The sequence below is a fragment of the Amycolatopsis sp. NPDC005232 genome, assembly GCF_040607795.1.
Taxonomy (GTDB): Bacteria; Actinomycetota; Actinomycetes; order Mycobacteriales; family Pseudonocardiaceae; genus Amycolatopsis.
This window is the reverse complement of record NZ_JBEXHL010000035.1, coordinates 1-55,983: the sequence shown is the minus strand read 5'-3', so window position 1 is coordinate 55,983 and position 55,983 is coordinate 1. Positions and strand designations below refer to the sequence as shown.

The following is a 55,983-nucleotide window of genomic DNA, read 5'->3' as shown; positions in this document are numbered from 1 at the left end:
AGGTCGGCGGCGTGCCCTACGACGTCGGCGCCGAAGCCTTCCTCGCCCGCCGGCCCGAGGTCACGGCGCTGGTCGCCGAGATCGGGCTGGGCGAGCGCCTGGTCCACCCCACGAAGGCGCGCGCCAAGATCCACGCCGGCGGCACCGTCGCGGGACTCCCGCCCGGCACGGTCATGGGCGTGCCCGCCTCCGCCGACGCCGTGGCCGGCGTGCTCTCGGAAGACGGCCGCCTCGCCGTCGAGAAGGAACGCTCCCTCGGCCCCGTCGAGCTCACCGCCGCCGACGTGGCCCTCGGCCCGCTGCTGCGCACCCGCTTCGGCGACGAGCTCGTCGACCGGCTCGTCGACCCGCTGCTCGGCGGTGTCTACGCGGGCGGCGCCGACGGCCTCGGCCTGCGCGCGACCATGCCCGGCCTGGCCAAGGCCGTCGCCGACGGCGCCGGGTCGCTCACCGACGCCGCGGCCGCCCTGCTGCCGAAGACCCCCGGCACCGCGCCCGTGTTCGGCACGCTGACCGGCGGCCTGACCACACTCCTCGACCGCCTGCGCGAGCTGTCCCGCGCCACCGTGCGCACCTCCGCCACCGTCCGCGCCCTGACCCGCACCGCGAACGGCTGGCGCCTCGACGTGGGCGCCGCCGCCCCGGCCCATGCTCCCGAGGACACCCCGGTGGACGTCGACGCCGTCGTGCTCGCCGTGCCCGCCCCTGCCGCGCGCAAGCTGCTCACCGACCTCGTCCCGGCCGCGTCCCAGGCGTTCGGCGAGGTCGAGCTGGCGTCGATGGCCGTGGTCGCCCTCGCGCTGCCGCCCGGCACCGAACTTCCCGACGCGTCGGGGATCCTCATCGGCGCCGGCGAGAAGGACGCCGAGGGCGTGCCCTACGCGTCGAAGGCCTTCACTTTCTCCGCCAACAAGTGGGCCCACTACGGCGCTGCCGGCCCGGTGCTCGTCCGCGGCTCCGTCGGCCGCTTCCGAGAGCCCGGCGCGCTGAACGGGGACGACGAAGCCCTGGTACACGCCGTCCGCGACGACCTCGCCCGCCTCACCGGCGTCACCGCCGAGCCGCTCGACACGCTGGTCACCCGCTGGGGCGGTGGCCTGCCGCAGTACGGCGCCGGGCACCTCGAGCGCGTGACGCGCATCGAAACCGCCGTCAATGAGCTCCCGCGCCTGGCCGTCGCGGGCGCGACGCTGCACGGCGTCGGGCTGCCGGCGTGCGTCGCCACCGCAGACGCCGCCGCGAAGCGGATCGCGGCGAGCTTCACAGTGTGACGTGACGGAGGCGCTTGGCGCCCGTATGCCGCGCGGTGCGAGGATGGAGCCATGGCGCGGCTGAACTACAACGAGCTCAACGACAGCATCCGCTACACCGCCTGGTCGGTCTTCCGGGTCGAGCCCGGCCGCCTCGGCGAAGACCGCGGGACCGCGGGGCAGGAGACGGCGGAGTTCCTCGACGGGCTCGCCGACAAGGGCGTGGTGGTGCGCGGCGTCTACGACCTGTCCGTGCTCCGGGCCGACGCCGACTACATGGTCTGGTGGCACGCCGAGGAGATCGAGCAGGTCCAGGCCGCCTACAACGGCTTCCGGCGCACGCCGCTGGGCCGCGCGTCGACCCCGGTGTGGAGCCAGGTCGCGCTGCACCGCCCGGCGGAGTTCAACAAGAGCCACATCCCGGCGTTCCTCGCCGGCGAGGAAGCGCGCAAGTACATCTGCGTGTACCCGTTCGTCCGCTCCTACGAGTGGTACCTGCTGCCGGACGAGGAGCGGCGCAAGATGCTCGCCGACCACGGCAAGGAAGCCCGTGACTACCCGGACGTGCGCGCCAACACCGTGGCGTCGTTCGCGCTCGGCGACTACGAGTGGATCCTCGCGTTCGAGGCCGACGAGCTGCACCGCATCGTCGACCTGATGCGCCACCTGCGCGCGACGGAGGCCCGTCGCCACGTGCGCGAGGAGACCCCGTTCTACACCGGCACGCGCGTGGCGCCCGCCGAGCTCGTCGCGGCACTGCCGTAACCGCCGTGCAGGACGTGCTGGCCGGGGTGTGGCAGACGCTCACCGGCGAATCCCTCCCGGCCGTGTCCTTGACCGGCGACGAATCCTTGCTGCCCGGCACTTTCCGGGTCGAGGCCGCCGCGACGGCGGGCATCGCGGCCGCCACGCTCGCCGCCGGTGAGCTGCTGCGCCAGCGCGGCATCGAGCCTGGCACGGTGGGCGCCGACACGCGCCACGCCGCGGCCGCCGTGCGCAGCGAAGCCTTCGTGCGCGTGAACGGCGAGCTGCCCCCGAGCCCGTGGGGTCCGATCGCCGGTGACTACCTCGCGTCCGACGGCTGGGTCAAGCTCCACGCGAACTACCCGCGCCACGAGGCCGCCGTGTGCTGGTCGCTCGGTGTGCCTGCGAAGCGCGACGCCGTCGCGAAGACCGTGGCCGCCAAGACGGCCGCCGAGGTCGAGTCCGCCGTGGTGACAGCGGGCGGCGCGGCCGCGCTCATGCGTTCGCGCGACGAGTGGCTCGCGCACCCGCAGGGCCAGGCCGTCGCGGGCCTGCCGCTCGCCGAGATCCGGCAGATCGGCGACGCGCCGAAGAACACGCTGTTCGACTCTGACCGGCCGCTGGGCGGGGTCCGGGTGCTGGAGCTGACGCACGTGCTCGCCGGGCGCGTCGCCGGTCGCGTGCTCGCGGCCCACGGCGCGAACGTGCTGCACGTCGGCGCCGCGCACCTTCCGCGCATCCCCGCGCTCACGATGGACACCGGCCACGGCAAGCGTTCGGGGTTCGTCGCGCTCGACACCGAGGGCGGCCGCGCGCGGCTGAAGAAGCTCATCGCGCGTGCCGACGTGGTGCTGCAGTCGTTCCGCCCCGGCGCGCTGGAGCGAATCGGATTCGGTCCGGAGGTGTTGGCCGAGCTGAGGCCGGGTCTCGTCACGGCCGACCTGTCGGCCTACGGCTGGGCCGGCCCGTGGGCCCGCCGCCGCGGGTTCGACAGTCTGGTGCAGATGGCATCGGGCATCGCCGAGGAAGGCGCTCGCGTCGCCGGCACCGACCGGCCGACGCCGCTGCCCGCACAGGCGCTCGACCACACCACGGGCTGGCTCGCGGCCGCGGCGATCATGACGGCGGTGCGCCGCACGGTCGTCGAGGGTGGCAGCTGGAACGTGCGGTTGTCGCTCGCGGGAACGGGCCGGTGGCTGGATTCGCTGGGGCGCAAGGAGTCGACTGTGTCCAGTGTGGACTCAGCGGACTACGGTGACCTCGTCGAAGAAGTCGACAGCGACTTCGGCAAGCTCACCCGCGTGAAGATGGCGGGCGACCTGCCGGGCGCTCAGCCGCACTGGGACCACGCGTCACACCTGCCCGGAGCCGACAGCGCGGTGTGGCACCCGGTCAGCTCCTGAACCAGCGCCGCCGCTTCGCGGGTTCCCGGGCGCCGACCCAGGCCGCGAACGCGTCGGCGTACTCGCGCGCCCGGATCGCGTCGGTTTTCGGGTGCGCGGCGGCGTAGGCGTCGAAGAGCGGGCCGAAGCGCTCGCCCAGGCTGTCTGCCAGGTCGGGGCGCAGATACGCCATGAGCCGGCGGCGTTTGGTGAGCAGGACGTCGGCTTCGACGCGCAGCCGGTCCGGCGCGAAACCCGGCGGGGGCGGGGCGCCGGTGAGCAACGCGTCGAGCAGCGCGGCCTGCCGAGCGGCGAGCTCCTCGCGGCTCACGCCGTCACCGTCGCGCGCAGGGTGGCGAGCTCCGCGGCTAGCTCGGTATCAGTGGGGTAGTCGTCGTCGCGCTCCAGCAGCACACCCGGCGGGTCGGCGCGGCGGCGCAGCTCGGCGAGCAGGTCGAGCACCTCGGGCAGCACCGGGTGCGCGTGCGTGTCGTGGTAGACGCCGTCGCGTTCGACGCCGCCCGCCATGTGCACGTAGGCCAGGCGCTCCCAGGGAATCCCGTCGAGGAACGTCACCGGGTCGGTGCCGACGTTGCGCGCGTTGGCATACAGGTTCGCCACGTCGATGATCAGCAGGCACCCCGTGCGCTCGGTCAGCTCGGTGAGGAACTGCTCCTCCGACAACGTGTTCTCCGGCCACTGGAGCACGGCCGCGATGTTCTCCAGTGCCAAGGGGACATCCACAATGGACTGAGCGAGGCGGACGTTGGCCACGAGCACGTCGAGCGCTTCGCGCGTGCGCGGCAGCGGCATGAGGTGCCCGGAGTCGAGCCCGCCCGCGCGGACGAAGCACACGTGGTCGCTCGCGAGCGGCGCGTCGAGCGCCCGGGCCAGCTCGGCGAGGTGCTCGACGCGCTTCGTGTCCAGCGGTTCCGCCCCGCCGAGCGAGAGCGACACGGCGTGCGGCAGCACGGGCAGGCCGCGTTCCCGCAACGCCAGCAGGCTCTCCGGCAGGTGCGGCGCGTGGAGGTTCTCGGCGACGACCTCGACCCAGTCGACGCCCGGCAGCCGCGCGATCGACAGGTCCAGCTCGGCCCGCCAGCCGATGCCGACGCCCAGCCGGTCAACCACCGCAACCCCCGCCACCGCACGAGGAACCACTGCTGCATGAGGAACCACTGCTGCACGAAGACCCGCTGCTGCAGGAGGACGAGGTGCTGCACGAGGAACCACCGCTCGACGAGCCACCGCCGGGCCCGGCGAACGGCTGGAACGGCGGGATCAGCGCCGCACTCAGCTCGTCGTCCGGATACATCGCGAGCCCGCCCAGCGCCACGGCGCCGGCCGCTCCGGCGAGCAGCAAGGCCGGCCGCGCCGCACCGTGCGTGCGGCTCGAGAATCGGGCGTGCGTCAGAGCCCCGTGGCCCCTCGGCGTGATCCCCACGCGCTTGCGGCCGCGCACGACGGAGGCGACGACGGTCAGCACCAGGGCCACCACGAGCAGCAGGAAGAGCCAGCCGACAGGCCGGCCGTGCGACGCACCTGTCACGAACCGCACGGCGCCGATCGCCAGGAGAACCAGGTAGGCCAGCAACACCGTGTTGTGGAACGGACGCGCTTCGCTGCCCGAGGTGAGCAGGCCGGCGCGCTGCATCTCGGCTTCGAGGTCGCTCATCGCCTTCGACCGCGCGGCCTTCGCCCGCAGACTGCGCGTGGTACCGCCCTTGGCGCCCTTGGCGCCTTCATGCACCGAGCGTTCGATCTTGTGCCACGGGTGTTTCCCCGCGGCCGTCACGAGCCCTTCGCTGTTCACGCGCAGCAGGCCGCGGTCCACCAGCGCCGCGATCGCCGTGTCGGCCACGCGCTCGGGCCCGCCGGCGAGGTACGCGAGGTGGTAGACGTCCGGCAGCTCACCGGTGTGCTCGACCGCCCGCGTGCGTGCGACGCGCGGCCACACCACCTGGACCACGAGCACCACAACCAGCGCGATTCCGTACCACGCCAGGAACTGCGGTCCCGAAATCCCCCAGGTTTCGTCCACGGTGTGCCTCCCTCACCCTCGCAATCGCCGGACCCTACCGACCCGGTTCACCGGGTGGGTCGGCACAACTGACGCCGTCCGCGGCGCCACGGTTCCGTCAGCAGCTGCCGGAGCCGCCGCCACACCCCGAGCCGCCACCGCAGCTCGAACCGCCACCGCAGCTCGAACCGCCACCGCTCCAGAAGCCGCCCGTCGGTGAGCTGAAGTAAAACCAGCCACGGCTGGGACCGGCGCCGGGGTACCCGGTAACCAGGGTCTTGGGTTTCTTGCCACGGCTGAAGGCGATCCGCATCCGGCGGTCGGGATGGTTGGCCAACCCGCCGACCGTGACGGCACCCGCGGCTCCCGTCACGAGGCTGCGGTCGCCCCACGCCACGCGCACGGCTTCGTCACCCGCGTCGGTGCGCTGAACTGCCTGCGATGACCGGATGACGGCCACCACCCCGAGAACCGCGACGACGACCACGGCCGCGGCGACGAACCAGCTCCCGGAAACCACCCCCAGCGCAAGCGAGCACGGCTTGCGCCGCGGCCACCCACCACCACCCGCGGCGCACCTTCGCGATGTCGACGACGAGTCCCCGCGTCACAAGGTCCGCGACGAGCGCGGCCATCACGTCCGTCTCGACGAGTCGCCTGATGACGTCGGCGAAGTTCGGTGCCCGCACGCCGACGAGCTCGGCTGCCGCCACGCCGAGCGGATCGGCAGGTGCCAACGGAGTGCGGTACAGCCGGCCGCTGCTGTCGAGCCGCAGCTGCTCGCGTTCGATCATCGCCGTTACCACGGTCTCGCCGGCCCGGCGCGGCCCGCCGGTGAGCAACGCGATTTGCGCGAGCGAATCGAGCCGGGTGTCGCCGAGGAAGCCGGCGCGGGTCCGGCGTTCGCGGCGGAGGCCGTCGAGGAACACGAGCACGCCGAGCAGCGTGCCGGTGATGGTGGCGATGAGGGTCATGGCGCCTCCCCAGTGCGTCGTGTCTCGTGCACGCGCGGGAAGACGCCGTGGTTGCCCGGAGCTTCCCTAAGCCTCCCTTAAAAAAGAGCGCCCTCCCGATGGGGGGAGGGCGCTCTTGGGTGATCGTCGGTGTTACTCGGTCTCGGGAACGAGCTTCAGCGAGATCGAGTTGATGCAGTAGCGCTGGTCGGTCGGCGTGTCGTAGCCCTCGCCCTCGAAGACGTGGCCGAGGTGGCTGTGGCACGAGGCGCAGAGCACCTCGATGCGCTTCATACCGAGTGTGCGGTCTTCGCGCAGCAGCACGGCGTCGGAGTCCGTCGGGTCGAAGAACGACGGCCAGCCGCAGTGGCTTTCGAACTTCGTATCGCTGCGGAACAGTTCGGCACCACAGGCGCGGCACTCGTACGCGCCGGTGGTCTTGGTGTCGGTGTACTCGCCGACGAACGGCCGCTCGGTGCCGGCCTGGCGAAGCACCGCGTACTCCTCGGGGTTGAGCTGCTCGCGCCACTCCTGCTCGGACTTCACCACACGGGGCGTGGTGCCGACCACGGGTTTCATACCTTTCACTTCGCCCACGTTACCCCGCCAGGAAAGCGATCGCGTGGGTCACGATCTGCCATGCGGTCACGATCACCCCGAGCACGATCAACGCCGCGATGAGCGCCGAAACCCAATAGCGCAGCCCGCCCGCGCGGCTGCTGGAATCGGCGAAGTCGGAGACCTGGTCGAGGCACGCTTCGACGGTGAACGTCGGGCCCGTGCGCTCCATCCGGTCGAGGTGCGCGGCGAACGCGCGCGCCTCCGGGTCGTACGGATCCAGCCCGACGAGATCCTCGTGGAACCGAGGATTCCAGCCCGGCTGTACAGCTCCGCTCTCGGCCATGGCTCCACGGTAGGCCATCACCCCTGCTCACCACACTCCCCGCGCGGCGAGTCTCACTGGTTCGCCACCGTGGCGTAGCTCCTGGTGACGCCGTCGCGAGCCGGCGAGTCAGCCCTGCGTGATGTCCTTCTGGCTCTTCGTGTTCGAGTCGATGAGGATCTGCCCGCCGGAGTTGACGACGCGGAACGCGCGGCTCTCCGTGTGGTCGGGGAACACCACGGTGACCGTCATGTTCACCGAGTCGTCTGCGTTGTAACTACCCCGAGCGGACTTGCTGCTCACATTGCCGAACTGCTGCCAGTACTGGTCGAACGCCGCCTGGTTGCCGTAGACCTGCTGGGCGGCCGGAGTGAGCATCGCCCACGACGCCGCCGTGTCCTGCGGGAAACCGTAGAAGTCGATCACCCGCTGGCCGGCGGGCGTAAGCGCGAGTTTGCCCCCGTCATTCGGCGTCTGGCCGAGCCCGGCAACCGGCGGCGATGCGGACGGGCCGGTGCTGGGGGTGTTCGGCGTGCCGGTCGAGTTCGTCTGCTGCGGCGGGTTCGCCGTGTTCGAACCGCTGCCCTCGCCGCCGCTACCCGAGCTCAGCACCAGGAACACCACCACCGCGATCACGACCACGGCCGCGGCACCGCCCGCGAGCAGGGCGAACTTGCGTTTGTTGTCAGCCGGAGGCGGCGTGCTCGACGCGTTGCGGTAGTTCGGCGCGGCGGCCGTCGGGGCAGGGCGGGGCTGCTGCTGCGTCGGCCGGACTGGCGGCGCCGGCTGCGCGGGCTGGGGCCGCGGCGGCGTGTTGGGCGGCGCGGCGGGCGAGCGCATCGGCATGAACGCCGCCGTCGGGGTGCGCGGCGGGTTCGACGGGGCCTTCTGCGCGGGGATCGGGGCGCCGGGCTTCGGGCCGTCGACGCGCTGCCAGGGCGGACGTGAGCCGCCGCGGTCGAGGCGTTCGGTGGGGCCCGACGACAGCAGTTCGGGGCCGGCCGGCTCGCCGGACGCGAGCTTGGCGAGGCCTTCGCGGGCCTCGGCCATGCTGGGCCGGTCGCCGGGCTCGCTGCGCAGCAGGCTCATCAGCAGCGCGGTGGCCGGGCCGGCCTGGGTCGGCGGGTTGATCTGGCCGTTGGCGGCCGCGTAGAGCAGCGCGAGCTGGTTGGTGGTGTTGCCGTAGGGCGTCTGGCCCTCGATGGCCTGGTAGAGCGTGGCGCCGAGCGCGAACACGTCGGAGCTGGGCACCGGGTCGGCGCCGCGCGCCAGCTCGGGCGCGAGGTATGCCGGGGTGCCGCCGATGAGGCCGGTCTGCGTGAGCGTCATGTCGCCGGCCGCACGCGAGATGCCGAAGTCGGTGATCTTCGCGGTGCCGGTCTCGTCGATGAGGATGTTGCCGGGCTTCACGTCGCGGTGCACGATCCCGGAGCGGTGCGCGGCGACGAGCGCGGCGGCCACCTGCTCCCCGATGCGCGCGACCTGGCCGACGGGCAGCGTGCCCTGCTCGGCCAGCACGGCCGAGAGGCTGGGGCCGTCGAGGAACTCCATCACGAGGCAGGGGTCGCCGCCGTGTTCGGCGATGTCGAAGACGACGATCGCGTTGGGGTGCTGGAAGCGGGCCGCGTTCTTGGCCTCGCGCATGGCGCGCTGGCGCATGTTGTCGCGTTCGGCCTCGGAGACGCCCGGCTGGGGCAGGATCTGCTTGATCGCCACCGACCGTTCCAGGCGCACGTCGACGGCGCGCCACACCACACCCATGGCACCGCTACCAATGTGCTCGACGAGGCGGTAGTGCCCCGCGATCAGCTGACCGGTGTCGATGGCGACCGCTCCTGACGAAATCCCGGTGATCGTGGCCTTACTCAGCGCGGATACCCCTCGCGCACCCGAACGAGTGTAGCGGTCGGGTCGATGTTGCCGCCGTCAGCCAGCCGGTGCGGAGGCGGCGGGCGCTTCCTCCTCCACAGCGGGAGCGCGCTTCTTCAGCACCCTGACCAGGCCGACGGCTCCGGCCGCGGCGAAAACGGCGTAACAAGCCAGGAGCGCGGGCGGCGTGTCGCCCGTCAGCGCGTCGGCGAGGATCACCACGGCGACCGTGCCGGGGACACTCCCCAGCAGCGTGCCGACCAGGTACGGCACCAGCTTCACCGTCGACACTCCGCACAGGTAGCTCAGCGGCGCGAAGGGGACGACGGGGATCAGCCGCAGCGAGGTGATCGCCAGTACACCGCCGCCGGAGAGCCGTTCGTTCACGATGCGCACGGGCGCCCGGTGCAGGTGGCGCAGCACGAGGTCCCGGCCCAGCAGCCGCGCGAGCGCGAACGACAGGCCCGCCGCGATCGTCGTCGCCACCAAACCGATCGCGATCCCCGCGACGCTGCCGACGAGCAGCCCGGCCGCGAGGTTGAACACGGTGCGCGGAATGGGCGCAACGGTGAGCAACGAGTACGCGACCAGCAGCACCAGCGGCGTCGCCGGACCGGTCGCCTGGGCCCAGCGGCGCAGGTCCGACGGGCCGGGGATCGGCAGGAACACCGCGGCCGCCGCGAGGAGGGCGAGCACGGTGAGCGCGAGGATCAGCTTGGTTCTGCCGGACACCCGTTCCACGGTAGAGGAAAGCGTGATCGGCAGGCGCGCGGCGTGGATCCGGCTACGGTGGGCCCATGCCCAAGAACGGCGATCCGGTCGAGTACCAGGTGGGGGAGCGCACCGTCAGGGTCACGAGCCCGGACAAGGTGTACTTCCCGGAGCGCGGCATCACGAAGCGGCAGGTGGTGGAGCACTACCTCGCGGTGGGCGAGCCGTTGCTGCGCGCGATCGGCGAGCGGCCCACCACGCTCAAGCGTTACGTCGACGGCGTGGCGGGCGAGTGGTTCTACGCCAAGCGCGTGCCCAAGGGCGCACCGGACTGGGTCCAGACCGCGCGGATCACGTTCCCGTCCGGGCGCACCGCCGACGAGGTCTGCCCGACCGAACCCGCCGTGTTCGCGTGGGCGGCGAACCTCGGCACGTTCGACTTCCACCCGTGGCCCGTTCGGCGGTCCGATGTGGACCATCCGGACGAGCTGCGCATCGACGTCGACCCGCCGGACTCAGCCGGCTTCGACGACGCCGTCGCGGTGGCGCGCGTGGTCCGCGAGGTGCTGGCCGACGCGGGGCTCACCGGCTACCCCAAGACGTCCGGCGGACGCGGGGTCCACGTGCTCGTGCGCATCCGGCCGGAGTGGGACTTCATCGCCGTGCGCCACGCGGTGATCGCGCTGGGGCGCGAGGTCGAACGCCGCATCCCGGACAAGGCCACCGTTTCCTGGTGGAAGGAGGAACGCGGCGGCCGCGTGTTCCTCGACTACAACCAGGCGGCGCGCGACCGCACCGTCGCCTCCACGTGGTCGGTCCGCGGGACGCAGCGCGCGACCGTGTCCACGCCCTTGACCTGGGCAATGCTCGACGACGTGCACCCGGACGACTTCGACGTGCTCACCGTGCCGGCCTTCCTGGCCGAGCACGGCGACCTCCACGCGCCGATGGACGAAACGGCGTTCGGCCTCGAAACCCTGCTGGAGTGGTACGAACGCGACGACCGCGACCTCGGCGGCGCGGAACTGCCGTACCCGCCGGACTACCCGAAGATGCCGGGTGAGCCCAAGCGCGTGCAGCCGAGCAAGGCGCGGCCCGACACCGAGTGATCGTCTCGTCGCCGCGGGTGCTCACCGTCCGTGATCAACTTCGGCGAACGCGAAGAATTCCCACCTTTACGGCTGCGTAACGTTCCCGCAGGTCAGACTGGGAGTGGAGTAGCGTCCGTCGGGCTCCGGTTGTCCTCTGCCGCACATCCGGCGCGTAACACCCCGGCGCCGCGCGGCGACTATTCCGCGCCGGAGGAGTCCGGCTCGAGGAGGGAGGCCTTTCGTGGACGACCTGATCGCGTTCCTCGCCGCGCGGGTGGGTCAGCGGCAGGCGCTGATCATGCAGGCGGTGCAGAAGGCGAAAACTGGCGAGGCGCTCAACCGCGGCGAGACGAAGGTCGCGGTCGAACAACGCGTGCGCGCGCTCGGCGACACCGATCTCGACGTCGTCAACCAGATGATCAACGAGGTCGAGGTCACGCGCCGCATCATGCTCGCTCACCGCACTACGGTGTCCGAAAAGGTCCCCGGTTTTCCTTTGTACGGCAGCGAATACTGGTGCGAGACCTGTCACGTCCCGGCCGACGAGGCGGGGTCGAACTGGTGTCTGACGCTGCGGCTGCTCGCCCTGCCGCACGCCGAGCACCCGGACTACAGCGAACGCTGGCGGCCGTAGCTCGTCACGCCGGGGAATCCGCGGCCACGCGGCCGTGTTGATCCAAGCGTGACGTTCCGGATCTCCGTGCTCGACCGTTCGCCCGCCCGGCGCGGGCGGGGTAGCGCGCAGGCGCTGCGGGACACCGTCGCGTTCGCGCGGGACATCGAGCGGCTCGGGTACCACCGGTTCTGGGTTTCGGAGCATCACAGCGTGCCCGGAGTGGCCGGGTCGGCGCCGACGGTGCTGGCCGCGGCGGTCGCGTCGGTGACGTCGCGGATCCGCGTCGGCACGGGCGGCGTGATGTTGCCGAACCATCGGCCGCTGGTGGTCGCGGAGCAGTTCGGGGTGCTGGAATCGCTGTTCCCGGGCCGGATCGATCTGGGGCTGGGCCGGTCCGTGGGCTTCACCGACGGCGTGCGGCAAGCGCTCGGGCAGGGGCGCGAGGCGGCCGAGGACTTCGGCGGCCAGGTGCGCGAGCTGCTCGCGTTCTTCAGCGGCGACCAGACGGCCTACCCCGGCGTGCACGCGATCCCGGCCGAAGGGCTGAGCCTGCCGACGTTCCTGCTGGCCACCGGCTCCGGCGCGGACCTCGCCGCCGAGCTGAGCCTGCCGCTGGTGATCGCGCCGGCGCGCGGGGAGCGGGCGATGGTCGAGGCCATCCGCCGGTACCGGGACACGTTCGCAGGAGCGGGAACCGAGCCGTATGTCGTCGTGTCGACATCGGTCGCCGTCGCCGATACCCACGAACAGGCGCGCCGGCTGCTGGTGCCCGAGGCGTGGTCGACGGTGTACTCGCGCAGCCACGGCGTCTTCCCGCCGCTCTCGCCCGTCGACGAGATCCTGGCGCTGCCCAAGACCGACCGCGAACGCACGCGCCTCGACGACATCGTCGCGAGCCAGATCGGCGGCACCCCCGCCGAGGTGACCGGCCGGCTCGGCGAGCTGGTCGAGACCACCGGGGCCGACGAGCTCCTGGTCAGCACGAGCACCTACGACCAGGCTGCCCGCCTCGAATCGTTCGCCGCGCTCGCGGAGCTGGCCGGGCTTTCGGTCTCGGCCTAAAAACGCTTACCCGCGGCGGAACACACTGCTACGGTGAACGCATGACTGCCGGGTCGGCCGAGAGCCGTGAGCAGACGGGGTACCCGGCCTTGCCGTGACCCCCCGGTGGGCCCGTGGCCCACCCTCCCGAAGCGAACTTCCGAGGACATTCCTGCGGTTCGCGAAGGGAGGTGAAATCGTTTGTCCACATCGGAAACCAGCGCCGCGGAAACCACTTGGCGCTCCTGGCTGTCCGAGCACGCCACGGGCGGAGTGCTCGACGGCGTGGTCGTGCAGCAGTTGCCGTTCGGCGCGTTCGTCGAGGTGGCGCCCGGCATCCAGGGCCTGCTCGTGACCGACCGCGGCGCCGCTCCTGAAGTCGGTGCGAGCCTGTCGGTGCGCATCGAGCAGATCGACGTCGAACGCCGCCGGTTCAGCCTCGTCACGGCGTGACGCGCGGGGCTGGGGCAGAAGCGCTGCTGCCCCAGCCCTCAGCTCGCCTTCTTCAGTTCACCGCGGCCGAAGTCGTGCGCGCCACCTCGGCCGGCGGCGTGCCCGCCGTGTCGACCACTGTGGCCGATTTCTCAAGCCACGGCAGGGCTTTCTCGTACGCGTCGAGGTGATCGAGCCGCCACTGCCGAATACCCGGCTCGTCGGCCTCGATGCGCCGGCGCAGCTCATCGCGGTCCGCGTGCAGCACGAAGTGGTGCACCGTTACGCCGCGTGCGGCCAGCCCGTCGAAGATCTCCCGCGCGTACCGCGCGACGAGGATCGTCTGCGGCGCCACGAGCGGTCCGCCGGTGTGCGCGTGAACGCGCGCCATGGTCTCGACCACCAGCGGACGCCACAGCTCGAGGTCCTGGAAATCGCCCTCGGGCTCGGGAAACGGCACGCGCAGCAGGTACCCGACGTACTCCGGGTCGAATACACGCGCGCCCAGCGGCCCGGTGAGTTCGCGCGCGGTCGTGGTCTTGCCGGCGCCGAACGTCCCGTTGAGCCAGACGATCATCCCAGCGCCACCGGAGTGAACCCCGCAGGCGCGGGCAGCCGGCCGGTGGCGAGCAGCAGCGCTTCCCGGTCGTCCTCCGACGGCAACGGCCGACCGGCGACGCCCTCCACGATCGCCCGCGTCGCGGCCAGAGTCGACGCCGGTGGACCGTCCACACCGGACAGGTGCAGCGTCAGATCGAGGTGGTGCAGCGTCGCTTCGACCACGTACGTCGTGAGGAAGTCCGCGACCGTCAGCACCTCGTCGCGAGTTTCCACGCGAGTGGCGGGATCCGCGGCAGCCGCGGCTTTCCCCGCGGCGACGGCCAGGTCGTCGAAGTGGTGCGTGAGCGAGGCCGGCCCGGAGTACGCGACGGCGCCGCGGCGGACGAACGCCGACTCCGCGTCCGTGCCGGCACCCGGTTCGCCGGGCTCCCAGTAGGTCACGGCGTCGCGTGTCGCGGGCGCGTCGGTGGTCGTGACGAGCGTGATGAGGATGTCCTGCGCACCGATGACCAGGTGGAACACGAGGTCCTGCACCAGCCACCCGGCGCAGCCGGACGGCGCGACCCACTGCGTGTCGTCGAGGGAGTGGACGGCTTCCTGCAGGGCGCCCCAGGCCCGGGGGAAAAGATCCATGCAGCACCCTAGCGAGGCCGCACTCCGCCCCGCACAAGGTTTCTACAGCCGCAGCTGCAGCTGCGTGAGCAGCCGCTGAGCCGGATCCCCGAGGTCGACACCGGACACCTCCGCCGCCCGCCGCACGCGGTATCGCACGGTGTTCGGGTGGATGTTCAACGCCTTCGCGGCCGCCCGCGCATCCCCGAACGCGTCGAGGTACGCGAGCACCGCCGGCACGAGGATGCCGCCGTGGTCGGCGTCGTGCGCCAGCAGTTCGGTCAGCCGCGGGTCGCGGATGCGCGGCTGGTCCGCGAGGTACGCCAACACTTCCGACAGCAGCACGTCGGCACGCACATCCGCCAGCGACGCGACGGCTTCGGGCCACCGCCCGCGCGCCATCGCGAGCAGCACGCGGTCCGCGTCACCGCGAGACGCGGCCGCCTCGGACAGCCGGGGGACCACGCCGCCGAGCGCAGCCCGCACCGGCACGTCGAGGTGCCGCTCCGCCGCCGTCACGATCTCCTTGGCCAGAGCCAGAACCGCCGCGTCCGAATGCTCCGGCAGGTCAGGCAGCAACGCGTAGACGCGCGCGCCCAGCACACTCACCAGGGCACTTCGCCGGTACGCGGCGGTGTGCACCGCGATCAGGTGCACCAGCTCCGCGCGCCGCAGCAGCCGGTCCGAAGCGGCGGGACCGGTCGACGACAACGCGAACGTCAGCACCTGCGCGGGCCGCGCGGGATCGGCGCCGATGTCGTCGGCCACCGACTCGGCGTCGACGCGGCCTTCAAGCAGCCCGGCCAGCAGGTCTTCGCGCAGCCGCAGCTGGGGGCTCGGCAGCGTGCGCGCCCGGATGAGCTGCGGCGCCAGCGTGCGGCTCGCGCCGAGCAGCGCCACTTCCGCCTGTTCGGTGAGCGGCGTGGCGCCCTCCTGCACCCAGATCGTGCCCAGCGGCTGCGATCCCGCGTGGATGCCGGCCGCGATGCGCCGGCGGATGCCCAGCTCGGGCCGTTCGTCGATCCGCACGATCCCCTCGCCCGCGCGCAGCCGCTGGTAGACACCCCATTCCCGCAGCATCGCCAGGTACCGCTCGGGTCCCTCGCGCCCGAGGATCGACAGCCGGCGCAGCTCGTCGACCTCGTCCGACGATCGCGAGTACGCCAGCACGCGGCTCGCGGTGTCCTCGATGCTCACGAGACCGCCGGTGAGCGTCGCGACTGTCTGGGCCAGAGCGAACAGGTCGCCCAGCACCTCGCCGGTCTCCGCCTCGCCGCCGGCACGGGCCGCGTCGACGACCCCGCGGGCCAGCGCCTCCACCTGCTCCCACCGCGCCTCGGCCCCCACCGTGAGCAGCGCGACGCCCGCGTCGGCCGCCACGTCCGTGCCGCCTTCGCCCTTCACAGCCACCGCGGCCGCCCCGCCGCGCCCGGCCGCTCGGATGGCCGCGGCCGCCGCCCGGCCGCGCGCGCCGATCACCAGCACGAGGTCACCGGGGTGTGCTTCCGGCGGGTCTTCGGGGTCGAGGATCACCACGTCGTCGACCCGCACGCCCAGCCCCTGCGGCGCCACGAGCACCCGTACGAGCGGTTCGCCCAGCGTCGCCAGCACGTGGCGCAGCGAGGTGGCGGGCAGGCCATCGGACGCTTCGGTTGTCACCGGACCACCTTCATCCGATCGGACAAGTTCATCACCCCGATTCTAGCCGGTCGGACAAACCTGCGGGCGCGTTCCGGAGTTACCGTTCGGGCATCCCAGCAGTACAGAGCACCAGTACCTAGAAGCACCGCAGAAGAAAGACCAGAGGGAGCCGCCGTGGACGCCGTGACCCAGACACCCACCCCGAAGAACGAGCCGGTGTACACCTACGCACCGGGCAGCGCCGAGCGCGCCGAGCTGGAAGGGGCGCTGAAGAAACTGGGTCAGGCCGGTCCGGTCGACCTGACCGTGACCGTCGGCGGCGAGCAGCGCGCCGGGGGCGGCGAGAAGATCGACGTCGTCGAGCCGCACAACCACAGCCACGTGCTCGGCACCATCTCCAGCGCGTCGAAGGAAGACACGCAGGACGCCATCGCCGCCGCAGGCAAGGCCGCCCCGGAGTGGCGCGCGCTGTCGTTCGACGACCGCGCCGCCGTGCTGCTGCGCGCCGCCGACCTGCTCACCGGCCCGTGGCGCGCCACGCTCAACGCCGCCACCATGCTCGGCCAGTCGAAGACCGCCACACAGGCCGAGATCGACGCCGCGTGCGAGCTCGCCGACTTCTGGCGCTTCAACGTCGAGTTCGGCCGCCGCATCCTCGCCGAGCAGCCCGCCAGCTCGCCCGGCGTGTGGAACCGCATGGAGCACCGCCCGCTCGAGGGCTTCGTCTACGCGATCACGCCGTTCAACTTCACCGCGATCGCCGGCAACCTGCCCACCGCGCCCGCGCTCATGGGCAACACCGTGCTGTGGAAGCCCTCGCCGACGCAGAGCTTCGCCGCGCACCTGACCATGCGGCTGCTCGAAGAGGCCGGCATGCCGCCGGGCGTGATCAACCTGCTCCCCGGCGACGGCAAGGCCGTGTCCGAGGTGGCGCTGACTCACCGCAACCTCGCCGGCATCCACTTCACCGGTTCCACGCCGACGTTCCAGCACCTGTGGAGCACGGTCGGCGCGAACATCGCCGGCTACCGCGGCTACCCGCGCCTCGTCGGCGAGACCGGCGGCAAGGACTTCGTGCTCGCGCACCCGTCGGCCGACCTCGACGTGCTGCGCACGGCGCTGGTCCGCGGCGCCTTCGAGTACCAGGGCCAGAAGTGCTCCGCGGCTTCGCGTGCGTACGTGCCGCGCAGCCTGTGGGAGCAGCTGACGGACGGCCTGGTCAGCGAGACCGAAGCCATCACCTACGGCGACGTCAGCGACCTGTCGCACTTCGGTGGCGCTGTGATCGACCGGCGCGCGTTCGACAAGCACGCGTCACTGTTCGAGCGCGTGAAGGGCGACGCCGAGGTCGAGATCCTCACCGGCGGCACCGCCGACGACAGCGTGGGCTACTTCGTACAGCCGACGATCCTCGTGTCGGGCAACCCGAAGCACGAGATCTTCAGCACCGAGTACTTCGGCCCGATCCTGTCGGTCCACGTGTACGAGGACGCGCAGTTCGACGAGATGCTCAAGGTCATCGACGAGACCGCGGCCTACGCGCTCACCGGTTCCGTGATCGCCAACGACCGCACCGCCGTCGCCAAGGCCTCGCAGGCGCTGCGCTACACGGCGGGCAACTTCTACGTCAACGACAAGCCGACCGGCGCCGTCGTCGGGCAGCAGCCGTTCGGCGGGGCCCGGGCTTCGGGCACCAACGACAAGGCCGGCTCGATCTTCAACCTGCTCCGCTGGACGAGCCCGCGCTCGATCAAGGAGACGTTCGTGCCGCCGACCACCGTGCGCTACCCGCACCAGGGCTGAGGGAGAGACCGCCATGCTGCGTGCCCCGCTGCTCGCCGCCGCCCGATCCCGGCGGATGCGCGCGTTGATCGAAGCAGTGCCCGCGACGCGATCCGTCGTGCGCCGCTTCGTCTCCGGGTCCACGACCGCCGACGCCGTGCGCGCCGCGCGCGAGCTGGCCGCCGACGGCCGGTCGATCACCATCGACCACCTCGGTGAGGACACGACCGACGCCGCCCAGGCGGCCACTACGGTCCGGGCGTACGAGGACCTGCTCTCGGCGCTCGCCGACCAGGGCCTCGCCGCCGGTGCCGACGTCTCGGTGAAGCTCTCGGCCGTCGGACAGTTCCTGCCCGGTGACGGCGAGGGCGTGGCGCTGGAGAACGCGCGCAAGATCTGCGCGGCGGCCGAGGCCGTCGGCGCGACGGTGACGCTCGACATGGAGGACCACACCACCACGGACTCGACGCTTGCGATCCTGCGGGAGCTGCGCGGCGAGTACCCGTGGGTCGGTGCGGTGCTGCAGGCCTACCTCAAGCGCACCGAGCAGGACTGCCGCGAGCTGTCCGGCCCGGGGTCGCGCGTGCGGCTGTGCAAGGGCGCCTACGCGGAGCCCGAGGCGGTGGCGTTCCAGGACAAGGCCGAGGTCGACAAGTCCTACGTGCGCTGCCTGCGCGTCTTGATGGCGGGCCAGGGCTACCCGATGGTGGCTTCGCACGACCCGCGGATGATCGCCATCGCGAAGAAGGTGGCCGCCGACAACGGCCGCAAGCCCGGCGACCACGAGTTCCAGATGCTCTACGGCATCCGCCCGGAGGAGCAGAAGAACCTCGCGGCCGAGGGGCGCACGATGCGCGTGTACGTGCCCTGCGGCGACGAGTGGTACGGCTACTTCATGCGCCGGCTCGCCGAGCGTCCGGCCAACTTGGCGTTCTTCCTGCGCGGGCTCGTCACCCGCTCCTGAGAACCTGCGAAGGCCCCCTCCACCACGTCATCCGTGGTTGAGGGGGCCTTCGTCGTTCGTGACCCCTTGCTCGGGGGTGGTGCGTCAGGCCTGCTCCTGGGCGGCTTGGGTCGCCTGCTCGGCGGCGGCCTTCTTGACCTCGTCCATGTCGACCTCACGGGCCTGGCGGATGAGGTCCTCCAGCGCCGGCTCCGGCAGCGCGCCCGGCTGCGCGTAGATCAGCGTCTTGTCGCGGATCACGGCCAGCGTCGGGATCGAGCGGATGTCGAACGCGGCGGCCAGCTGCTGCTCGGCCTCCGTGTCGACCTTGGCGAAGACGATGTCGGAGTGCTTCTCCGACGACTTGTCATACACCGGCGCGAACTGGCGACACGGCCCGCACCAGCTCGCCCAGAAGTCGATCAGGACGAAGTCGTTGTCGGTCACGGTCTGGTCGAAGTTGGCGGTGGTCAGCTCAACGGTGCTCATGATGGGGTCAACGGACGGCGCCGGGCGGGAATTCCCCGGCGGCGGGTAGCGTCATGGGCCGGTTAGTACGAGGTGAGGAGGACCACCCATGGCGAACGGCGAGATCCTGGGCCGCATCGACGAGCTCATCGCGGAAGAGCACCAGCTGCGGTCGCGTTCGGTCGGTACCGGGCTGTCCGGTGACGACCAGACGAAGCTGACGAAGGTGGAGCAGGAGCTCGACCAGTGCTGGGACCTGCTGAGGCAGCGGCGCGCTCGGACGGAGTTCCACGAGAACCCGGATGAGGCGTCGGTGCGGTCTGTGGGTGAGGTTGAGGGGTATCGGCAGTAGGGTTTTGGGTGCCGGCTCGGCGCGCGGAGCGCACCGAGCCGTCCCTACTTGGCTTTCCGAGAAACCATCTCCGCAATCCAAATCGGCGAATACGGCGACGTACAATTCGCCGGCGTCGGATAATCCTTCAAAACCCCCAGCCTCTCCCCAATCCCCACCGCACGACCCCGATAACCAGGATGCTCAATCCCAATCTCCGCAAGACAATGATTCATCGCCCACTGCAACCGCTCGGGCGCATCCTTCATCTCACCCTCGATAACATCCAGCAACCCACCAAGATCCAGCCCATCAGGAGCCTTCGCCACAAGATCAGTAGTCAACGCCCACCCAGCACTGGCCACCACCGAATCCGAATCACCGAACCAAGCAACCCGCAGTTCCTCGACATGAGGACTCCTCTTCACGACATACCCCACCAGCCAGTCGTGCACCTTCGGCGTCCGAGCCCCGCGCAGCATCGCGTCCAACTCAACAAGCTCAAACAACTTCGGCCGGCAAATCAGCACCGCCACCAGCCTCGCAGCGCTATCCCCAGTAGCCCAAAGCTCAACAGCAAGCTCATGCCGCGTCTTCAACCTCTTGGCCAGCGCACGCAACTTACCGAGATTCACCCCATGGTCATCACCATGTTTCTCGTTCACCGCACGAGACTTCGGGTCCTCGAGGGCGGCCAATTCGGCCAGCACCTCGGCCACAGTGCTGTCGGTCACGGTGAACCCCCCGTCAAGCCGGGCACAGAGTCCCGTCAGTCGGAACCTTCCCATCGATCAAAAACGCCTGAACAGCCGAAGTAACACACGGCGACTGCCCGACCGCCCCATGCCCAGCGCCCTGCCACGAAATGGTCACCGCACTCGGCATCTGATCCGCACCACGCGTGGTCCCGATCTCCGGCGTCACCGGATCAGCAGCCGTCGCAGCGACCAAAATCGGCGGCGCCCCAGGCGCCCCAGCGGCCGGCAACGGCTCCCGCCGGACAGGCCACGCCCCACACCACGCGAGCTCCTGCGCGACAGCCGACCCGAACTGCGGATACTTCGCCCGCATCCCCTCGTCGACCTTGTTGATCTGATCAGCAGGCAGCCGGGTGGCCACGTCGTTGCAGCGAGTCGCCATCACCCCGCCGATCCGCGACGTACGCCCCTGCGCATCGACGATCACCGGGTCCGCGAACGACTCCAGTGCCGTCGCATCGCCGGACTTGGCCGCAGCCAGCGCATCGGCAAGCGCAGGCCACCGCGTCCGGTCAGCCAACCCGAGATACACCGCGTAAGTTGCGATACCGGGAGTCACCGTGACCCCGTCCGGAGTCGTCTCCGGCGCCGCGCGCAAGCGGTCGGTCACGGCCTTCAACGCCGCCTTCGGATCCCCCATCGCACACCCACGAGCTGCGCAATCAGCCCCGAACGCATCCAACGTCGCCTGCGCACCCGCAGCGACAGCGTCCAGCACCGCGGCACGGTCCTCACCCGGGTCAGGCAAGCCGTCCAGGACCATCCGCCCCACCTGCGCGGGATAGCGCACGGCGTACTCCGACAGCACCTTCGAACCATCACCTCGTCCGAGGGCGTTGAGGTGCGGCACGCCGAGCTGGGTCCGCAGCTCCTCGAGGTCGCCGGCGGTGCGCCAGCTGTCCAGCGCTGTCTGGGCCGTGTCGAGGTCGATGGCGCACTGCTGGCCGGCGCGGCGGGAGGCGTCGAGGACGTCCGAGAGGTCGCCCTGGGCCGGGTCGGCGCCGAGCAGCGCTTCGCGTGCTTCCGGGGGCACGCATTGCACGCCGCCCGAAAGGCCGGTGCCGCGGCGGTCCACGCCGATCAGCGAGAACTTCTGCAGGAACGCGGGTGGCAGCTGCGAGGCCAGGCGTGCGGCGAAGACGGAGCCGGGTTCGCCACCGATGTCGTTCACGACCACGAGCGGGATCGGGCCGTCGCCGGCCTTGAGCACGAGGATGCGCGCGAGCTGGTGCTGCGTGTCGTCGGGCGCGTCGAGCGGGCTGGTCAGGCGCGCGCACGTGAAGTGCAGCGAGTCCGGCGCGGCGGGGGAGCCCATGCGCTGGCGGGTGTCGTCGTCGCAGTCGGTCCAGCGCAGGCTGGGCGACTGCGGTTGCGCGAGGGGCGGGAGCGGCACGGGCGCGGCGCTGGGGGCCGGCGGCTGCGTGGCCTGACCGTCGTTGTCCACCACCGCCGGGCGCACCGACGGTCCCGTGGTGCAGCCCGCGACGGTCAACACCGCCACCAGCACCGCCACCAGTGCACGCAGACGGGGGCGGCTGGTGGAACGGCGGCGCACGGGCTGGTCCTCACGTGGTGTCGGTGGAGCTGTCCGACGAGCTTGGCACGCCGGGTGTGACGCGGAAGTTAGCGGGTCCGCACGACTTCGCCGCGGAACACCGCCGACAGGTCGTAGCGCGCCGGTTCGTCCAGCTGCGCGTAGCCGCACGACGCCGGTTCCCGGTCCGGGCGCCACCGCTTGAACTGCGCGGTGTGCCGGAACCGCGCGGGCTCGCCGCCCTCGGTGTGCTCGTAACTCACCTCGACCACGCGCTCCAGCTTCAGCGGTACCCACGCGTGCTCGGTCGAGCGCCAGCGCGTGATGCCGCCCGGGATCCGCTGGCCCTCGCGCACGGCGTCGCCCACCCACGGGTGGCCCTCGCCGTCGGTGATCAGCGGGGCCAGCTCCTCGGCCAGCTCACGGCGCCGCTTGACCGGGAACGAGCCGACCACGCCGACGTGGTGCAGCAGCCCATCGGCGTCGTACAGCCCGAGCAGGAACGACCCGACGGCCTCACCCGGCTCGCCGTCGACGTGCCAGCGCAGCCCGGCCAGCACGCAGTCGGCCGTGCGCGAGTGCTTGTACTTGAACAGCACCCGCTTGCCTGGCGAGTACGGCTCGTCGAGCGGCTTGCCGATCACGCCGTCGAGGCCCGCGCCCTCGAACAGCTCGAACCAGTGCCGCGCGGTGTCCGGGTCGGTCGTGGCCGGCGTGAGGTGCACGCCTTCACCCGCGATGCCCTCCAGTCGCGCGCGCCGCGCCGACGTCGGTTCGTCCATGAAGGACTCCGAGCCCAGCGCGAGCACGTCGAACGCCACGAACTCCGCGGGCGTCTCCTTCGCCAGCAGCTGCACGCGGGAGTCGGCCGGGTGGATGCGCTCGGTCAGCGCGTCGAAGTCGAGCTTGCCGCCGCGGCCCACGACCAGCTCGCCGTCGAGCACGACCTGCTCGGGCAGCGTCGCCAGCAGCCGTTCCACGACCTCCGGGAAGTAGCGGTTGAGCGGCTTTTCGGCGCGCGACTGCAGCGTGAGCTCGTCGCCGTCGCGGAAGACCAGGCAGCGGAACCCGTCCCACTTGGGCTCGAACAGCAGTCCGCCGGTGTCGGGGATCGCCTTCGCCGGCTTGGCGAGCATGGGCTTGATCGGAGCCTGCACGGGGAGGGCCATGCGGGCATTCTGTGCGAAACGCGCGGTCAGCGCACGCGTGCCGGGCCCGTCGTGTCGAGTTCGAGCCGCACGGCCGTGGGCAGCGAGTCGAGCCCGAGCGCCTCGCGGGCGCGGGTGAGCACGTACGTGTCGAGGTCGGTCCAGATGCGCCGGACGTCGGTGCCTTCGCTCAGCCACAGCGTCACGCGCAACGCCGGCTCGGCGGACGTGCCGACCGCGCGCGCCCTCGCCCGGGTGACGCCGGCGATGGCCTCGGCGTCGGTCTGCACCGCGCCGGCGAGCGCGCCGGCAGTCACGGTGAGCTCGGCGCCCGGCGTCTCGTCGAGCGCCAGGTCGGGACGGCGTTCGGGGCGCAGCGAGCGGAAGAACCACCACAGCCCCAGCCCGAACAGCAGCACGCCGAGCACGACGGCGCCGATCCGCGCGGACAGCTGGTGCCCGGCCAGCCAGCTCACGGCCATCGGGTCGAGCAGCGGCCGCTGCGCGCGGAACTCGCCGAGCCAGCCCTGTCCGACCACGAGCGCGGCCGCGCCCGCGAGGACCGCGAGCAGGCCAAGCAGGAACGTCAGCGTGCGCTCGGCGCTGTGTGAACGGGCCAGCGCACGGGCCGATGTACGGCTTGCGGTGGAGCGGGTCATCGGCGGTCCTTCGGTGAGTCGACGACCACGGACACCTTCGGCCGGCGCTCGAGCGGGACGTCGTCCAGCACCGTCGCGACGGTCTCCAGCAGCCGCGGCCGCAGCTGTTCCTCGTTCTCCAGCCGGCTGGTCGCGCGCACGCGCACCTTGCGGGCGCTCGCCGTCACGCTCGCGCCGGTGACGTTGGCCTGCGCGCGCACGGCGAGCCCGACCAGGCGCGCGAGTGCTCGCGGCGACGTGCTCACGCAGATCCCTTCGGCCGGGTCGGCCATCCGCACGGCCCGGCTGCCCGCGGTGAGGGCGAACAGCACGAACAGCAGCCCGGCCACGAGCACGACCACCGCCGTGATCCGCACGGACGTGGCGGTCCACGACAGCGCGGCGAGGTCTTCGCGCCAGCGTTCCCACGGCACGATCAGCGGCGCGCGGCCCGGCTGCCACCAGCGCCACCCGACCTCGATCGCCAGCAGGGCCCCGCCGACCGCGACAGCCAGACCGAGCACAGTGGACAGGAACCGCACGAGGAACCGCATCAGCGCACCCGCGGCCGGACGTCGGGCAGCAGCGCGGAAACCGTCACGTTGATCGAGCGCACGTGGTACGCCGTGATCCGCTCGACCTCCTCGGTCACCTTCGCGCGCACGTCACCCGTCACGGTCTGGACCGGCGCCGGGTACCGCAACGCGAGCTCCAGCGCCAGGTCCACGTCGTTGTCCTCGCCGCCGATCTTCGCGCTCGCGCCGGATCGGCCCCGGGTGAGGCCGGCGACGCGGCGTTCGGTCTGCACCGTGCCGGGCACGAGGTCCGCGGCGTGCTGCGCGACCTTGCGCACCACGGCGTGGGCGATGCTGAGGCTGCCGCGCTCCTCGGGTTCGGCCAGGTCGCCGCGCGGCAGGTCGACCGGGAGCGGCTGCCCGGTCACTTGTCGCGGCCCCGGCCGAAGAGGTCGCCGAGGTCGAGCTCGCCGTCGACGACTCGGCCGATGACCAGCCCCACGACCCCCACGGCGAACGTGACCAGGAAGGCGGTGAACCCCTGGGTTGCGGCGAGGCCGAGAATCAGCCCGGCGAGGATCCCGGTCTGCGTTGCGTTCAACGTTTCCTCCTGGTGCTTGGTGGTCGGAGAGTCGCGCGGCGCTATTCCACGCGGGAGGACTCGGGTTCGTCGTCCTCGTCGGGCAGGTGGACGTCGTTGACCGCGATGTTCACCTCGATCACCTCGAGCGCGGTGATCTGCTCCACGGCCTCGATCACGTTGCGCCGCACGGCTCGTGACACCTCGACGATCCGCGCGCCGTACTCCACGACCAGGTCGAGGTCGATCGCCGTCTGCTTCTCGCCCACCTCGACGGCGACGCCCGCGGTGGACGTCGTGCCGGAGCCGGGGATCCGCTCCTTCAGCGCGCCGAACGCGCGCGACACCCCGCCGCCCAGCGCGTGGACGCCGGCGATCTCGCGTGCCGCCAGCCCGGCGACCTTCTGCACCACCAGCGACGAGATCGTGGTCCGGCCCGCGGACCCCTCCTCGTTGAGCGGTGTGGTGATCGCGGTTCCCGGAACATCGGTCCGGCGGGGGCTCGGCTGCACCATGGAGTTCGCTCCTCGCTGTCGGTGGGGGACGGCGCCGCTGGTGTCGGCGCCGGAAGCGTGCCCACTCCTACGATGTCCGAACCGGGGAAAAGCTCACGGCGGGTCACTCGAACGGGTGAGTTCGGCCCGGTGACTGGTCGGTTCGGGGCGAGGAAAAGACCGTGGCCGCCAGGGGATGTGGCCTCGGAACAGCGATTCGGAGATTCAGAGCTTGCGTGCCACGCCACCCGCGATGATCTGCTGCGCGATCGTCGGCTTCGTGTACCGCGGGCCGTCGGGCCACCACTCGGCCACGGGCACGATGTCGGCGTCGCCGGCGGCGCTGGACGGGATGATCTCCAGCTCGTGGAACAGCTCGCGGATCTCGGTCTTGGTGCGCGCGGTGATGTCCCGCATGGAGCCCCGGCGGATGACCTCGAGGGTCGCCTGGAGCGTCGAGTCGTACTCGGAGCCGTCGTCCGGGTCGAGCACGTGGCTGATCACCACGAACGAGCCCGGCGGCAGACGGTCGATGAACTGCTTGGTCACCTCGGCCGGGCGGCCCCGCTCGCCCTTGTAGTGGTGCAGCGCGGCCACGAACAGCAGCGCGATCGGCTGCGACCAGTCGAGCGCGCCGAGCACCTCGGGGTTGTCGAGGATGCTTTCGGGCTCGAAGATGTCGGCCTGCACGAACTTCGTGTTGTTGTTCTCCTCCAGCAGTGCGCGCCCGTGGGCGGCCACGACCGGGTCGTAGTCGACGTAGACGACCGTCGCCTCGGGGTGGATCCGCTGCACCACCTGGTGCACGTTCTCGGCGGTCGGCAGGCCCGAGCCGCAGTCGAGGAACTGGCGCACCTCGGTGTTGTTCGCGAGGAAGCGGCACACGCGGGTCAGGAAGTTGCGGTTCTCCCAGGCGACGTCGGGCACCTCGGGCATCGCGGCGATGATCCGCTCGGCCTCGTGACGGTCGACGTCGAAGTTGTCCTTGCCACCCAGCAGGTAGTCGTACACACGCGCCACGAACGCTCGGGTCGGGTCCACTCCCACGGGGGTGTTTTCCGCTTCGAGCACCACGCGATCCTCCTGATGGCGAGACAGACTGGACACAGTGACTGACGCGGCACCGAGGGTAGCTCCGCCAGGTGGAGGGCCGAAAGTCGACCGCGCGGGGTTGCTCCGCTTGGCCGGTGAGCGCTGGTTCCTCAGCCGGGACGCACGTCGACGACGTGGACGTTGACCCGCGGCGGCCGCGCCCGCAGCAGCCGGGTGAGCTCCGCGGTCAGGCAGTGCTGCAGCACGCGCGCGGCTTCGTCGGCGACCACGCCGAACCGGATCGTGGCCAGGATCTGCAGCTCGCCGTCGGCCAGGGCGACGGCGGAAACCGTGACGCCGTCGACGTCTTCGGCTTGATCGGTGGCCACGGTGCGGGCCAGGCGGACCAGCGCGGCTTCCGAAACGGTCAGCACGCCGTCGTCGCACGGCAGCTGGAGCGGCGGGCCCTGGCGGACGACGGTCAGCGAGCGGAGCACGCGGCCGACCAAGCCGGGCGGCGTCGCGACGTGACGGCGGGCGGCGGCACGCACGAGGTCCCAGCGAGGATCCCGTTCGGTGTCCTCCGGGCCGCCGGCGCCCTCGTCCGTCATCACCGCTCCCTCAGCTGGCCGAGCAGCGCCACCCTGGCCCGGTGCAGGCGCGAGCGCAAGGCCGGGACGCCGACTTCGAGTACTTCGGCCACTTCTTCATAGCTGAGCCCCTCGAGTTCGCGCAGCACGAGCGGTACGCGCTGCGCCACGTCGAGCCGGGCGATCGCCCGCAGCACGGCGTCCACCTGCTCGGCGTGCACGACCTGGCGTTCGGGCGTGCCGTCGGCGACGAGGTCCGGTGCCTCGGCGATCGACACGCTTTCGATCGACACGGTGGGGCGGTGGCGGCGCAGCAGGTCGAGGGCGCCGTTGGTGACCACGCGGTAGAGCCACGTGGACACCGCCGACTCGTGGCGGAACGTCGCGAGCGACCGCCACGCGGCCAGCCACGCCTCCTGCACCACGTCCTCGGCCTCGGCCGGGCTGCCGGTGATGCGCAGCGCGACGCGGTACATCATCGGCGTGTGCCGGCGCACCAGCGTGTCGAACGCGGCGTGGTCACCCGCCGCCGCGGCCGCGACGAGCGCCTCGCTGTCGGCCATCAGCGGCGACCCCGCCGGTAGCGCAGCAGCGTGAAGCCGTCGTCCACGAGGATCGACGCGAGCTCCATCCGGCGCGGCGGCCGCGCGACCGGTCCCGCCGCGATGCGGCTCGCGTCGCCGCCGACGAGCAGCGGGGCGACGGTGAGGCAAAGCTGGTCGACGAGGTCGGCCGCGATCATCGCCGCGAACAACCCAGGCCCGCCTTCGCAGTCCACGCGCCGCAGGCCGCGTTCGGCCAGCATCGCCAGCGCTCTCGGCAGATCCACGTCTTCGTCACCGGCCACGAGCACGTCGGCTCCGGCCTCCCGCACCGCCGCGGTGTCGGCGCGCGAAGTGGTGACGACCAACGGCGGCACGCGCGTGTCGGTGAACAGCGGGCCCGCCGGGTCGAGCGAACCCGTCCGCGTGACGACGGCGATGGGCGGCACCGGCGCCAGACCCAGCCGCGCGCGCCGGGCCGAGCGCACCGCGTTGGTCCGGGCGCCGCGGTAGTTCTCGGCGCGCGCGGTGCCGCCGCCGACGAGGATCACGTCGGCGAGGTCGCGCGCGAGCAGGAACACACGGCGGTCGGCCGGGTGCGAAAGGCCCTTCGACAGCTCGTCCACGGCCACCGCGCCGTCGGCCGACGCCACGAAGTTGACCTGCACGAACGGGTCGGTCAGGTCTTCGGGGTAGCCGTAGACGCGCTCCAGATCCTCGTCGGACAAAGGCCCGGTCCCGCCCGGTGATGGTGGCCACACGCTCCGCACGCCCGCTATCCCAGCACGGGCCCCGACCCGGCCCCGACCGGGGGATACCCGGGTGCGGACACCCGGACCGCCCGCGCGCGGGGCCTGGCTAGGCTCTGCAGCCATGCCCGCAGCTGCCCTGACGGACCGGTTTCCCGAGCTCGGGGCCGACGAGCTGATCTCCTCGCTGGTGCCGCCGCCGCGGTTCGGCGAGGCGCGGTTCTCCACGTACCTCCCGAACCCCGACGAGCCGAGCCAGGCCGCCGCCGTGAAGTCGTGTTCGGCGTTCGCCGGGCGCATCGCGGACCGGCCGGCGAAGAAGTCGCGGCTGCGTTCCTTCTTCGGCGGCGGCGAGGCCGCCCCGGCCGGGCCGATGGGCCTCTACCTCGACGGCGGGTTCGGCGTGGGCAAGACCCACCTGCTCGCGTCGGCGTGGCACGACGCGCCTTCGCCCAAGGCGTACGGCACCTTCGTGGAGCTCACGCACCTCGTCGGGGCGCTCGGGTTCGCCGAGGCCGTGCGGCGGCTGTCGGAGCACCGGCTGCTGGCGATCGACGAGTTCGAGCTCGACGACCCCGGCGACACCACGCTCGTGAGCCGGCTGCTCCAGGAGCTCACCGACGCGGGCGTGTACATCGCCGCGACGTCCAACACGTTGCCCGACAAGCTCGGCGAGGGCCGCTTCGCCGCCGAGGACTTCCTGCGTGAGATCCAGGCGCTCTCCCGCCGCTTCGAAGTGGTTCGCGTGGACGGGCCGGACTACCGCCACCGCGGTCTGCCCGACGCGCCCCCGCCGGTGAGCGACGAGGAGCTCGACGCGTCGGCCGCCGCACACGAGGGGTCCACTGTGGACGAGTTCGATGCGCTCGTGGCGCACCTCGCGAAGCTGCACCCGTCGCGCTACGGAAAGCTGCTCGACGGAGTGCGGCGCGTGCACCTCAAGCACGTGACGCCGGCGCCGGACCAGAACGTGGGGCTGCGGCTCGTGGCGTTCGCCGACCGGCTCTACGACCGCGCGATCCCCGTCGTGGTGTCGGGTGTGCCGCTGCCGGAGCTGTTCACCGAGGAGATGGTGAACGGCGGCTACCGCAAGAAGTACCTGCGGGCGGTCAGCCGGCTGACGGCGCTGGCACGCGACGCGGTGTGACGGCGCGCAGCCCGGTCACCACGGCGGTGGCGAAGAACGTGCCGCCGACGATGTCGGTGAGGTAGTGGTAGCCGAGGCCGATCATGCCGATCGCCGCGCAGCACAGGAGAACCACGCTGAGCACGACGGTGACCACCTTCGGCTTTGCCACCAGGACCAGCACCACGAGCACGGTCACCAGGCTCACCGTGTGGCCGCTGGGGTAGACGAGGATGTCGTTCTTCCAGCGGTCGAACAGCGGCTTGAGGACCCAGGTGTTGAGCGCGAGGGCGAGCGCCGGGCCCGCGACGGCCAGCAGCGCGTCCGTGCGGCGACGCAGGTAGAGGCAGGTGCCGGCGATGACCACGATGGCCGGGATCAGCACGTACGGCTCGGTCGGCAGCACGAGCACGTTCAGCGTGGTGTGGCTCAGGCCGGCGATCGCTTGCGCGGCGCCCGCGTCGAGTGCGCCGGGGGAGTGCCCGCCCGCGTAGACGAGTCCCAGTGCGACGGTCACCAGCGCGCAGAGCACGGCGACGAGCGCCAGAATGCGGCTCACGGTCCTCCCCTCCCCGGAGCGAGCCTACGCGGATGGCGGGTGGCGCCGGTGGCCCGGCTTCGGCCACGATCACGGGCGGGAGCACGAGCGGAGGGAGCGGCATGCGGATCACCGTGACCGGCGGCGGAGTCGTCGGGCTGAGCTGCGCGTACCGGCTGGCCGAGGCGGGCCACAGCGTGACGGTCGTGACGGCGGGCAAACCGGCGGAGACGACGTCGGCCGTGGCGGGCGGGCTGATCTACCCGCCGGTGGTGCGGCCGGACGAGCGCGTGGTGCGCTGGACCGAGACCACTGTCGGCGTGTACCGCTCGCTGCTCGCCGCGCCCGGGATCCGTTTCCTGCCGGGCTGGATCCGCGTCCCGGAAGACGTGCCCGACCCGCGCTGGCTCACCGCGATGACCGACGTGTCGCGCGAGGGCTCGGTGCTCGCCTTCACCACAGCGCTCGTGGACACGCCGGTGTACCTGACGTGGCTGGCCGAGCAGGTTGCCGCGCTGGGCGTGCGCACCGAGTACCGCACGGTCACCTCGCTGGCCGACCTCGACGCCGACGTGGTCGTGAACGCCACCGGCCTCGCCGGCGGCACCCTCGCGGGCGACGACACGCTCGTCCCGGTGCGTGGCCAGGTCGTGCACCTCGCCGACCCGGGGCTTACGTCGTGGTCGGTCGAAGAGGCCGACGGCGACCTGACGTACGTGATCCCGCACGGCCGCCACGTCGTGTGCGGTGGCACCGAGGAGATCGGCCGCAGCGACCTCGAGCCGGACTCCGCCGTGGCGGCCGCGATCGTGCGCCGGTCCCGGGAGCTGGAACCGCGGTTGGCCGACGCCGCCGTGCTCGGCACGCGCGTGGGGCTGCGGCCGGGGCGGCCGAGCGTGCGGCTGGAGCGTGTCGGCGACGTCGTCCACTGCTACGGCCACGGAGGCGCGGGGATCACGCTGGCGTGGGGCTGTGCGGAGGATGTGGCTTCGCTGGTCGCCTAGAGCGGGCAACTTGGACTTCTGCATTCATCCCCGGGCTGCTGCGGGGATGGCGTTGTCGATGAGGACGGCAGCGATGGCGGCGGCTGTGGTGAACACGTCGGTGTTGAGGACTCGGGTGCGGGCCGCGGCGCCGTCCAGGAGCAGCGCCAGTTGCTCGCCGAGTTGTTCGGGGTTGGTGGCGCCGGCCTCGCGGGCGGTTTCGGTGAGCCGAGCGGCAAAGGCTTTCTTGTAGTCGCCGGCGTACACGCGTGCCGGGTGGCCCGGGTCGGGGATTTCGACGGCCGCCTGGATGAATGGGCACAGGGGCGCGTGCACGTCGAACACGGCAAGGAGTCGTTCGCGAGGCGTGAGATCGGTGCGGTCGAACACTTCGGGCAGGATGTCGGGATCAAATCGGTGCAGGCATTCGGCGATCAGCTCGTCCTTGCCGGCGAAGTGCTGGTAGAGCGTGCGTTTGGATACCTCAGCCACCGCGCTGAGCTGGTCCATGCCGGTGCAGTTGATGCCCTGATCGCGGAACAGTTGTTGTGACGCGCTGAGGATGCGCTCTCGTGCGCCCCTGCCGCGGCGCAGGCCTCGCGGCCCCTTCTCCAAGTCTGTCACACGCCCAGCGTAGCCCACCCGGGTACCGATCGGTGTGCATAGCTTGCACCCTGCGCGTCGGTTCGCTACGTTAAGTACGCAGATCGGTGTACATAACATCAGCAGGGCAAGTGAAATGGAGTTGTTGTGGGAAAGCTCGATGGCAAGGTAGCGGTGATCACCGGCGGATCCACCGGCATGGCACTGGCCGGCGCCAAGCTCTTCGTCGAGCAAGGAGCTCACGTCTTCATCCAGGCTCGGCGGCAGGAAGCATTGGACGACGCCGTCAAGCTGATCGGCCGCAACGTCACCGCCGTGCAGGGCGACGCAGCGGACCTGGACGACCTGGACCGCTTGTACGACACCGTCAAGCGGGAAAAGGGCTCGATCGACGTGGTGTGGGCCAGCGCGGGGACGGGCGAACCCGCCGTCCTCGGTGAGATCACCGAGGAACAGTTCCACCGCGCCTTCTGGCTCAACGCGCGCGGCACCCTGTTCACCGTCCAAAAGGCACTGCCACTGATCAACGACAACGGGTCGATCTTCATGACCGGATCCAACGCCTCACTCGGCGCCTTCCCCGGCTGGAGCCTTTACGCGGGAAGCAAAGCCGTCCAGCAGGCCTGGGCCCGCGTCTGGCTCAACGAACTGCGCGACCGCAATATTCGGGTCAACGTCCTGACCCCCGGCCAGGTCGCCACCGCCAAACAGGAAGAACTGTTCGACGAGGCCACCAAGGCCGCATTCGAGTCCCTCATCCCCCGCGGAGAGATGGGCCGCCCCGAAGAAATCGCCACCGTCGCCCTGTTCCTCGCCTCCGACGACTCCAGCTACGTCAACGGCCTGGAACTCGTGACCGACGGCGGCGCCACCGCCATCTGACCCACACAGACATCTGACCCACGCAGAAGAGAGCACACCTCATGAGCAGCATCACCCTCATCGGTACGGGAAACATGGCCCGTACCATCGGCACACTCGCGGTGGCGGGCGGCAACACCGTCGAGGTGATCGGCCGCGACGCGGCCAAATCCACGGCCCTGGCCAAGACGCTCGGCGGCGGCGCCACGGCCGGGACATTCGGTGCCGCCCCGGCCGGCGACATCGTCATCCTCGCGGTGCTGTCCGACAGCGCCGTGCCTGTCGTCCACGAGTTCCGGGACGGGCTGGCCGGCAAGATCATCGTCGACATCACCAACCCCTTCAACGCCACCGGCACCGGGCTGGCCATCCCCCACAACACCTCCATCGCCCAAAGCGTGGCCGAGGCCGCGCCCGCGAGCGCCCATGTCGTGAAGGCGTTCAACACCCTTTTCCGCCACGTCCTGGCCCAAGGCGGCGCCGTGGACGTGTTCATGGCCGGCGACGATGCGCAGGCCAAGGCGAGCGTGTCAACGTTCATCGAGAGCCTCGGACTGCGCCCGCGGGACACCGGCGACCTGAGCATGGCCCACTGGGTAGAGGGAGCGGGCGTGTTGACGATGGGCTTGGCCCGCTACGGCGTGGGGAACTTCGACTTCTCCCTCGGCATCAACAACCTCGGCTGAGCTACCGCCACATCCGGCACGCGGGTTTTCAGGTAGCCGCTGTTGTTCGCGCGGCTCTGGAGCACGTACGCGGCTCGGGGAGTTCGTTCTCCGGCATCGGCCGGTTCCGCTTCAGCCGGTGAACTCCGCGTGGTCAGCCTCCGTCTGATCGGCGTAACGCAGCGCGTACGCCCCGATCGCCTCGTCCAGGTCTTCGTCGTCGGCGAAATACCCGGCGAGCAGCTGGGGGTGCAGCGAGCGCGTGTGGGCGCGGGCGAGCAGGGCGCCGGCGAGGCGGCCGTAGTCGTCGAGGTGGTTCTCGCGCAGGGCGGCCGGGTCGATGGCGCCCTTGAGGTTGCGGAACTGGCGGACCACGAAGGGGATGCCGTCGATCGTCGTCCAGCCCAGGAGGATGTCGGTCTCGGCCTGGACGAGGCGGGCGCCGTCGACGATGCGGCGGCCTTCGTGGTCGGCGGGGGAGAGGCCGAGGTAGGGCGCCAGCGCCGAGGGCTGCGCCTGTTTCACTTGCAGCACCAGGTCTTCGTCCTCGTTGCCGTGCAGCAGCACGACGTAGCTGCGCAGCCCGACGCTGCCCGTGCCGACCACGCGGAACGCGACGTCGGCCACGCGGTAGCGAGACACGAGCGTGCGCCGCGACTCGCGCAGGGTGTCCACATAGGACGCCAGCCCGGCGACGACCGCGGCGGCCGTCGTGTCGTCGACGTGGGTGAGCACCGGCGGGTCCTCGACGAACCGGTGGCGCGCCAGGCCGGTCTCGTGGTCGTCGACGTGGCGGGTCCACTTGGCCACCACCTTGGCGCTGGTGTTGCGGCGCGCCTTTTCCTCGGCTTCGGCGAAGTCGTCGATCAGCTCGTCGGCCCGCGCTCGCGACACGGCCGACGCGTCGGGCAGCGCGTTCCACGATTGCAGGAACGGCAGCTGCGCCAGCGCGCGGATCGTGCGGCGGTAGGACTTCACCGCGTCCTCCGCGGCATCGCGGCAAGCCGCCTCGCCGATCCCGCCCTCGCGCCCGGCGAGCACGAGGCTGGCCGACAGCCGTTTGAGGTCCCACTCCCACGGCCCGGGCGCGGTTTCGTCGAAGTCGTTGACGTCCATCACGATCCGGCCCTCGGGCGTGCCGTACAGCCCGAAATTGGCCGCGTGCGCGTCACCGCACAGCTGCGCCGTCAGCCCCGACGACGGCGACCCCGCGAGGTCCGCCGCCATCAATCCGGCCGCCCCGCGAAAGAACGTGAACGGCGACGCCGCCATCCGCTCGCGCCGCAGCTCCACCAGCTCGGGCAGCCGCCCCGCGTTGCTCGCCGCGAAGTACTCCTGCACGCCCGGCCGGCCCGCACCCGCCGCCGCGTGGTCGTGCGCCTCGACCGGCGCCCGCGCCCGCAGCTGCTTGCCGCGGGCGTACAACTGCGCCGGGTCGACGTCGTCCGTGCCGACCAGCGGGCGTTCCACCCAGTCCCCTCGTCCCATACCGGACTCAACGAGCGAACCGGGCGAAACGCTCCCGCGAACGGACTAGCCGCGCACCACCTGGGCGATCGCGTCGATGCCACGGTCGAGCTCCTCGCGGCTGATCACCAGCGGGGGAGCGATGCGCAGCGTGTGGTCGTGCGTCTCCTTGCACAGCACGCCCAGCCCGGCGAGCGCTTCGGAAGCAGCCCGGCCCGCAGGGCCGCCCGGAGCGATGTCCACCCCCGCCCACAGACCGCGGCCGCGAACCGTCGACAGGCCGTGGCCGACCAAGGCCGACAGGCGTTCATGCAGGTGCGCGCCCAGTTCGATGGAACGCCGCTGGTACTCCCCGGTCTGCAAGAGCCGCACCACGGCGCGGCCGACGGCACAGGCCACCGGGTTCCCGCCGAACGTCGAGCCGTGCTCGCCCGGCTTCAGCACACCCAGCACGTCGCGGCTGCCGACCACGGCGGACACGGGCAGGATGCCGCCGCCGAGGGCCTTGCCGAGGGTGTAGACGTCGGCGCGCACGCCCTCCTGGTCCAGGGCCAGCACGGTGCCCGTCCGGGCGAGGCCCGACTGGATCTCGTCGGCGATGAGCAGCACGCCGTTCTCGTCGCAGGCGCGGCGCACGTCGGCGAAGTAGCCGGCCGGCGGCACGATCACGCCGGCCTCGCCTTGCACCGGTTCCAGCAGGACCGCGGCCGTGCGGGGAGTGATGGCGGCGCGCAGGGCGGCCGCGTCGCCGTAGGGGACCGTGACGAAGCCCGGCGTGAACGGGCCGAAGCCGGCACGCGCGGTCTCGTCGGTGGAGAACGAGACGATCGTGGTGGTGCGGCCGTGGAAGTTCGAGCCGGCGACCACGATCTCGGCCGTGCCGTCGGGCACGCCCTTGACCTGGTGCGCCCACTTGCGCGCCACCTTCACCGCCGACTCCACGGCCTCGGCGCCGGAGTTCATCGGCAGCACCATCTCGGTGCCCGTCAGCTCGGCGAGCTCGCGGCAGAACAACCCGAGCTGGTCGTGGTGGAACGCGCGCGAGGTCAGCGTGACCCGGCCCAGCTGCTCCACGGCCGCGGCGATCAGGGCGGGGTGGCGGTGGCCGAAGTTCAGGGCCGAGTATCCGGACAGGAAGTCGAGGTAGCTCTTGCCCTCGACGTCGGTAACCGTCGCGCCCTCGGCTTCGGCGATCACGACGGGCAGCGGGTGGTAGTTGTGCGTGCTCCACCGCTCGTCGAGCTCGATGAAGCCGTCGGCGGAGGCAGGGATGGCGGTCTCCCGACCGGCGAGCGTCGTCATGCGTTCAGGCTAGATCCAACGGGCGGGGACTTCAGCCGGGAAACGTTGCTTTCACCCGGTGTTCGTTGCGTAGTCAGGCGGTTCGACCGGCGAATCGATGCGTGGCGTTGACGGCCGTCGTTGGTAAGCTGTAACTTACCGTTCGTGGCGACTTACGGAAGCAACCAGCTCTCCGCCCTCGCCGACCCGTCGCGGCGCGCGATCTTCGAAGCGCTTCGCGACGGGCCGCGCGCGGTGGGGGAGCTGGCCGCGACGTTGCCGATCAGCCGTCCGGCGGTCTCGCAGCACCTGAAGGTGCTCAAGGAGGCGGGCCTGGTCGTCGACCAGGCGGCCGGGACGAAACGGCTGTACCGGCTACGCCCCGAAGGGATCGCCGCGCTGCGCGCCTACCTCGACGAGATGTGGTCGGACGCGCTGAGTTCGTTCGCGAAGCAAGCCGAAGCCACCGCCCCCGACCGAGGAAGCGAAGAGCCATGACACTCGAACCGATCCGCAAGACGATCACCGTCGCCTGCTCGCGCGAGCACGCGTTCAAGGTCTACACCGAGGGTTTCGACAGCTGGTGGCCCCGCGAACACCACCTGGGCGAGTCCGAGCTCGTCGAGGTGGTCCTAGAAGCAGGGGAAGGCGGGCGCTGGTACGAGCGGCTCACCGACGGGTCCGAGTGCGTGTGGGGCCACGTGCTCGCTTGGGAGCCACCCGGCCGAGTAGTTCTGTCGTGGCAGATCGACGGGGACTGGAAGATCGATCCGGACCCGACACGCGCGAGCGAGATCGAGGTTGTTTTCACCGAGGAGGGGCCCGGGACCACGCGAGTCGAGGTCGAACACCGCGCGTTCGAGCGGCACGGCGCCACTGCCGAGAAGGTCCGCGACGGTGTGAACACCGAGGGCGGCTGGAACGGACTGCTGAAACTCTTCGCCGCGAAGGCCGCTTCCTGAGGTTATCGTCGCCGGATGGCGAAGAAGGACAACGGGACCCGGGTCCGCGACGCGCTCCGTGCCATGGCGGAGCTGCCGGATCCGGGGTCCTCACCCGTCGGGCCGGGCAAGAAGGGCAAGGGCGAGAAGAAACTCACCACCGCCGGCGAGCGGCTCGACACCCTGCAGGAGGCGCTGTACGCCGAGGGCACGAGCGGCGGCGGCCGCAGCGTGTTGCTCGTGCTGCAGGGCATGGACACCTCCGGGAAGGGCGGCACCGTCCGGCACGTGCTGGGCCTGGTGAACCCGATGGGCGTGCGCTACAAGGGCTTCAAGGTGCCCACCCCCGCCGAACGCCGCCACGATTTCCTGTGGCGCATCCGCAGGGAGCTGCCGGCGTCGGGCCAGATCGGCGTGTTCGACCGGTCGCACTACGAGGACGTGCTCGTGCCCCGCGTGTCCGGTCTGCTGACCGCGGCCGAGCGGCGCAGCCGGATCTCGCAGATCAACGCGTTCGAGAAAGAGGTCGTGGCGGGTGGCACCACGATCGTCAAGGCGTTCCTGCACATCTCGCCCGAGGAACAGCTGCGCCGGCTCGTCTCGCGGCTGGAACGGCCGGAGAAGATCTGGAAGTTCGCGCCGTCCGACGTCGAGGCCCGCGGCCGCTGGGACGCCTACGCGCAGGCATACGCCGACCTGCTCGCGCGCACGTCCACCGAGCACGCGCCGTGGTACGTCGTGCCGGCCGACCGCAAGTGGTACCGCAACTGGGCTGTCGCCGAGCTGCTGATCGAGACGATGACGGAGATGGCGCCGCAGTTCCCGGAGCCGCACTTCGACGTCGCCGAGCAGCTGGCGATGCTGAAGGGTGATGGCGTGCCGGCCTGATCGTCTGGAAGAGTGCGGGCGTGACCGACTCTGCTCTCGACGACGTTCCGTTCCTTCGCCGCCAGGCCCGCACGCAGCGCTTCACCCTCGGCGCCCCCAAGCAGTTCCGCGTGGCCCCGGACGGCTCGCGCGTGCTGTTCCTGCGCAGCGAGACGGGCACGGACCCGCGGCACAGCCTGTGGACGCTCGATCTCGCGAGCGGTGCGGAGTCCAAGCTCGTCGACGCCGCGGAGCTGCTGCCCGGCGAGGAGGACCTGCCGCCGGAGGAGCGGGCGCGGCGCGAGCGCGCGCGGGAGACCGGCGGCGGCGTGGTCGCCTACGGCGTGGACGATGCGTTCACCGTCGTCACCTTCACGTTGTCCGGCAAGCTCTACACACTCGACCTGGCCACCGGCGCCACGGCGGTGCTCGTCGACGGCTCGGTCGTCGATCCGCGGCCCAACTCGACGGGCACGCACGTCGCTTATGTCCGCGACCGCCGCCTGCGCGTGATCGAGCTGGCCACGGGCACTGACCGCGCGCTCGCCGGGGAAGACGGCGACGACATCACGTGGGGCCTCGCTGAGTTCATCGCCGCCGAGGAAATGGACCGCACGCGCGGCTACTGGTGGGCGCCGGACGGGCAGAGCCTCATCGCCGAGCGCTCCGACCGCGGCCCCGTGCCGCGTTGGACCATCGGCGACCCCTCGAACCCGGACCACCCGGCCAACGTCGTGGCCTACCCGTCGGCGGGCTCGCCCAACGCCGTGGTGTCCCTCGCGGTGCTCGGCCTGGACGGCAGCCGCGTCGACGTCGAGCGCGGCGACTGGGAGTACCTGGTCACGGTGCACTGGTCGGCCGGCGGCGCGCCGCTGCTCGCGGTGCAGCCGCGCGACCAGAAGCGCCTCACCGTGCTGGCGCTCGACCCGGCCGACGGCTCCGTGTCCGAGCTGCACACCGAGACCGACGAGCACTGGGTCGACATCGTCCAGGGTGTGCCGGCGTGGACTTCCGACGGTCGGCTCGTCATCGCGAGTGCGGCCGACGGCGACCACCGGCTCGTGGTGGCGGGGAACCCCGTCACTCCGCCGGGGACGCAGCTGCGCGCGGTGCTGCACGCGGGCGAGCAGGTGCTCTTCACCGCGTCGGAGGCCGACTCCACGCAGATCCACGTCTACCGCACCGGCTCCGGCGGCGTTCAGCGACTGTCCACTCAGGACGGCGTGCACGGAGGCTCCGGCAGCGCGGAACTGACCGTGCTCACGGAGTGGAGCCTCGCTCACAGTGGCCCGGTAGTCACCGTCCTGCGCGACGGCACCGAGGTCGGTCGCATCTCGTCGTCCACTGTGGACCCCGAGATCGAACCGAACCTCAGCTGGCTCACGCTGGGGGAGCGCGGCCTGCGCGCCGCCCTGGTGCTCCCGCGCGGCTACGAACCCAGTGAGGGCAAGCTGCCTGTGCTCCTCGACCCGTACGGCGGCCCGCACGCCCAGCGCGTGCTGCAGAGCCGCAACGCTTTCCTCACCCCGCAGTGGCTCGCCGACCAGGGTTTCGCCGTGCTCGTCACCGACGGCCGTGGCTCGCCCGGCCGCGGCCCGGCCTGGGAGCGGGAGATCGCGGGCAAGCTCGCCGACGTCACCCTCGCCGACCAGGTCGACGCCCTGCACGCCGCCGCGGCCGACCACCCGGAGCTGGACCTCGAACGCGTCGCGATCCGCGGCTGGTCGTACGGCGGTTATCTTTCGGCCCTCGCCGTGCTCCGCCGCCCGGACGTCTTCCACGCCGCCGTCGCCGGCGCGCCCGTCACCGACTGGGCCCTCTACGACACGCACTACACCGAGCGCTACCTGGGCACACCGCAGGACGCCCCCGCGGTCTACGAGCACAACTCCCTGATCGCCGACGCCGGCGAACTGTCCCGCGCCCTGCTCATCGTCCACGGCCTCGCCGACGACAACGTCTTCCCGGCGCACTCCCTGCGCCTTTCCGGCGCGCTGCTGGCGAAGGGCCGTCCCCACGTCTTCCTCCCGTTGGCCGGGGCGACCCACATGACCCCGCAGGCCGAGGAGGTCGCGGAAAACCTGATGCGCACGCAGGTCGACTGGATCCTGCGTGAGCTCGCCGCCGTCACCGTCGACAAGGAGAACGCATGAACCGGTGGGGCCTGACCATCCCGCTCACGGGGGTGCCGCTGCTCGAGCACCGCGCCCTCGTGGAACAACTGCCCGACCTGGGCTACACCGACGCGTGGACGGCCGAAACCGCCGGCACCGACGCCTTCACCCCGCTGGTTCTGGCGTCACAGTGGGCCCCGCAGCTACGCCTCGGCACCGCCATCGTGCCCGTGTATACGCGCGGCCCCGGCCTCCTCGCCATGAGCGCCTCGACCCTCGCCGAACTGGCCCCGGGCCGCTTCGTCCTCGGCATCGGCGCCTCCTCCCCGGTCATCGTCGAAGGCTGGAACGGCGCAGAGTTCAAGGACCCCTTCGCCCGCACCCGCGACACCCTGCACTTCCTCCGCAGCGCGCTGGCCGGCGAGAAGGTCTCCGAGTCCTACGAGACCTTCTCCGTCAACAAATTCCGCCTCGAACGCGCCCCCGACCCCGCCCCGTCGGTCATGCTCGCCGCCCTCCGCCCCGGCATGCTCCGCCTGGCCGCGGCGGAAGCGGATGGCGCCATCACCAACTGGCTGGCCGCCACCGACGTCCCCCAGGTACGCAAGGTCATCGGCCCCGACGTCGAACTCGCCGCCCGCATCTTCGTCTGCCCCACCGACGACAAAGACGCCGCCCGCGCCCTGGGCCGCATGATGATCTCCAGCTACCTCACCGTCCCCGTCTACGCCAAATTCCACGACTGGCTGGGCCGCGGCGACGTCCTCGCCCCCATGCACACCGCCTGGGCCGCCGGCGACCGCAAAAAAGCCAACGAAGTCATCCCCGACTCCGTCGTCGACTCCCTGGTCATCCACGGCTCCGTCGACTCCTGCCGCGACCAGATCCAGTCCTATGTGGACAACGGCCTCACCACCCCCATCATCGCCCTCCTCCCCACCGGCAACGACCCCTTCGACCTAGTCAAGGGTCTGGCCCCGAAGCGCTGACCCAGCCCCACCCAAACGCCCCAATGCGGCATTCGTTGCACCCAACGCACCGAACGCCACATTGGGGCGCTTTTGTCACCCCTCAACCCCCACCCGGCAACGCAACTCATGGTGCGCTCCGCGCGCCGAGTCGTCGGGAAACTCCTCAACCACCATCTACCACTTCACGCCCCGAATGGCCGACGCAACAACCCCACCCACCACTCCATCCTGAACACACAGGAACACAGAGGACCCACCCCGTCCTCTACCACTGGGTATCCGTATTGTTGCATAGGGTAGGCAAGGTTACCCTAAGAAAGGCGGCTCCATGGGTGGAGATTCAGCGACCTGGCTGGCCGGCGGTCGCGACGGCGCAGCGCACCTCACCGAACTCCTCCCCATCGCCCTCCAGGGCATGGCAACAGGCATCACCGAACGCAACGGCCCCATCCCCTCCGGCGGCCCCGCCACCGTCGCCGCCTCCCTGGCCGCCTCCGGCGGCACCCAACACCTCCCCAAAACCGGCATCGGCGCCGAACAAGCCCTCTACCACTACTCAACCCTCCTAGCCGCCGGCACAGCCGACCCCTCTGACCCGGCCTGCGCCGCCCACCTCCACTGCCCCCCATTGGCCGTCTCCGTCGCCGCAGACGTAGTAGCCGCAGCGATGAACCCGTCCATGGACTCCTGGGACCAAGCCCCCATGGCCAGCGAACTCGAAGCAGAATTCCTCACCGGCATCGCCCACCTCTGCTTCCCCGGCACCCCCACCGCCGACGCGGTAGTCACCTCCGGCGGCACCGAATCCAACCTCCTCGGCCTCCTCCTGGCCCGGGAAACCACGGCCACCACCATCCGCCCAGTCTGCGGCGCGAACTCCCACCACAGCGTCGCCCGCGCCGCTTGGCTCCTCGGCCTCCCCGCGCCAGTTGTCGTCCCCTGCCAAGACGACCGCATGATCCCCGCCGCACTCGCAGAAGCCCTGGCCCCCCTCGGCGCCTCCGCCGTAGTGGTCGCCACCGCCGGGACGACCAACACCGGCCGCATCGACCCCCTCGAGGAGATCGCCCGCATCTGCCGCCTCTCCGGCGCCCGCCTCCACGTCGACGCGGCCTACGGCGGTTTGCTCCTCTGCAGCGAATCCCTCGCCCCCCGCGTCGCCGGTCTTGAACTGGCCGACTCCGTCGCCCTCGACATGCACAAGTTCGGCTGGCAACCCGTCGCCGCCGGCCTCTTCGCCGCGAGAAACGCGGCAGATCTCTCCGCGCTGACCGTCCGCGCCGAGTACCTCAACGCCGACGACGACACCGAAGCCGGTCTGCCCGACCTCCTCGGCCGCTCGATCCGCACCTCCCGCCGCCCCGACGCGTTCCGCATGGCCGTGACCGTCCGCGCGCTCGGCACCGAAGGCCTCGGCGCCCTCGTCGAAGGCTGTTGCGCCACCGCGACCGAGGTCAACGAGCTGGTGGAACGCCACCCGGCGCTGCAGTCGTGGGGCAAACCGGAGCTGTCCACGGTCGTCTTCCGCCCGCGCGGCGCCGACGACGACCTCGTCGCCCGCGTCCGCCGCACGCTGCTGGAAGCCGGCACGGCCGTCATCGGCCGCGGCGCCCTGCCGACCGGCCCGGACGGCGCCTCGCAGCTGTGGCTCAAGCTCACACTGCTGCACCCGCACACCACGGCCGAGGACTACGTCGCCCTCCTCGACCAGGTCGTCGCCACGGCCGCGGCCGAGCGCGGCGTGACCGCACCGCAAAGCCCGGTCGCCTCGTGAGGCGCTTCGACCTCGCGGGCGTGGGGATCGGGCCGTTCAACCTGTCGCTCGCCGCATTGGCCGACCCGCTCGACCAGCTCGACGTGGTGCTCTTCGACGCGCGCCCGGAGTTCCGCTGGCACCCCGGGCTGCTGGTCGACGGCGCGACGTTGCAGGTCCCGTTCCTCGCCGACCTCGTGTCGCTCGTCGACCCCACCAGCCGGCACTCGTTCCTCAACTACCTGCGCGAACGCGGCCGCCTGCTGCCGTTCTACTTCGCCGAGCGCTTCCACCTGCCGCGCGCGGAGTACGACGACTACGGCCGCTGGGCCGCCGCCCGCCTGACCGCGTGCCGCTTCGGCCACGAGGTCACCGGCCTTCGCTGGGTGGCGGCGGAAGAGGCGTTCGAGCTGACTGTGTCGGGCACCGAGCCGGTGCTGGCGTCTTCGGTGGTGCTCGGTGTCGGCACCCGGCCGAGCGTGCCCGAGCCGTTGCGGGACCTCGTCGCGGCGCCGGACGTGCTCGCGCTGCACTCGGCCGACTACCTCACCCACCGCGCCGAGCTGCTGGTCGCGGAGACGGTGACCGTGGTCGGGTCGGGACAGTCGGGCGCGGAGGTGTTCCTCGACCTGCTGCGCTCGCGGTCCACTGTGGACGGACTGCGCTGGCTCGCGCGCACGCCCGCGTTCGCGCCGATGGAGTATTCGAAGCTGGGGCTGGAGCAGTTCACGCCGGACTACACGGCCTACTTCCACGGTCTGCCCGAGGCGGTGCGCGACCGGCTGCTGCCGTCGCAATGGCAGCTGTACAAGGGGATCGACACGGAGACCATCGCCGCGATCCACGACGAGCTCTACCGCCGCAGCATCGGCGGCGGCTGGCCCGGCGCGGCGCTCACGCCCGGCGTGGAGGTCGTCTCGGCCACGGCCGGCGACGGCGGGATCGAGCTGGGCCTGCGGCACGCCGAGCAGGGGAGCACCGCCACGCACCGCACGCACGCCGTCGTCTCCGCGACCGGTTACGCGGAAACGCCGACCGCACCATTGCTGCGGGAGCTCGACGGGCGCCGCGACGACCGCGGCCGCCTCGTCGTCGGCGCCGACCACCGCCTGGAGCTGGGCGGCGGCGTCACCGGCGCGGTGTTCGTGCAGAACGCCGAGCGCCACACCCACGGCCCCGGTGCGCCCGACCTCGGCCTCGGCGCCTGGCGCGCCGCGGCGATCCTCAACGCGGTGTGCGGCAAGGCCGTCTACGACCTGCCCGACCGCACCGCCTTCACCACGTTCGGCCTGAACAACACAGGATCAGAGACCACGGAGGAGCAGTGACCTTGACCGACGCCGCCGCCTGGCGGGCCGCGGGCTCGCTCGTGACGCACAAGATGCTCGGCGAGCTGTCCTACGAGGCGATGCTGCGCCCGCGGCCCGGCGAACCGACCCGCGACGGCCACCGCACCTGGCTGCTCGACCTCCCCGGCGACGTCTCGTACCGCTTCGAGGCCCGCCGCGGCGCGTTCGAGTCGTGGACGGTCCTGCCGGGCAGCGCCGTCCGGCTCGCCGACGGCGCCGAAACGCCTGCCGACGACCCGCGCACCCTGGTCGTCGACGCGCGGGAGACCCTAGGCCTCACTGGGTTGCGCCTGGCCGACGTGCTCGCCGAGCTCACCGCCACCGTCACCAACGAGGCCGCCCGCCTGGGCCGCGCCCCGACCGCCGTCGAACTGTCCACAATGGACTACAATCTCGCTGACGGCCACCTCACCGGCCACCCGCGGCTCGTGCTGAACAAGGGCCGCGTCGGGTTCTCCGCGCCCGATCGCGCCCGCTACGCGCCGGAGGCGGGCGAGGACGTCCGCCTGCGCTGGTACGCCGTGCACCGCGACCTGGCGCAGTTCCGCTCCGTCGCCGACCTCGACGCCGCCGCGCTGCTCCGCCAAGAACTGGACGACGCCCAGCGTGAGGAGTTCACCACGCGTGTCGCCGCCGTCGGCGACCCGGCCGACTACGTGTGGGTGCCCGTGCACCCGTGGCAGGCCGACGAGATCCTCGGCACGTTGTACTCCGCCGAGCTGGCCACCGGCCGGATGATCGAGCTGGGGGAGAGCGCCGACGCCTACCTGCCGCACCAGACGGTGCGCACGCTCGCCAACCGCAGCCGCCCCGATCGCCACGACGTGAAGACCGCTGTGTCCGTGCGCAACACGCTGGTCTACCGCGGCCTGAACTCCGCGGCGACGCTGGCCGGGCCGTCGGTCACCGAATGGCTGCGCCGCGTCGACGCGGCCGACCCGCTGCTGTCGGAGAAGTACCGGTTCGCGCTGCTGGGCGAAGTGGCGAGCGTGTCCGTGCGCCACCCGCTGTTCGGCGCGCTCGAAGAGCTGCCCTACCGCTTCCACGAGACGCTCGGCGCGCTCTGGCGCGAGCCGCTCGTCGCGACGCTGGCCGAGGGCGAGCGCGCGATCTCGTTCGCCGCGTTGCCCTACCGCGACGCTTCGGGTGAAGCCGTGCTCACGCGGCTGATCACCCAGGCCGGCGACGGCGCCGAAGTGTGGCTGTCGAGGCTGTTCGACCTGCTGCTCACGCCGCTGCTGCAGTGGCTGCTGCGCTACGGCGTCGGGTTCTGCCCCCACGGCCAGAACCTCATCCTCGTCGTCGACGCCGACAGCCGGCCCGTGCGCGTGGCCATCAAGGACTTCGCCCAGGGCGTGGACCTGATGGACGAGGAACTGCCGTGTTACGCCGACCTCCCGCCCGAGGCCGACGCCGACATGCTCCGCTGGCCTGCCCACCTGCTCGCGCAGTCGCTGTTCAGCTCCGTGTTCTCCGGCCAGCTGCGGTTCTGGGCGGAGGTCCTGCTCGACGACGTCGGCCTGGCGCGCGGCGACTTCTGGGCCCTGGTGCGCGAGGTCGTCGGCCGCTACCGCGACGAGAACCCCGACGTGGCCGAGCGCTTCGACGCGTGCCGGCTGTTCGCTCCGGACGTGGAGCGCGTCACGCTCAACCGCGAGCACTTCGCCGGGCAGGGCTTCGACAAGGTGGAGCGCGACGACGAGTTCGACGTCCGCTGGGGCCGGGTGCCGAACCCGTTGCACGCGCCGGATCCGGACGGCGCGTGGTGACGCCGTTCGACCGGCCCGTCGGCGCGCGCTCGCTCACCGTGCGCGCGGAGGCGGGCTCGGCCGCGGCGGCCGTGCTGCGGCACGTGCTGGCCGAGGAGGGCACGCGGCTGGTGCTGCTCGTGCCCGACCCGCACGCGCGGTTCGCCGCGGTGGAGCTGGAGGCGCCGTTCGCCGCGTCGGTGCTCGACGACGGCTACGGCGTGTGCAGCTACGTTTTCGCCTGGACCCCGGAGCGGGAGCCGTTGCCGGACAACGGTTCCCTGGGCGCGTACCTCGGCGGCTTCGGCGACCTGCGCATGCGCGCAGACGCCGCGACGGCCGTGCCGCTGGGCGATCGCACCTGGGCTGTGGTGTGCGACGCCGAGCTGCCCTCGGGTGAACCGGCGGGCCTGGCGCCGCGCACGGTGCTGCGGACGCAGCTGGCCGCGCTCGAGGAGTTCGGTCTGGTGCCGTCGGTCGGGATCGAGCACGAGGTCGTGTTCCGCGACGACACCGGTGCGCCGCTGACCGGCCACGGCGTGGACTACGCGGTGGGCGGCACCGAACGCCTGGCCCCGCTGCTGGCCGATCTGCGCTCCGCCGCGTCGGTCCTGGGGGTGGAATCCGCCCGCGCCGAATGCCATCCCGGACAGTACGAAGTGGTGCTGCGCCATCGTGACGCGCTCACCGCGTGCGACGACGCCCTGCTGCTCCAGCTGCTCACCCGCCGCGTCGCGACCCGGCACAACGCGAGCGCCGACTACCTCGCCGCTCCGGAGACCGGGCAGGGCAACTCGTGCCACGTCCACCTGTCACTGTCGACCCCGGACGGTCCGGCGGGCTTCCCGTTCGGCCTCGGCGCCTTCCTCGCGGGCGTGCTTCGCGACGCGCGAGCGCTGACCGCCGTGTGGGCGCCCACGTGGAACAGCTACGTCCGCCTGCGCACCGCATCGTTCTCCCCGCGCGTGCTGCGCTGGGGCCTGGACGACCGCACCGCCGCCGTCCGGCTCTGCGGCACCTCCGCGTCGCCGCGGCTGGAGTTCCGCTTCGCCGGCGCCGATGCCCAGCCGCACCTCGTCGTGGCCGCCCTGGTGGCGGCCGGTAACGCCGGCGTGGCCGACGGCCTGACGCCCCCGGACCCGGGCACGGTCGTCGGCGAGCTCGCGCCGACGCCGTGGGAAGCGCTGGCGGAGCTGGAAAAGGGCCGCCTGGGCGAGCTGCTGGGGGAAGACGTCTCCACCCAGCAGCTCGCCTTGCTGCGTCAGGAACTCCACGCCGGGCTGGACGCCGTCACCGACTTCCAGCGCGGGCGTGGCTCCCTCCGTTCCTGACCGCGGCGTGCTGCGGTGCGGCCCCGACCACCGCGCCGCAGCCACCCGGCCGGGCCGCTCACGAACCGGACGGCCGGATGTTCTGGTTGATGTGGAACAGGTTCTCCGGGTCGTACCGGTTCTTGATCTGCGCCAGCCGCTCGTAGTTGTCGCGGTAGGCGGCCTTCACGCGGTCGGCGCCCTCTTCCATCATGAAGTTGACGTACGCGCCACCGGCCGAGGTCGGGTGCAGCTCGGTCCAGTAGTCCTTCGTCCAGCGCGTGATCTTCTCCCGGTTGTCGGGCGAGGGGTCGACGCCCACGATCACGCCGGACCAGCCACCGTCGCGGTAGGGGAACGCCGTGGCGTCGGCGGCGACCCGGGCGGCAGCGCCGTCGATCGGGTACATGTGCATGGACGAGTGCCCGGTGGGCAGCAGATCCCCGTAGCGGCGGTGGATCGCGATCGCCTCGTCGGAAATCTCCGTGGTGACGTCGGCGCGCCAGTACCACTGCAGCCCCGGCGGGTACAGTGCGTCGAACGCGGTTTGCAACACGTTGAAGGGCATCGGCTGCAGCCCCACGACGAGCGGGGAACCGAAGGAACGCACCGGCTCCAGCACCTCGTCGGCCCGGGCGTGAGGGCCCGTGTAGCACCAGACGATGCCGCAGGCCTTGCGGCCCCAGAGCTCCTCCGGGAACGGTGGTGCCGGCGGGATGGTGAGCAGGCCGAACCAGCCACTGAGCTCTTCGGGCAGCGACGGCAGCAGCTCGCGGTACCAGCGCAGCACGTCTTCGGTGTCCTCGATCGCATACAGGACCGGGCCGCCGATGATCGTGCCGTACTCGCCGATGTCGTTGCAGCGGAAGGTGAACGACGTGACCACCCCGAAGTTCCCGCCGCCGCCGCGCAGCGCCCAGAACAGGTCCGGGTGCGACTTCTCGCTCGCGTGCACGAAGCTGCCGTCGGCGAGGACGACGTCGGCTGAGAGCAGGTTGTCCACAGTGAGCCCGAAACGCCGCGCCAGGTAGCCGATCCCGCCGCCGAGGGTGAGCCCGCCGACACCGGTCGTGGAGAAGAACCCCGAAGGCGTGGCCATGCCGAAGGCGACTGTCGCGTGGTCGACGTCGCCCCACGTGCACCCGGCGTCGACGCGCACGGTGTGCGTCTCGGGGTCCACGGTCGTGCTGCGCATCGCCGAAAGGTCGATCACCAGTGCGTCGTCGGCGATGCCGAGCCCGCCGGCGTTGTGCCCGCCGCCGCGCACGGCGAGGTCGATCCGGTTCTCCCGCGCGAAATTCACACACGTGACGACGTCCGCGGTATCCGCGCACCGGGCGATGGCGGCCGGGTGCTTGTCGATCATCCCGTTGTAGACGGCGCGCGCCTGGTCGTAGCCGTCGTCGCCACGCGTCACGAGCTCGCCCCTCAGCGCGAGTGCCAGCTCGGGGAACGGTGCGGTGATGGTGGTCATGCGATTTCTCCCTGATGTGGAACGGCCTCCCGGTCGGGCTGCCTGCCTCACCGAAGCTAGGTACGGGGCGTTCGCACAGCGTTCGGGTTCGGCGAGGGGTCCGTTCGCGCCGTTCGGGGACACGAGTTTTTTGCCGGGGACGGGGAGTGGCTGCCGACATTTTCGGCGGTCTGCAAGGACTTCTCTGCGGCGCCCACCGCCTGCCGGCGAGCCGACCTGGCGCGGGCGTCGTCCGCTGCGCCCACCGCCCGCGTGCGCCCGACTACCGTGCCTGGGCAGGAGGCACCCCGGGATGCTCTACGTGTCGCTGCTGGGCGAGCAGTCGGTCACCCACGGTGCGACCGGGCCGGCGGTGACCCGGTCGCCGCGGGCGATCGCGCTCGTCGGCTACCTGGTGACCCACGCGGGGCTGCCGCAGCCGAGGCAGCGGATCGCGTCGCTGTTCTGGCCCGATTCCTCCGACGCGCAGGCCCGCACGAACCTGCGCCGCGAGCTGCACCACCTGCGCCACGTCCTGGGTGAGGACTCGGCGCTGCTCGCGACCGCGACGGATCTGTCCTGGCAGGACACTCCCCGCTGCCGCGTCGACGTGCGTGTGTTCGACGCCGAACGCCGCGCTGCCCTGGCCGCCGGAGAAGACGAGGAAGTCCGTGCCCACGCCGACGCCGCGCTGGCCGAGTACCGCGGCGAGCTGATGCCCGGGCTGTCCGACGAATGGCTCTTCGAACCCCGCAACGAGCTGGAACAGCAGTGCGTGGCGTTGTGCGACCTGCTCGGCGACGCCCAGTGCCGCCTGGGCGACCTCGCGGGCGCCGCCGAAACCGCCCGCCGCCGCATCCGCCTGCGGCCGTTGGAGGAGCTGGGCTACCGCACGCTGATGGAGCTGCAGGCCGACCTCGGCGACCGCGCCGGGGCCGTGAGCACCTACCACCAGTGCGCGTCGGTGCTCGAACGCGAGCTGGGTGTGGTGCCCGACCGCGCGACGCAGGCGGCGTTGCGGCGGCTGCTGGCCGACGCCGTGCCCAGCCGCGAATCCCGGCTCGTCGGCCGTACCGTCGAGTTCACGCAGCTGCGGGAACGGTGGCAGCAAGCCGCGCGCGGGCAGCCGTCGGTCGCGCTCGTGCGGGGTGACGCCGGCGTCGGCAAGACGCGGCTCGTGGTCGAGCTGGCCCGGCTCGCGCGCAGCCAAGGAGCGGTGGTCGCCGGGACGCAGTGCTTCGGGACGTCGGGCCGGCTCGCGCTGGCACCGGTGGCGGACTGGTTGCGCAACCCCGTGCTCCAGCCGTCTTTGGCGACGCTCGCCCCGGTCTGGCGCGCCGAAGTGGATCGGCTCGTCCCGGCCGGCAAGGACAGCGGACCGGCCCCCGTTGTGCGCACAGTGCGCGCGGTGGCCGACGCGTGGCAGCGGCACCGCTTCTTCGAAGGCCTCGCCCGCGCCCTCACCGGCGCCGGCCGGCCGACGTTGCTCGTGCTCGACAACGCGCAGTGGTGCGATCAGGAAACTCTGGCGTTCCTGCTCTTCTGCCTCGCCCTCGAACCTCGCGCGCCGCTGCTGCTCGCCGCCACTCAGCGGTCGGATCCCGGCGACGGCACCCTGGCCGGCTGGACGGAACGCCTGCGCGCCACCGGCCGGCTGTCCGAAGTGGATCTGAGCCCGCTGGACCTCGACGACACCGCGCGGCTGGCCGAGTCCGTCTCCGGCCTCCTGCCCTCGGGCGACGAGCTCACCCTCCTGCACGTCGCGACCGGCGGCTTCCCCCTGTCCGTGGTGGAGGCGTTGCGCTCCGGCGGCCCGCCGGGCGACCTCGACGCCGTGCTCACCGAACGCCTGCAGCAGCCGACCCCCGACGCCCGCGAGATCGCCGGCCTTGCCGCCGCCGTCGGCCGGGATTTCTCGCTCGACCTGCTCACCGAGGCCAGCGACCTCGACGCCGAAGCCGTGGTGCGCGCCGTCGACGAGCTGTGGCGGTTGCGGATCCTGCGCGAGTTCCGCGACGGCTACGACTTCTCCCACGACCTGCTCCGCGACGCCGCCTACCGGCAGGTGACCCGCGCGCGGCGCTGGCTGCTGCACCGCCGGCTCGCCCAGAGCCTCGAACTGCTGCACCCCGGCGACACCGGTTCCGTCTCAGCGCAGCTGGCCGAGCAGTACGCCCGCGGCGGCCGCCCCGATCGTGCGGTCGCGTTCTACCGCCGGGCCGCCGAGCTCGCGGCCGGCACCTTCGCCCACGGCGAGGCGATTCGGCTGTTGCGCGAAGCCCTGTCGTTGCTCGCCGGCGCCCCCGCCGGACCCGAGACGGACCGGCGCGAGCTGGAGGTGCTCGAAGCGTTGTCAGGCCCCCTCAACGCCCGGCTCGGTTACGCCTCCCCCGACCTCCAGCGGGCCCTCGAACGCTCGATTGTGCTCGCGGAACGCCTGGGGCAGCAGGATTCCACGCTCGTCGCCTTGGTCGGGCTCTGGACGTCGCGGTTCGTGCAAGGCCGCACCGCCCGTGCGCACGAGGCCGCGAAACGCGCGCTCGAACTCGTCGGCGACGACCGCACCAAAGACGAGCTCAACGGCTCCGCGCACTTCGCGTTCGCCGGCTCGTCGGTGAGCCTCGGCCGGCCCGGGGAGGCGTTGCGCCACTTCGACCTCGCCGCCCGGCTCACGCGCGGCGCACCGTCGCTGCCCATCGGCACGCAGCCCGAGGTGCACAGCCCGGCGTGGGCCGCGCACGCGCACTGGCTGCTGGGCCACGAGGACGAAGCGCTCCGCAGCTGCCGCGAAGCCGTGCGCCTGGCCCGCACGAAGATGCACCCGTACAGCCTCGCCGTGGCCCTCGCGTACGCCGGCATCACCCACCAAATGCGCGGCGATCTCGACGAGGTGAAGGAGCGCTCGGCCGAGCTGCGCGAGCTCTGCGACCGCTACGGCTTCGCCTACTACCGCGAATGGGGCCTCGTCCTGGGCGGCTGGGTGCGCGGCGACGCCGACGGCCTCGCCGACATCCGCCGCGGCGTCGCCAACCTCAAGGCCGAGGGCTCGCTCGCCCGCATGCCCTACTGGCTCGCCCTGCAGGCCGACCTGCTGGCCCGCCACGACCGCCCCGGCCCGGCCCGCGCCGCCCTCGACGCGGCCCTCGTCGTCGGTCAGGCCCGCGACGACCTCTGGTGGCTCCCCGAGGTGCTGCGGCTGCGCTCCGCCTACGACGGCCGCGAACAGGGCCGGATCCGCCTGAAGACGGCGGTGGAGCTGGCTGCCGCGCAGGGGAGTACGACGCTTCGGCTGCGCTGTGAACGGGACCTCGACCGGTACTCACAACGGACGTAGCCGCGGGGCGGTCGTTCAGATCGGTGACCGCTCGGTCGGTACGTCCCAGCGCCGTTCGCCGTGCGACGTGTCGAGCCACACCCATTCATGTCGGCTGCGGGCAATTCCGATGCGGTGGTCGAAGCCGGTGTGACATTTCAGATGCGACGGCAAAAGACACTGTTCTCCTCGAAGACAGAGTTCCACGCCATCATCGGCGAGTTGGCGTTGCGCTACCCTGAATGCGACGACGACGAGGTCATGATCGAGCAGCTTCGGTTCTTGCTCGAAGTATCTCGGAGGAAACAGATCACCTTGCAGGTCGTCCCGCTCGCCGCGCGGTACAGCCCGCTGCGGGATGGTGCATTCGTGCTGATCCGCGGCATCGATCCTGGCTCCGATGTGGTCTATCTGGAGCACTACGCCACCAGCTCCACTTTGACCGCGGATCAGTACATCCGCGGGTACCAGAGCGCGGCGGAACAGCTCCGTCGTCAGGCGATGAGTCCCGAGGAATCGGTGAGTCTTATTGCCGACTTGATCGAGGAGATGGAGGGTGGAGATGACCAGTGACCGCCTTTGGCGGAAATCGTCATACTCGGGAAGCGCGCAGGGCGACTGCGTCGAGGTCGGGTTCCCTGCGGCGGGTCCACTCGATGAAGTGGCCGTTCGGGACTCGAAGGACCCCGGAGCGGGTTTCTTCGAGCTCTCGTCGGCCGTCTGGCGGGGGTTCCTGGAGAGCGTCACCCGGGACCTCGCCGGCCAGTAGTGCCGGGTGAGCGGCCGTGTCCGAGCATCCCGACGGCGCTGGGGCACGGCCGTTTTCCGTCGGTGGTTTGCCCCGTTCGGGTCAGCCGCGCGCGAACACGGCGTTAATGCGGCGTGGCGGGCGCGGGCCAGGGCTTGCGGCGCGGGGAGTGAGTGCGCAGGCTCACACCGTGAGCGAACACGACTACGACCTGATCGTCATCGGCTCGGGCCCGGGTGGGCAGAAGGCCGCCATCGCGGCCGCGAAGCTGGGGAAGAAGGTGGCGGTCGTCGATCGCCACGACATGGTGGGCGGGGTGTGCGTCAACACGGGCACCATTCCGTCCAAGACACTGCGCGAGGCGGTCCTCTACCTGACGGGGATGAACCAGCGCGAGCTCTACGGCGCGAGCTACCGCGTGAAGCAGGACATCACCATCGCCGACCTCATGGCGCGCACCCAGCACGTGGTGGGGCGCGAGGTCCAGGTGGTCCGGGCCCAGCTGCTGCGCAACCACATCGACCTCGTGCCGGGCACGGGGTCGTTCGCCGATCCGCACACGGTGCTCGTCGAGGGCAAGCACGTCGGCGACCGGCGCACGGTGTCCGGCGACAACATCGTGATCGCCACGGGCACCCGGCCCGCGCGCCCCGCGAACGTCGACTTCGATGCCGCGCGCGTGCTCGACTCCGACGAGATCCTGCGGCTCGAGGCGATCCCGTCGTCGCTCGTGGTGGTGGGGGCGGGGGTGATCGGGATCGAGTACGCGTCGATGTTCGCCGCGCTCGGCTCGCGCGTGACGGTGGTCGAGCAGCGCGACCAGATGCTCGACTTCTGCGACCCGGAGATCGTGGAGTCGCTGAAGTTCCAGCTCCGCGACCTCGGCGTCACGTTCCGGTTCGGGGAGAAGGTGGCGAACGTCGCGGTCTCGGACGAGACGACCGTGACCACGCTCGTCAGCGGCAAGCGCATCCCGGCCGACGGCGTGATGTATTCCGCCGGCCGCCAGGGCATGACCCACGAGCTCGCCCTGGAGAACGCCGGCCTGCTGGCCGACCAGCGCGGCCGTCTGTCGGTCGACGAGCACTACCGCACCGAGGTGGAGCACATCTACGCCGTCGGCGACGTCATCGGCTTCCCCGCGCTCGCCGCCACCTCGATGGACCAGGGCCGGCTCGCCGCGTACCACGCGTTCGGCGAACCCGCCAACGGACTCGGCGCCCTGCAGCCCATCGGCATCTACACGATTCCGGAGATCTCCTACGTCGGCGCCACCGAGGCCCAGCTGACGTCCTCCTCGGTGCCGTACGAGGTCGGCATCTCCCGCTATCGCGAGCTCGCGCGCGGCCAGATCACCGGCGACAGCTACGGCATGCTGAAACTCCTGGTGTCCACAGTGGACCGCAAACTGCTGGGCGTCCACGTCTTCGGCACGGGCGCCACGGACCTCGTCCACATCGGCCAGGCCGTCATGGGCTGCGGCGGCACCGTCGACTACCTGGTGGACGCGGTGTTCAACTACCCGACTCTCTCGGAGGCGTACAAGGTCGCGGCCCTGGACGCGACGAACAAGATCCGGGCGCTGGACCGGTTCCCGATCTGAGGTCTAGGGGGTTTGTGGGCGCCGCCGGGGTCCCTCTCGGCGGCGTTCCACTGCAATCCGCGGCGTGAGCGTTCGAACACCTGTTTGACACTCAATAGAACATGTGTTCGACTGGACGGGTGCGATGGGAACGACAACGTGCAGGGGAGGGCGAGCCGATCCTGCCTGGTCTGGACGGGCTGGTGCGGTCCGTGCGGTCACCGGAGTTCGACGGCGTCACCTTTCACGAGGTGCACGCCAAGTCCGTGCTGAACCGGGTGCCGGACGGGTCGCAGGTGCCGTTCCGGTGGACCGTGAACCCGTACCGCGGGTGTTCCCACGCGTGCACGTATTGCCTTGAAGGCGGCACACCCGTGCTGCTGGCCGACGGGCGCGCGAAGCCGATCGCCGACCTCCAGGTGGGGGAGCAGATCCTCGGCACGCGCGGCCACGGCGTCGCGCGGCGGCTGGTGCCCACGGAGGTCCTGGCGCACTGGACGACGGTGCGCGAGGCGTACCGCGTGACGCTCGACGACGGCACCACGCTCGTCACCGGGCCCGACCACCGGTTCCTCAGCGCGCGCGGCTGGAAGTACGTCACGGGCAGCAAGCTGGGCGCGGCGCAGCGGCCGCACCTGGTCGAGGGCACGGAGCTCGTCGGCGGCGGCAAGTTCGTGCGCACGCCCGACGACACGCTCGGCTACCGCGCCGGCTACCTGTGCGGGATGTTGCGCTCCGGCGGCTTCGCGACGGAGAAGGACGCGGCGGCGCGGGCGGTGCGGTACCTGCCCGATTTCGGTTCGTCCGTGGGGTTCATGAGCCTGCCGCAGAAGCCCGACGCGCACTGGGCGCGCGGGCTCCTCGCCGGGCTGTTCGACCTGGCGGGCGCGTACCGGCGCGGGGTGCTCTCGATCGCGCACGACGAGACCGACGTGGTCGACGCGATGTTCGCCGCGCTGGACCGGTTCTCGTTCGACTACGAGACGGTCGGCCACCGCGAGTACGCCGGCCGGCGCCAGGCGCGGCTGACCGGCGGCGCCGGGGAAGTGTTGCGGTTCCTGCATCTGACCGATCCGGCCGTCGCGTGGAAGCGCTCTCTCGACGGCACGACGATCGGGTCCGTGCGGCGCGTCGTCACGTCCGTCGAGTCGCTCGGCCTGGAGCTGCCGCTGTTCGACATCACCACCGGCACCGGCGATTTCGTGGCCGACGGCATGGTGTCCCACAACTGTTTCGCCCGCAACACCCACACCTACCTCGACTTCGACGCGGGCCACGACTTCGACACCCAGGTCGTGGTGAAGGTCAACGCCCCGGAAGTCCTTGCCGCGCAACTGAAACGCCCCAGCTGGCAGCGCGAGCACGTGGCCATGGGCACCAACACCGACCCGTACCAGCGCGCCGAAGGCCGCTACCAGCTCATGCCCGGCATCATCCGCGCCCTGGCCGATTCCGGCACGCCGCTGTCGATCCTGTCGAAGGGCACAGTCCTCACCCGAGATCTGCCGCTGCTGGAGTCGGTCGCGAAGGACGTCCCGGTCAGCCTCGCGGTGTCCATCGCGTTGCTCGACCGCGAGCTGCAGCGCCGTCTCGAACCCGGCACCCCGAGCCCGCAGGCGCGGCTCGACCTCGTCCGCAAGGCGCGCGCGGCCGGCCTGCCGTGTTCCGTGCTCGTCGCGCCGGTGCTGCCGTACCTCACCGACTCGGTCGACGCGCTCGACGCACTGTTCACCGAACTCGCCGACGCGGGCGCCGACAGCGTCAGTGTCATCCCCCTCCACCTGCGCCCCGGCGCGCGCGAGTGGTTCGCGTCGTGGCTCGGCCGCAACCACCCCGCGCTGGTACCGCGCTACAAGCGCCTCTACGCGCGCGGCAGCTACGTCGACCGCGCCTACCGCCAGCAACTCGGCGAACGCGTCGGCCCGCTGCTGCGCCGCCACGGCCTGGCCCCCAAAACGGGCTACAACCCCCGCACAGCCGCTGAACCGGAAGTCCCGGAGCCCCGAGTGGAAGCCCCACCACCCGCCGAACAGCTCCGCCTGCTCTGAGCGCGCCACCCGGCCTTCCCCGACCGGCGCGCTCAGCAGCGGTGACCCGGCCGCGACGCCCCCCGAACGGCCGGGTCACCGTCCCCCTTCCCGCGTTCGGGCCTGCTCCCGGCGGTCGGCGCGCTCCGCGCATGACCGCCGGCGGAGTTGTCCACACCTGCTCCGAGTTGTGGACAGCTCGGCGGTCCAGCGGCGTTCTCGCCGTTTTTGTCGGGGGTGCCGGATAGACTGGACAAGGGACGCCCCCCGGGGAGGGCCAGGGTTCCGGCAAAGTCGTTGGTGTTTTAGGGGTGGATGCCGAGCAGGGTGAGTGGTCGGGTGGTGTCTCGGGTCATGTGGCGTAGTCCGGCGG

57 protein-coding genes (1 of these 57 only partly in view) are annotated in these 55,983 nt (G+C 71.5%); 28 read left to right on the top strand and 29 right to left on the bottom strand.

The window, feature by feature from the left end; all coding sequences use genetic code 11:
- The 3 genes in view from hemG to ABZU76_RS41745 are tightly spaced (at most 51 nt apart) and all read left to right on the top strand, a layout consistent with a single transcriptional unit that may run on beyond the window.
- Positions 1-1,271, top strand: the 3' portion of a protein-coding gene (gene hemG / locus ABZU76_RS41755) for a protoporphyrinogen oxidase (protein ID WP_354880876.1). 139 nt of this gene lie to the left of the window's left edge; 1,271 of the gene's 1,410 nt are visible here — the last part of the coding sequence; the start codon falls outside the window, past its left edge; its stop codon occupies positions 1,269-1,271.
- Positions 1,272-1,322: 51 nt separating this feature from the next.
- Positions 1,323-2,015, top strand: coding sequence for a hydrogen peroxide-dependent heme synthase (hemQ, locus tag ABZU76_RS41750; protein WP_354880873.1), 693 nt, complete (start codon positions 1,323-1,325; stop codon positions 2,013-2,015).
- Between the two features lie 5 nt (positions 2,016-2,020).
- Entirely contained in the window at positions 2,021-3,397 is a 1,377-nt protein-coding gene (locus tag ABZU76_RS41745) for a CoA transferase (protein ID WP_354880870.1), read from the top strand.
- Here the strand turns inward: ABZU76_RS41745 and ABZU76_RS41740 are convergent.
- From ABZU76_RS41740 to ABZU76_RS41705, 8 genes are all read right to left on the bottom strand, one after another.
- Positions 3,387-3,707 carry a hypothetical protein gene (locus ABZU76_RS41740; RefSeq protein ID WP_354880867.1) on the bottom strand — a complete coding sequence of 107 codons (321 nt, stop codon included), beginning with the start codon at positions 3,705-3,707 and terminating at the stop codon, positions 3,387-3,389. The genes ABZU76_RS41745 and ABZU76_RS41740 overlap by 11 nt on opposite strands.
- Positions 3,704-4,507, bottom strand: coding sequence for a DUF692 domain-containing protein (locus tag ABZU76_RS41735; protein WP_354880864.1), 804 nt, complete (start codon positions 4,505-4,507; stop codon positions 3,704-3,706). Before ABZU76_RS41735 ends, ABZU76_RS41740 begins: the two co-directional genes overlap by 4 nt.
- Complete coding sequence (locus ABZU76_RS41730; protein ID WP_354880861.1) at positions 4,500-5,417, bottom strand: TIGR04222 domain-containing membrane protein; 918 nt, start codon at positions 5,415-5,417, stop codon at positions 4,500-4,502. Before ABZU76_RS41730 ends, ABZU76_RS41735 begins: the two co-directional genes overlap by 8 nt.
- 389 nt (positions 5,418-5,806) lie before the next feature.
- Positions 5,807-6,370, bottom strand: a complete 564-nt coding sequence (locus ABZU76_RS41725) for a TIGR04222 domain-containing membrane protein (protein WP_354880858.1) — start codon at positions 6,368-6,370, stop codon at positions 5,807-5,809.
- A gap of 132 nt (positions 6,371-6,502) precedes the next feature.
- Positions 6,503-6,928, bottom strand: a complete 426-nt coding sequence (gene msrB, locus ABZU76_RS41720; protein WP_354880855.1) for a peptide-methionine (R)-S-oxide reductase MsrB — start codon at positions 6,926-6,928, stop codon at positions 6,503-6,505.
- A 19-nt stretch (positions 6,929-6,947) separates the two neighbouring features.
- On the bottom strand, positions 6,948-7,253 hold the full coding sequence (locus ABZU76_RS41715) for a hypothetical protein (protein WP_220238380.1): 306 nt from the start codon (positions 7,251-7,253) through the stop codon (positions 6,948-6,950).
- Positions 7,254-7,361: 108 nt separating this feature from the next.
- Positions 7,362-9,041 carry a protein kinase gene (locus tag ABZU76_RS41710; RefSeq protein ID WP_354880971.1) on the bottom strand — a complete coding sequence of 560 codons (1,680 nt, stop codon included), beginning with the start codon at positions 9,039-9,041 and terminating at the stop codon, positions 7,362-7,364.
- A gap of 117 nt (positions 9,042-9,158) precedes the next feature.
- Positions 9,159-9,833, bottom strand: coding sequence for a TVP38/TMEM64 family protein (locus ABZU76_RS41705; protein ID WP_354880852.1), 675 nt, complete (start codon positions 9,831-9,833; stop codon positions 9,159-9,161).
- A gap of 65 nt (positions 9,834-9,898) precedes the next feature.
- Here ABZU76_RS41705 and ABZU76_RS41700 point away from each other — a divergent pair, with 65 nt between their 5' ends.
- The 4 genes from ABZU76_RS41700 (at position 9,899) to ABZU76_RS41685 (ending at position 13,013) form a co-directional block, all read left to right on the top strand.
- The gene (locus ABZU76_RS41700) at positions 9,899-10,921 is read left to right on the top strand and encodes a DNA polymerase domain-containing protein (RefSeq protein ID WP_354880849.1); all 1,023 of its coding nucleotides are present in this window, start codon (positions 9,899-9,901) and stop codon (positions 10,919-10,921) included.
- 223 nt (positions 10,922-11,144) lie between these two features.
- Positions 11,145-11,537 (top strand): DUF6221 family protein, encoded by a 393-nt coding sequence (locus ABZU76_RS41695; protein WP_220238384.1) that lies wholly within the window; start codon positions 11,145-11,147, stop codon positions 11,535-11,537.
- A gap of 48 nt (positions 11,538-11,585) precedes the next feature.
- Complete coding sequence (locus tag ABZU76_RS41690; protein WP_354880845.1) at positions 11,586-12,581, top strand: LLM class flavin-dependent oxidoreductase; 996 nt, start codon at positions 11,586-11,588, stop codon at positions 12,579-12,581.
- A gap of 180 nt (positions 12,582-12,761) precedes the next feature.
- Entirely contained in the window at positions 12,762-13,013 is a 252-nt protein-coding gene (locus ABZU76_RS41685; protein WP_220238385.1) for a S1 RNA-binding domain-containing protein, read from the top strand.
- A gap of 52 nt (positions 13,014-13,065) precedes the next feature.
- Here ABZU76_RS41685 and ABZU76_RS41680 read toward each other — a convergent pair whose 3' ends face one another.
- From ABZU76_RS41680 to ABZU76_RS41670, 3 genes are read right to left on the bottom strand one after another with little or no spacing between them, the layout of a single operon-like run.
- Positions 13,066-13,569, bottom strand: a complete 504-nt coding sequence (locus tag ABZU76_RS41680) for an AAA family ATPase (protein ID WP_354880842.1) — start codon at positions 13,567-13,569, stop codon at positions 13,066-13,068.
- Positions 13,566-14,186, bottom strand: coding sequence for a maleylpyruvate isomerase N-terminal domain-containing protein (locus ABZU76_RS41675; RefSeq protein ID WP_354880839.1), 621 nt, complete (start codon positions 14,184-14,186; stop codon positions 13,566-13,568). The genes ABZU76_RS41680 and ABZU76_RS41675 overlap by 4 nt, the downstream gene beginning before the upstream one ends.
- A gap of 42 nt (positions 14,187-14,228) precedes the next feature.
- The gene (locus tag ABZU76_RS41670) at positions 14,229-15,824 is read right to left on the bottom strand and encodes a helix-turn-helix domain-containing protein (RefSeq protein ID WP_354880836.1); all 1,596 of its coding nucleotides are present in this window, start codon (positions 15,822-15,824) and stop codon (positions 14,229-14,231) included.
- Between the two features lie 156 nt (positions 15,825-15,980).
- On the opposite strand from ABZU76_RS41670, the gene pruA reads away from it, so the two are divergent.
- A complete protein-coding gene (gene pruA, locus ABZU76_RS41665) occupies positions 15,981-17,609 on the top strand; it encodes an L-glutamate gamma-semialdehyde dehydrogenase (RefSeq protein WP_354880833.1) in 1,629 nt (542 codons plus the stop codon).
- 13 nt (positions 17,610-17,622) lie between these two features.
- Positions 17,623-18,552: a proline dehydrogenase family protein gene (locus ABZU76_RS41660; RefSeq protein ID WP_354880830.1), complete on the top strand. Its 930-nt coding sequence runs from the start codon at positions 17,623-17,625 to the stop codon at positions 18,550-18,552.
- An 84-nt stretch (positions 18,553-18,636) separates the two neighbouring features.
- On the opposite strand, the gene trxA is transcribed toward ABZU76_RS41660, so the two are convergent.
- Positions 18,637-19,020, bottom strand: coding sequence for a thioredoxin (trxA, locus tag ABZU76_RS41655; protein WP_354880827.1), 384 nt, complete (start codon positions 19,018-19,020; stop codon positions 18,637-18,639).
- 88 nt (positions 19,021-19,108) lie between these two features.
- On the opposite strand from trxA, the gene ABZU76_RS41650 reads away from it, so the two are divergent.
- Positions 19,109-19,351 (top strand): DUF2630 family protein, encoded by a 243-nt coding sequence (locus ABZU76_RS41650; protein WP_220238391.1) that lies wholly within the window; start codon positions 19,109-19,111, stop codon positions 19,349-19,351.
- Between the two features lie 44 nt (positions 19,352-19,395).
- Here ABZU76_RS41650 and ABZU76_RS41645 read toward each other — a convergent pair whose 3' ends face one another.
- The 12 genes from ABZU76_RS41645 to ABZU76_RS41590 all read right to left on the bottom strand — a co-directional run bounded on the left by ABZU76_RS41645 (position 19,396) and on the right by ABZU76_RS41590 (position 27,931).
- Positions 19,396-20,064, bottom strand: coding sequence for a DNA alkylation repair protein (locus tag ABZU76_RS41645; protein WP_354880823.1), 669 nt, complete (start codon positions 20,062-20,064; stop codon positions 19,396-19,398).
- 13 nt (positions 20,065-20,077) lie between these two features.
- Entirely contained in the window at positions 20,078-21,643 is a 1,566-nt protein-coding gene (locus ABZU76_RS41640; protein WP_354880820.1) for an alpha/beta hydrolase, read from the bottom strand.
- A 68-nt stretch (positions 21,644-21,711) separates the two neighbouring features.
- Positions 21,712-22,791 carry an ATP-dependent DNA ligase gene (locus tag ABZU76_RS41635; RefSeq protein WP_354880817.1) on the bottom strand — a complete coding sequence of 360 codons (1,080 nt, stop codon included), beginning with the start codon at positions 22,789-22,791 and terminating at the stop codon, positions 21,712-21,714.
- Between the two features lie 26 nt (positions 22,792-22,817).
- On the bottom strand, positions 22,818-23,429 hold the full coding sequence (locus ABZU76_RS41630; protein ID WP_354880814.1) for an alkaline shock response membrane anchor protein AmaP: 612 nt from the start codon (positions 23,427-23,429) through the stop codon (positions 22,818-22,820).
- Positions 23,426-23,962, bottom strand: a complete 537-nt coding sequence (locus ABZU76_RS41625; RefSeq protein ID WP_354880811.1) for a DUF6286 domain-containing protein — start codon at positions 23,960-23,962, stop codon at positions 23,426-23,428. The genes ABZU76_RS41630 and ABZU76_RS41625 overlap by 4 nt, the downstream gene beginning before the upstream one ends.
- Positions 23,962-24,351 carry an Asp23/Gls24 family envelope stress response protein gene (locus ABZU76_RS41620; RefSeq protein ID WP_354880808.1) on the bottom strand — a complete coding sequence of 130 codons (390 nt, stop codon included), beginning with the start codon at positions 24,349-24,351 and terminating at the stop codon, positions 23,962-23,964. The genes ABZU76_RS41625 and ABZU76_RS41620 overlap by 1 nt, the downstream gene beginning before the upstream one ends.
- A complete protein-coding gene (locus ABZU76_RS41615; protein WP_220238397.1) occupies positions 24,348-24,524 on the bottom strand; it encodes a hypothetical protein in 177 nt (58 codons plus the stop codon). The genes ABZU76_RS41620 and ABZU76_RS41615 overlap by 4 nt, the downstream gene beginning before the upstream one ends.
- Before the next feature lie 41 nt (positions 24,525-24,565).
- Positions 24,566-25,018, bottom strand: coding sequence for an Asp23/Gls24 family envelope stress response protein (locus ABZU76_RS41610; protein WP_220238398.1), 453 nt, complete (start codon positions 25,016-25,018; stop codon positions 24,566-24,568).
- A 204-nt stretch (positions 25,019-25,222) separates the two neighbouring features.
- Positions 25,223-26,068: an SAM-dependent methyltransferase gene (locus ABZU76_RS41605; protein WP_354880968.1), complete on the bottom strand. Its 846-nt coding sequence runs from the start codon at positions 26,066-26,068 to the stop codon at positions 25,223-25,225.
- A 131-nt stretch (positions 26,069-26,199) separates the two neighbouring features.
- Positions 26,200-26,640 carry a hypothetical protein gene (locus ABZU76_RS41600; RefSeq protein ID WP_354880805.1) on the bottom strand — a complete coding sequence of 147 codons (441 nt, stop codon included), beginning with the start codon at positions 26,638-26,640 and terminating at the stop codon, positions 26,200-26,202.
- On the bottom strand, positions 26,640-27,182 hold the full coding sequence (locus ABZU76_RS41595) for a sigma-70 family RNA polymerase sigma factor (RefSeq protein WP_354880802.1): 543 nt from the start codon (positions 27,180-27,182) through the stop codon (positions 26,640-26,642). Before ABZU76_RS41595 ends, ABZU76_RS41600 begins: the two co-directional genes overlap by 1 nt.
- Positions 27,182-27,931, bottom strand: a complete 750-nt coding sequence (locus ABZU76_RS41590; protein ID WP_354880799.1) for a pyrimidine reductase family protein — start codon at positions 27,929-27,931, stop codon at positions 27,182-27,184. Before ABZU76_RS41590 ends, ABZU76_RS41595 begins: the two co-directional genes overlap by 1 nt.
- A 103-nt stretch (positions 27,932-28,034) precedes the next feature.
- Here ABZU76_RS41590 and zapE point away from each other — a divergent pair, with 103 nt between their 5' ends.
- Positions 28,035-29,057, top strand: coding sequence for a cell division protein ZapE (gene zapE, locus ABZU76_RS41585; RefSeq protein WP_354880796.1), 1,023 nt, complete (start codon positions 28,035-28,037; stop codon positions 29,055-29,057).
- Here the strand turns inward: zapE and ABZU76_RS41580 are convergent.
- Positions 29,020-29,595, bottom strand: a complete 576-nt coding sequence (locus tag ABZU76_RS41580) for a phosphatase PAP2 family protein (protein ID WP_354880793.1) — start codon at positions 29,593-29,595, stop codon at positions 29,020-29,022. The two genes, zapE and ABZU76_RS41580, sit on opposite strands and share 38 nt — an antisense overlap.
- Before the next feature lie 101 nt (positions 29,596-29,696).
- On the opposite strand from ABZU76_RS41580, the gene ABZU76_RS41575 reads away from it, so the two are divergent.
- On the top strand, positions 29,697-30,578 hold the full coding sequence (locus tag ABZU76_RS41575) for an FAD-dependent oxidoreductase (protein ID WP_354880790.1): 882 nt from the start codon (positions 29,697-29,699) through the stop codon (positions 30,576-30,578).
- 24 nt (positions 30,579-30,602) lie between these two features.
- Here ABZU76_RS41575 and ABZU76_RS41570 read toward each other — a convergent pair whose 3' ends face one another.
- A complete protein-coding gene (locus ABZU76_RS41570; protein WP_354880965.1) occupies positions 30,603-31,181 on the bottom strand; it encodes a helix-turn-helix domain-containing protein in 579 nt (192 codons plus the stop codon).
- Between the two features lie 126 nt (positions 31,182-31,307).
- On the opposite strand from ABZU76_RS41570, the gene ABZU76_RS41565 reads away from it, so the two are divergent.
- Together ABZU76_RS41565 and ABZU76_RS41560 are read left to right on the top strand one after the other, a co-directional pair.
- Positions 31,308-32,042: an SDR family oxidoreductase gene (locus tag ABZU76_RS41565; RefSeq protein WP_354880787.1), complete on the top strand. Its 735-nt coding sequence runs from the start codon at positions 31,308-31,310 to the stop codon at positions 32,040-32,042.
- A 41-nt stretch (positions 32,043-32,083) separates the two neighbouring features.
- Complete coding sequence (locus ABZU76_RS41560) at positions 32,084-32,707, top strand: NAD(P)-binding domain-containing protein (RefSeq protein ID WP_354880784.1); 624 nt, start codon at positions 32,084-32,086, stop codon at positions 32,705-32,707.
- A gap of 111 nt (positions 32,708-32,818) precedes the next feature.
- On the opposite strand, the gene ABZU76_RS41555 is transcribed toward ABZU76_RS41560, so the two are convergent.
- Together ABZU76_RS41555 and rocD are read right to left on the bottom strand one after the other, a co-directional pair.
- Positions 32,819-34,174 carry a DUF2252 domain-containing protein gene (locus tag ABZU76_RS41555; RefSeq protein ID WP_354880781.1) on the bottom strand — a complete coding sequence of 452 codons (1,356 nt, stop codon included), beginning with the start codon at positions 34,172-34,174 and terminating at the stop codon, positions 32,819-32,821.
- Positions 34,175-34,219: 45 nt separating this feature from the next.
- Positions 34,220-35,455: an ornithine--oxo-acid transaminase gene (rocD, locus tag ABZU76_RS41550; RefSeq protein WP_354880778.1), complete on the bottom strand. Its 1,236-nt coding sequence runs from the start codon at positions 35,453-35,455 to the stop codon at positions 34,220-34,222.
- Between the two features lie 144 nt (positions 35,456-35,599).
- On the opposite strand from rocD, the gene ABZU76_RS41545 reads away from it, so the two are divergent.
- The 9 genes from ABZU76_RS41545 (at position 35,600) to ABZU76_RS41505 (ending at position 46,508) form a co-directional block, all read left to right on the top strand.
- The gene (locus tag ABZU76_RS41545; protein ID WP_354880775.1) at positions 35,600-35,932 is read left to right on the top strand and encodes a metalloregulator ArsR/SmtB family transcription factor; all 333 of its coding nucleotides are present in this window, start codon (positions 35,600-35,602) and stop codon (positions 35,930-35,932) included.
- On the top strand, positions 35,929-36,396 hold the full coding sequence (locus ABZU76_RS41540; RefSeq protein WP_354880772.1) for an SRPBCC family protein: 468 nt from the start codon (positions 35,929-35,931) through the stop codon (positions 36,394-36,396). The genes ABZU76_RS41545 and ABZU76_RS41540 overlap by 4 nt, the downstream gene beginning before the upstream one ends.
- A 15-nt stretch (positions 36,397-36,411) precedes the next feature.
- Positions 36,412-37,263 (top strand): PPK2 family polyphosphate kinase, encoded by an 852-nt coding sequence (locus ABZU76_RS41535; protein WP_354880769.1) that lies wholly within the window; start codon positions 36,412-36,414, stop codon positions 37,261-37,263.
- A gap of 20 nt (positions 37,264-37,283) precedes the next feature.
- On the top strand, positions 37,284-39,395 hold the full coding sequence (locus tag ABZU76_RS41530; RefSeq protein WP_354880766.1) for a prolyl oligopeptidase family serine peptidase: 2,112 nt from the start codon (positions 37,284-37,286) through the stop codon (positions 39,393-39,395).
- The gene (locus tag ABZU76_RS41525; protein WP_354880763.1) at positions 39,392-40,345 is read left to right on the top strand and encodes an LLM class F420-dependent oxidoreductase; all 954 of its coding nucleotides are present in this window, start codon (positions 39,392-39,394) and stop codon (positions 40,343-40,345) included. The genes ABZU76_RS41530 and ABZU76_RS41525 overlap by 4 nt, the downstream gene beginning before the upstream one ends.
- Positions 40,346-40,655: 310 nt before the next feature.
- Positions 40,656-42,101, top strand: a complete 1,446-nt coding sequence (locus tag ABZU76_RS41520) for an aminotransferase class V-fold PLP-dependent enzyme (protein WP_354880760.1) — start codon at positions 40,656-40,658, stop codon at positions 42,099-42,101.
- Positions 42,098-43,408 carry a SidA/IucD/PvdA family monooxygenase gene (locus tag ABZU76_RS41515; RefSeq protein WP_354880757.1) on the top strand — a complete coding sequence of 437 codons (1,311 nt, stop codon included), beginning with the start codon at positions 42,098-42,100 and terminating at the stop codon, positions 43,406-43,408. The genes ABZU76_RS41520 and ABZU76_RS41515 overlap by 4 nt, the downstream gene beginning before the upstream one ends.
- Positions 43,405-45,198 carry an IucA/IucC family protein gene (locus ABZU76_RS41510; protein WP_354880754.1) on the top strand — a complete coding sequence of 598 codons (1,794 nt, stop codon included), beginning with the start codon at positions 43,405-43,407 and terminating at the stop codon, positions 45,196-45,198. Before ABZU76_RS41515 ends, ABZU76_RS41510 begins: the two co-directional genes overlap by 4 nt.
- On the top strand, positions 45,195-46,508 hold the full coding sequence (locus tag ABZU76_RS41505) for a glutamine synthetase (protein WP_354880962.1): 1,314 nt from the start codon (positions 45,195-45,197) through the stop codon (positions 46,506-46,508). The genes ABZU76_RS41510 and ABZU76_RS41505 overlap by 4 nt, the downstream gene beginning before the upstream one ends.
- A 58-nt stretch (positions 46,509-46,566) precedes the next feature.
- Here the strand turns inward: ABZU76_RS41505 and ABZU76_RS41500 are convergent, their stop codons facing one another.
- Positions 46,567-47,961 carry an FAD-binding oxidoreductase gene (locus ABZU76_RS41500; protein ID WP_354880751.1) on the bottom strand — a complete coding sequence of 465 codons (1,395 nt, stop codon included), beginning with the start codon at positions 47,959-47,961 and terminating at the stop codon, positions 46,567-46,569.
- A 292-nt stretch (positions 47,962-48,253) separates the two neighbouring features.
- Here ABZU76_RS41500 and ABZU76_RS41495 point away from each other — a divergent pair, with 292 nt between their 5' ends.
- The 5 genes from ABZU76_RS41495 to ABZU76_RS41475 all read left to right on the top strand — a co-directional run bounded on the left by ABZU76_RS41495 (position 48,254) and on the right by ABZU76_RS41475 (position 55,631).
- Positions 48,254-51,274: an AAA family ATPase gene (locus ABZU76_RS41495; protein ID WP_354880748.1), complete on the top strand. Its 3,021-nt coding sequence runs from the start codon at positions 48,254-48,256 to the stop codon at positions 51,272-51,274.
- Positions 51,275-51,334: 60 nt separating this feature from the next.
- A complete protein-coding gene (locus tag ABZU76_RS41490; RefSeq protein WP_354880745.1) occupies positions 51,335-51,826 on the top strand; it encodes a DUF5753 domain-containing protein in 492 nt (163 codons plus the stop codon).
- On the top strand, positions 51,816-52,022 hold the full coding sequence (locus tag ABZU76_RS41485) for a DUF397 domain-containing protein (RefSeq protein WP_354880742.1): 207 nt from the start codon (positions 51,816-51,818) through the stop codon (positions 52,020-52,022). Before ABZU76_RS41490 ends, ABZU76_RS41485 begins: the two co-directional genes overlap by 11 nt.
- Positions 52,023-52,191: 169 nt before the next feature.
- Positions 52,192-53,604 carry a Si-specific NAD(P)(+) transhydrogenase gene (sthA, locus tag ABZU76_RS41480; protein ID WP_220238422.1) on the top strand — a complete coding sequence of 471 codons (1,413 nt, stop codon included), beginning with the start codon at positions 52,192-52,194 and terminating at the stop codon, positions 53,602-53,604.
- A gap of 101 nt (positions 53,605-53,705) precedes the next feature.
- Positions 53,706-55,631, top strand: coding sequence for an intein-containing Rv2578c family radical SAM protein (locus tag ABZU76_RS41475; RefSeq protein WP_354880739.1), 1,926 nt, complete (start codon positions 53,706-53,708; stop codon positions 55,629-55,631).
- Positions 55,632-55,983 lie beyond the last annotated feature (352 nt).

What these genes read in the sequence shown, in the direction of transcription:
- hemQ (WP_354880873.1), top strand. Translation starts at nt 1,323, where the DNA reads ATGGCGCGGCTGAACTACAACGAGCTCAACGACAGCATCCGCTACACC.
- ABZU76_RS41725 (WP_354880858.1), bottom strand. Translation starts at nt 6,370, where the DNA reads ATGACCCTCATCGCCACCATCACCGGCACGCTGCTCGGCGTGCTCGTG.
- msrB (WP_354880855.1), bottom strand. Translation starts at nt 6,928, where the DNA reads ATGAAACCCGTGGTCGGCACCACGCCCCGTGTGGTGAAGTCCGAGCAG.
- ABZU76_RS41715 (WP_220238380.1), bottom strand. Translation starts at nt 7,253, where the DNA reads ATGGCCGAGAGCGGAGCTGTACAGCCGGGCTGGAATCCTCGGTTCCAC.
- ABZU76_RS41700 (WP_354880849.1), top strand. Translation starts at nt 9,899, where the DNA reads ATGCCCAAGAACGGCGATCCGGTCGAGTACCAGGTGGGGGAGCGCACC.
- ABZU76_RS41680 (WP_354880842.1), bottom strand. Translation starts at nt 13,569, where the DNA reads ATGATCGTCTGGCTCAACGGGACGTTCGGCGCCGGCAAGACCACGACC.
- ABZU76_RS41675 (WP_354880839.1), bottom strand. Translation starts at nt 14,186, where the DNA reads ATGGATCTTTTCCCCCGGGCCTGGGGCGCCCTGCAGGAAGCCGTCCAC.
- ABZU76_RS41660 (WP_354880830.1), top strand. Translation starts at nt 17,623, where the DNA reads ATGCTGCGTGCCCCGCTGCTCGCCGCCGCCCGATCCCGGCGGATGCGC.
- trxA (WP_354880827.1), bottom strand. Translation starts at nt 19,020, where the DNA reads ATGAGCACCGTTGAGCTGACCACCGCCAACTTCGACCAGACCGTGACC.
- ABZU76_RS41650 (WP_220238391.1), top strand. Translation starts at nt 19,109, where the DNA reads ATGGCGAACGGCGAGATCCTGGGCCGCATCGACGAGCTCATCGCGGAA.
- ABZU76_RS41635 (WP_354880817.1), bottom strand. Translation starts at nt 22,791, where the DNA reads ATGGCCCTCCCCGTGCAGGCTCCGATCAAGCCCATGCTCGCCAAGCCG.
- ABZU76_RS41630 (WP_354880814.1), bottom strand. Translation starts at nt 23,429, where the DNA reads ATGACCCGCTCCACCGCAAGCCGTACATCGGCCCGTGCGCTGGCCCGT.
- ABZU76_RS41625 (WP_354880811.1), bottom strand. Translation starts at nt 23,962, where the DNA reads ATGCGGTTCCTCGTGCGGTTCCTGTCCACTGTGCTCGGTCTGGCTGTC.
- ABZU76_RS41610 (WP_220238398.1), bottom strand. Translation starts at nt 25,018, where the DNA reads ATGGTGCAGCCGAGCCCCCGCCGGACCGATGTTCCGGGAACCGCGATC.
- ABZU76_RS41600 (WP_354880805.1), bottom strand. Translation starts at nt 26,640, where the DNA reads ATGACGGACGAGGGCGCCGGCGGCCCGGAGGACACCGAACGGGATCCT.
- ABZU76_RS41595 (WP_354880802.1), bottom strand. Translation starts at nt 27,182, where the DNA reads ATGGCCGACAGCGAGGCGCTCGTCGCGGCCGCGGCGGCGGGTGACCAC.
- zapE (WP_354880796.1), top strand. Translation starts at nt 28,035, where the DNA reads ATGCCCGCAGCTGCCCTGACGGACCGGTTTCCCGAGCTCGGGGCCGAC.
- ABZU76_RS41575 (WP_354880790.1), top strand. Translation starts at nt 29,697, where the DNA reads ATGCGGATCACCGTGACCGGCGGCGGAGTCGTCGGGCTGAGCTGCGCG.
- ABZU76_RS41560 (WP_354880784.1), top strand. Translation starts at nt 32,084, where the DNA reads ATGAGCAGCATCACCCTCATCGGTACGGGAAACATGGCCCGTACCATC.
- ABZU76_RS41555 (WP_354880781.1), bottom strand. Translation starts at nt 34,174, where the DNA reads ATGGGACGAGGGGACTGGGTGGAACGCCCGCTGGTCGGCACGGACGAC.
- rocD (WP_354880778.1), bottom strand. Translation starts at nt 35,455, where the DNA reads ATGACGACGCTCGCCGGTCGGGAGACCGCCATCCCTGCCTCCGCCGAC.
- ABZU76_RS41540 (WP_354880772.1), top strand. Translation starts at nt 35,929, where the DNA reads ATGACACTCGAACCGATCCGCAAGACGATCACCGTCGCCTGCTCGCGC.
- ABZU76_RS41535 (WP_354880769.1), top strand. Translation starts at nt 36,412, where the DNA reads ATGGCGAAGAAGGACAACGGGACCCGGGTCCGCGACGCGCTCCGTGCC.
- ABZU76_RS41525 (WP_354880763.1), top strand. Translation starts at nt 39,392, where the DNA reads ATGAACCGGTGGGGCCTGACCATCCCGCTCACGGGGGTGCCGCTGCTC.
- ABZU76_RS41520 (WP_354880760.1), top strand. Translation starts at nt 40,656, where the DNA reads ATGGGTGGAGATTCAGCGACCTGGCTGGCCGGCGGTCGCGACGGCGCA.
- ABZU76_RS41500 (WP_354880751.1), bottom strand. Translation starts at nt 47,961, where the DNA reads ATGACCACCATCACCGCACCGTTCCCCGAGCTGGCACTCGCGCTGAGG.
- ABZU76_RS41495 (WP_354880748.1), top strand. Translation starts at nt 48,254, where the DNA reads ATGCTCTACGTGTCGCTGCTGGGCGAGCAGTCGGTCACCCACGGTGCG.
- ABZU76_RS41485 (WP_354880742.1), top strand. Translation starts at nt 51,816, where the DNA reads ATGACCAGTGACCGCCTTTGGCGGAAATCGTCATACTCGGGAAGCGCG.
- ABZU76_RS41475 (WP_354880739.1), top strand. Translation starts at nt 53,706, where the DNA reads ATGTGTTCGACTGGACGGGTGCGATGGGAACGACAACGTGCAGGGGAG.